The organism is Pseudomonas sp. NLJ1, assembly GCF_049486705.1.
Classification (GTDB): Bacteria; Pseudomonadota; Gammaproteobacteria; order Pseudomonadales; family Pseudomonadaceae; genus Aquipseudomonas; species Aquipseudomonas inefficax.
Window position 1 is genome coordinate 1,139,900 of sequence record NZ_CP137735.1, and the last position, 56,590, is coordinate 1,196,489.

Consider the following 56,590-nt stretch of genomic DNA (forward strand, 5'->3'; position numbering starts at 1 on the left):
ATACCCCGGACAGCGAAGTATGCAGGCAGATATGCAGCTTTTGCATGCGCGGATCACTGCGGATCTCGGCCGTAAGCGTATAGCCGTCCATTTCCGGCATTTCAATGTCCGAGATCATCATCAGGAACTCTTCTTCCGGCTTCTTGCCCTCGTCCACCAGCTTGCGCAGGTATTCCAGGGCCTGACGGCCGTCATTGAGCGCCACCACCTCGACCCCCACGGTCTGCAGGCAGCGGCTGACCTGCTTGCGCGCCACCGACGAGTCGTCGACGGTGAGCACCCGCAGCAGCACCGCCTTGTCCTGCACCTCGGCATCGACCACCCCGGCCGACACCGACTCGGACGACGGCGCCACTTCGGCCAGCACCTTCTCCACATCGATGATCTCGACCATGCGGTTATCCACCCGGGTGACCGCAGTCAGGTAGTGATCGCGGCCAGTGCCCTTGGGTGGCGGATGGATTTCTTCCCAGTTCATGTTGACGATGCGCTCCACCGAATGCACCAGGAAACCTTGGGTCTTGGTGTTGTACTCGGTGATGATCACAAAACTGCTGCGCGTGTCTTCCTGCAGCGGCCGCAACCCGGTGGCCATCGACAGGTCGAGGATCGGGATGGTTGCCCCGCGAATATTGGCAACACCGCGCACTACCGGGTGCGCCTTGGGCAGCAGGGTCAGTGCAGGGCATTGCAGCACTTCCCTGACCTTGAATACGTTGATGCCGTAAAGCTGTTCGCCATTGAGGCGGAACAGCAGCAATTCCAGGCGATTCTGCCCCACCAGCTGCGTGCGCTGGTTGACCGAATCCATAACACCTGCCATGCCAGACTCCTTATGTTTCAGCCTTTCGTTGCAACTCAGTTAGCGAGTCGGCACGGGCTTTGCTTTTTTGAGCGCCATGTACACGAAAACGACATTTTCCCGACGATTGACACGCCTGCTGACTGGCTCGCTGGCCATGCTGTGCCTGCTGGTGCCCGGCGTTCGCACGATGGCGAACGCGTTTACCATGCCTGAACAGCTTATCGGTGTCACTCAAGGGTTTCTTGAATTCAGCGTCGAAGATTATCTGGCCACCACCCAGACCGCCGGCCGTTACGAGATCCAGGTCAACCCGCTTGACCCACGCCTGCGCATGCCGCTGTGCAGCCAGCAGCTGGACGCCTCGCTGGAAAGCCCGGCCCAGCCGCTGGGCCGTGTCACGGTAAAGGTGCGCTGCGAGGGCACGACACCATGGACCGTGTTCGTGCCGGCCACCGTGCGGCTGTTCCGCAACGTGGTGGTGGTGACCCGGCCGCTCAAGCGCGACAACGTGGTGGGTGAAGGCGACGTGGCCCTGCGCGAACGCGATGTCGGCACCTTGGGCCAAGGCTTTCTGACCGAACTGGAGCAAGCGGTGGGCATGAAGATGCTGCGCCCGACGGTGATCGACCAGGTACTCACCCCGCAACACCTGGAACAGGCCGAGGTGGTGCGCAAGGGCGACCACGTGGTGATCATCGCCCGCAGTGGCAGCCTGAGTGTGCGCATGCCCGGCGAGGCCCTGAGCAAGGGCGGCCTGAGCGAACAGATCCGGGTGCGCAACCTCAATTCCAAACGGGTGATCAAGGCCAGGGTGACCGGCCCCGGCCAGGTCGAGGTAAGTATGTAGCCAGCCCATTGATTTGCGCTGGCGGTGAGGAACCGCTTTTCCTAAACTGTGTCAGAAAACGGGTTCGCGAGCTTGCTGACAGGCGGCTGTGCATTTGTGCCTAAAGTTTCTTTCGGGTTGGCCGAAAACAAGGCAAGCGTCCAAATACCCAGAGGTTTCTGATCATGGTCATCGACTTCAGTCGTTTGAATAACTCTCCGTCCGTCACGGGCGGCGTGCGCGGCAACACCGCGTCCGGCAGCGCCGAAAAACCGGCAGCCAGCCAGGAAGCGGCAACCACCACCAGCGCCAGCGGAGAAGCGGTACACCTCAGCCAAGAGGCCCAGCAGTTGCAGAAGATCAGCGACAAGCTGCGCGACGAGCCGGTGGTCAACAGTGCCCGTGTGGCCCAGTTGAAACAGGCGATCGCCGACGGCAGCTACCAGGTCGATGCCGGCCGGGTCGCCAGCAAACTGCTCGATTTCGAAGCCCAGCGCTGACCGTTCGGCGCGCTGACTTCACGGACGCTAGATAAAGCCAAGAGTTAGCCATGCACGACACCACCTTGCTGCAACTGATCGAAGATGACATTGCCCCGATGCAGGAACTGCTCGATCTCCTGCAGAAGGAGGCCGTTGCACTGCACGGCCGCGACATGGCGCCACTGGAAAACATCCTGGCCCGCAAGCAGTCTTTGATCGTATTGCTGGAGCAGCAAGGCCTGCGGCGCAACCAACTGCTCACCAGCCTTGGCCTGAGCGCCAACCGCGCCGGGGTGGAGGCCGTTGCGGCACAATCGCCAAACGGCGAACTGCTGCTGCAGCAACTCGACGTGATCAGCCAGTTGATGCAAGCCTGCCAGCAGCTCAACGAGACCAATGGCCGGATCATCCAGGTGCAGCAACACGTCACCGACAACCAGATCCGCATCCTCATGGGTGGCGATTCGCCCTCGCTCTACGACAGCCGCGGCAGCACCTCGCCGCTGACCAAGCCACGGGCCCTCAGCCAAGTGTGATTTTTCTATCAAGGCACGGAACATACTGGCAAAATGCCGTTAATTGCGTGTTTCGCTTTTGCCTGGAGAACGATAAGCCGTGTTCAATGAATCCGATGCCCCGCAGCCGCCAAAGGTGCTGAGCACTCCCTTGGAGATTGCGGCCAACTTGCGGCAGCTGCAGGAAAGCCACGACCCCCTGATCATCACCTTCCACGACCGCAGCCAGCGCTTCCAGAGCTACGTGGTGCACGTGGACCGTGAAAGCAACACCTTGGCGCTGGACGAGATGATCCCGCGCGACGGTGAGAAGTTCATCGAAAACGGCGAACACTTCCGCGTCGAGGGCTTCCACGATGGCGTGCGTATCGCCTGGGACTGCAATCACGAGCTGAAGATCAGCGAAGTCGATGGCAACCGCTGCTACCGCGGCGCCATGCCGGTAGAAATGACCTACCACCAGCGCCGCAACGCCTTCCGCGCCGCGCTGAAGCTGTCGCAGCTGGTCGATATCATCTTTGATGGGACCCATCTCAAAGGCAACGGCGCCCTGCGTGGCAAGCTGCTGGATATCTCCGCCACCGGCTGCAAACTGCGCTTTGAAGGCAATGTCGAGGATCGCCTGCAACTGGGCCAGGTGTACGAGCGCTTCAAGGCGGGCAACCCGCTGGGCCTGGTGGACACCATGGTCGAGCTGCGCCACCTGCACTATGAAGAGCGCATCAACACCACTTTTGCCGGTGTGCGCTTCCACAACCTCAGCGGCCAGGCGCAGCGCAAGATCGAAAGCTTCGTGTACCAGCTGCAGCGTGAGGCGCGGCGGTTCGACAAGGACGATTATTGATGACCCGCATGCGGAACATTTCCCGCTGAGCGTGCATGTTACGCCTGTCTAATGTGTCCACTCCTGGCAACGCCGTCTTCTGGAGCTGGACACACCATGATTCAAAGCAACTTCACCGCAGAACTGCACTGTCAACATGGGCAGGTCGGGGTCGTCGAAACGCCGATCTATGTGCACCCGCTGTTTTCTCTCGACCAGGATGGCTGGTTGTGCACCGAGGACCAGCGGGGAGACACCGTCAGTTTCAAGCCACTGACCTTCACCTTCCGCTTCATCAGGCATACCGGTGACCGCATTCACTACAACATCTACGGAGCGGAAACCTGGGAATACTTCGGCGCCAGCATGAAAAAAAACCGCAACGGTTGGCTGGGCCTTTACGCAACCCACATCCTCGGCAGGGTCATAGGAGCTGATGGCGCCTTCGACGATCTTGTTGATGACAAGGGCCAGTGGAAAATTGAAACCCTGGGCACCTGGGATGGCGACTTGCAAAGCATTGAAAGCGTGCCTTTCTATTTGCGCGATCGGGACGGCCACCGTGTTGCACTGTCAAAGTCGATCTACACCCGAGAAAAAGTCAAACTGCATTACTGGTTCCTGAACGCCGGAACTAAAGAAGGCGAGATCCTCACATTCCACTTGAAGAACGTCAAGGCTGGCTGAACCGGCCCCGAGCCCGCCGCCTGCCACAGTGCGCTGCAGGTCGGCGGGCAAGGATCATACCGATTGCTTGAGGCCGGCATCGGCTTCAGCCTGCTGCTCGGTTGATGACGGCTCTTCCTCGGTGTCCTCCGCTGCCACCGGCGCCTGCATCACCTCCTGCACCGTCTGCTCATCCACCCGTGGGTCCAGTGCCGCCGACAACGGCGAACCGGCCGCCGGCATGGCCACGTGGCCCAACGGCGCGTCCTGCACCTGGTGCAGGCCGGTAACCGCTTTCGGCCGGATGCGCCACACCAGCACCAGCGCAAAGAACACGAAGAAGGCATACAGCATCTGCGGCCCCAGCACCTTCATCAGCACGCCAGCCGCCAATGGCCCGATACAGGCGCCTACGCCGTAGGTCACCAACAGCATTGCAGTCAGCGACACCCGCCGCTCGCTTTCCACGTGGTCATTGGAAAACGCCACCGCCAGCGGATACAGGCAGAACTGCAGTAAGGAAATCAGGAAACCAATGCCGAACAGCAATTCCAGCGGCACGCTGGGCAGTATCGCCAACGGCGCAGCCGCCAGCGCCAAGCCTACTGCCACGCTGCGGATCAGCACCGCGCGGTCATAGCGGTCCGACAACCAGCCCAGCGGCCACTGCACAAGCAGGCCGGCAAAGATGCAGCTACCCATGAACAGACCGATCTGCTCGGTGGTCATCCCCTGGCTGGAAGCATACAACGGCGCCAGGCCGTAGAACGAGCCGACAATCAGCCCCGACCCAAGCACCGTGCTGAGCGACTGCGGCACGCGCTTGATGAAGAACTTCGGCTCCATCGGTGCCGGGCGCAACGGCGCCGGGTGAATGCGCCGGGTCATCGCGACCGGCACCAGGCACAGGGTGAAGCACATGGCAACCAGCATCAGCAGCTCGAGGCCAAGTTGCGGGTGCACCACCAGGATCAACTGGCCAAGCACCAGGCCCAGGTACGAAGCGATCATGTAGCCGCTGAACACCGCGCCGCGGTGCTTCACATCGGCCTGCTCGTTGAGCCAGCTCTCGATGACCATGTACTGGCACATCATCCCCAGGCCAACGATCATGCGCAGCCCGACCCAGGCCGGCAGCCAGCTGGTAAGGCCGTGGCCGAGCACCGCCGCGCCAACGATACCGGCGCAGGTAGCATAGGCGCGTATGTGCCCGACCCGGCCAATCAACCGGTGGCCGACCTTGCCGCCGACCGCCAGGCCAAAGTAGTTGGCCGCCATCAAGGCACCCACCCACAGGCTGTCGACATGATCGGCTGCCAGGCGCAGGGCCAGGTAGGTACTGAGCAGGCCCGAGCCGATCAACATCATCAGCGCGGCGAAATACAACGACTGAAACGGCTTCCAGATATTTCGCATAGGTCCCGTAAAGCTCCCTGGTCAGGTGGCGGGGTGCTAGAAGCATAAGGGCAAAAACCGCCTGGCGCAGGCCCCCTTGAGTGATTTGCCGCTACTGCGGCGTGTCCGGTGCAGGTCGTGTCGCGATCAGGCTTGTGCCGCCGCGCCCGAAGCTCCGATAGGCGTGCTGAAGAAGAAGTTCCAGATCTTCAACCGGCCATGACCGGTCTACCGTGAAGCCCCACGTGCCCGTCCGAGCATTTAACTCAAGGAAAACCCACATGATTCGAGCCAACTTTACCGCCGAACTGCACTGCAAGTACGGCCAGGTGGTCATCGCTGACACATCTTTCAGTGCCCATCCGTTCACCAGCGCCGACGAAGACGGCTGGCTGTGCACCGAGCAAAGCCGCGACTGCGCCGCGAAAAAAGGCGAGTTCAAGCGCGCAGCATTCGACTTCGCCTTCATCGAGCAGAAAGACAATCGCACCTATTACCAGATATCGTGCGGCCAGCACTGGGACTACGCCGGATCGCGGCTCGAACGCAACAACAATGGCTGGCTGGGCCTGTATGCCACCAGCGTCGTCGGGCGAATCATCGACAGCGTGAACCTGGCCAACCTGACCCGCGCTGCCGACCACTGGAAAATCGAAACCCTGCAACCGTGGGACGGTGACCTGGGGAGCGCCGAGAGCATTGGATTCTACCTACGCGACAGGTTTGGCTACCGCGTTGCCCATACCCGCCCAGACCCGAACAGCGTCGCGCTGACCAACCAACCCTTCCTCAACGCCAGCGAGCGGCCAGGAGAGGTCCTGCAATTCAATCTGCGCAATATCAAACTGGCATAGCGCCTTCGCCGAGCACTGCGCGCAAGCCCTACTCGCGTAGCGCCAGGCCATTGGCAGGCAACGGCAGCGCGGTCTTGTAGCGCACCTGTTTCAAGGCAAAGCTGGAGCGGATGTTGGCCACCCCCGGCAATCGGGTCAGGTAATCAAGAAACCGCTCCAGCGCCTGGATGCTCGGCAGTAGCACCCGCAACAGGTAATCCGGGTCACCGGTCATCAGGTAGCACTCCATCACCTCGGGCCGTTCGGCGATCTCTTCTTCGAAGCGGTGCAATGCCTGCTCCACCTGCTTCTCCAGGCTTACATGGATGAAAACGTTCACATCCAGGCCCAGCACCTCCGGCGACAGCAAGGTCACCTGCTGGCGAATCACGCCCAACTCTTCCATCGCCTTGACCCGGTTGAAACACGGCGTTGGCGACAGGTTCACCGAGCGGGCCAGCTCGGCGTTGGTGATGCGGGCGTTTTCCTGCAGGCTGTTGAGAATGCCGATATCGGTACGATCGAGTTTGCGCATGAGACAAAATCACCGGTTTTTTGTGTTTATGCGGAATGTTTATCTGCCCCGCTCGACAAAGGCAATCAACTTGAGAGAAAAATTCTCCTGCCGGACCTCTAAGATGTAGGGGACGCTGACTTACCAGTCACAAGCCGGTACTCAGCGGCGGCCGCTTCAAAGCTCACAAAAACAAATACCCGAGCGAGCGTAAAAAGCATGAACGAGTACGCCCCCCTGCGTTTGCATGTGCCCGAGCCTACCGGCCGGCCAGGCTGCCAGACCGATTTCTCCTACCTGCGCCTGAACGATGCAGGTCAAGCCCGTAAACCCCCTGTCGACGTCGATGCTGCCGACACCGCGGACCTGTCCTACAGCCTGATCCGCGTGCTCGACGAGCAAGGCGACGCACAAGGCCCATGGGCCGAAGACATCGACCCGCAAGTTCTCCGTCAGGGCATGCGTGCCATGCTCAAGACGCGGATTTTCGACAGCCGCATGGTGGTCGCCCAGCGCCAGAAGAAGATGTCCTTCTACATGCAGAGCCTGGGTGAAGAAGCCATCGGCAGCGGCCAGGCCCTGGCGCTGAACCGCACCGACATGTGCTTCCCCACCTACCGCCAGCAAAGCATCCTGATGGCCCGCGACGTGTCGCTGGTCGAGATGATCTGCCAGCTGCTGTCCAACGAACGCGACCCGCTCAAGGGCCGCCAGCTGCCGATCATGTACTCGGTACGCGAGGCCGGTTTCTTCACCATCAGCGGCAACCTGGCGACCCAGTTCGTGCAGGCGGTCGGCTGGGCCATGGCCTCGGCGATCAAGGGCGATACCAAGATCGCCTCGGCGTGGATCGGCGACGGCGCAACAGCCGAGTCGGACTTCCACACCGCCCTCACCTTCGCCCACGTTTATCGCGCCCCGGTGATCCTCAACGTGGTCAACAACCAGTGGGCCATCTCTACCTTCCAGGCCATCGCCGGCGGCGAATCGACCACCTTCGCCGGCCGTGGCGTGGGTTGCGGCATTGCCTCGCTGCGGGTTGACGGCAACGACTTCGTCGCCGTGTACGCCGCCTCGCGCTGGGCCGCCGAACGCGCCCGCCGTGGCCTTGGCCCAAGCCTGATCGAGTGGGTCACCTACCGTGCCGGCCCGCACTCGACCTCGGACGACCCGTCCAAGTACCGCCCCGCCGATGACTGGAGCCACTTCCCGCTGGGTGACCCGATCGCCCGCCTGAAGCAGCACCTGATCAAGATCGGCCACTGGTCCGAGGAAGAACACCAGGCCACCACTGCCGAGTTCGAAGCTGCGGTCATCGCCGCGCAGAAGGAAGCCGAGCAGTACGGCACCCTGGCCAACGGTCACATCCCGAGCGCCGCCTCGATGTTCGAGGACGTGTACAAGGAAATGCCCGATCACCTGCGCCGCCAACGCCAGGAACTGGGGGTTTGAGATGAACGACCACAACAACAGCATCAACCCGGAAACCGCCATGGCCACCACTACCATGACCATGATCCAGGCCCTGCGCTCGGCCATGGATGTCATGCTCGAGCGCGACGACAATGTGGTCGTGTACGGCCAGGACGTCGGTTACTTCGGCGGCGTGTTCCGCTGCACCGAAGGCCTGCAGAACAAGTACGGCAAATCGCGCGTGTTCGACGCGCCGATCTCCGAGAGCGGCATCGTCGGCACTGCCGTGGGCATGGGTGCCTACGGCCTGCGCCCGGTGGTGGAAATCCAGTTCGCCGACTACTTCTACCCGGCCTCCGACCAGATCGTTTCCGAGATGGCGCGCCTGCGTTACCGTTCGGCCGGCGAGTTCATCGCGCCGTTGACCCTGCGCATGCCTTGCGGCGGCGGCATCTACGGCGGCCAGACCCACAGCCAGAGCCCGGAAGCGATGTTCACCCAGGTGTGCGGCCTGCGCACCGTCATGCCGTCCAACCCGTATGACGCCAAAGGCCTGCTGATTGCCTCGATCGAATGCGATGACCCGGTGATCTTCCTCGAGCCCAAGCGCCTGTACAACGGCCCGTTCGATGGCCACCACGACCGCCCTGTCACCCCGTGGTCGAAGCACCCGCAAAGTACCGTGCCAGACGGTTACTACACCGTACCGCTGGACAAGGCGGCCATTACCCGCCCCGGCAATGACGTGACCGTGCTGACCTACGGCACCACCGTGTACGTGGCCCAGGTGGCCGCCGAAGAAACCGGCGTCGACGCCGAGGTGATCGACCTGCGCAGCCTGTGGCCGCTGGACCTCGACACCATCGTCGAATCGGTGAAAAAGACCGGCCGTTGCGTAGTGGTACACGAGGCCACCCGCACCTGCGGCTTCGGCGCCGAACTGGTGTCGCTGGTGCAGGAACACTGCTTCCACCACCTGGAGGCGCCGATCGAGCGCGTCACCGGCTGGGACACCCCCTACCCCCACGCACAGGAATGGGCTTACTTCCCAGGGCCTTCGCGGGTAGGTGCGGCATTGAAAAAGGTCATGGAGGTCTGAATGGGCACGCACGTCATCAAGATGCCGGACATTGGCGAAGGCATCGCGCAGGTCGAGTTGGTCGAGTGGTTCGTCAAGGTCGGCGACATGATCGCCGAAGACCAGGTAGTGGCCGACGTCATGACCGACAAGGCCACCGTCGAAATCCCTTCGCCGGTCAGCGGCAAGGTGCTGGCCCTGGGTGGGCAGCCCGGTGAAGTGATGGCGGTCGGCAGCGAGCTGATCCGCATCGAAGTGGAAGGCAGCGGCAACCATGTGGACGTGCCGCACGCCAAGCCGGCCGAGGCCCCGGCAGCTCCGGTAGCCGCCAAGCCGGAACCGCAGAAAGAAGTGAAGCCTGCTGCATGCCAGGCGCCTGCCAACCATGAGGCAGCGCCCATCGTGCCGCGCCAGCCGGGCGACAAGCCGCTGGCCTCGCCGGCGGTGCGCAAGCGTGCCCTGGATGCCGGTATCGAACTGCGTTACGTGCATGGCAGCGGCCCGGCCGGGCGTATCCTGCACGAAGACCTCGACGCCTTCATGAGCAAGCCGCACAGCGCTGGCGGGCAAGCGTCGAGCGGCTATGCCAAGCGCACTGACAGCGAGCAGGTGCCGGTGATCGGCCTGCGCCGCAAGATCGCCCAACGCATGCAGGACGCCAAGCGCCGGGTCGCGCACTTCAGCTATGTGGAAGAAATCGACGTCACCGCCCTGGAAGCCCTGCGCCAGCAACTCAACAGCAAGCACGGCGACAGCCGCGGCAAGCTGACCCTGCTGCCGTTCCTGGTGCGCGCCCTGGTCGTGGCACTGCGCGACTTCCCACAGATCAATGCCACCTATGACGACGAAGCCCAGGTCATCACCCGCCATGGCGCGGTGCATGTGGGCATCGCCACCCAAGGTGACAACGGCCTGATGGTGCCGGTGCTGCGCCATGCCGAAGCTGGCAGCCTGTGGAGCAATGCCGGCGAGATTTCGCGCCTGGCCAACGCTGCCCGCAACAACAAGGCCAGCCGCGATGAGCTGTCCGGTTCGACCATTACCCTGACCAGCCTGGGCGCCCTGGGCGGTATCGTCAGTACGCCGGTGGTCAACACGCCGGAAGTGGCGATCGTCGGCGTCAACCGCATGGTCGAGCGGCCGGTGGTGATCGACGGCCAGATCGTCGTGCGCAAGATGATGAACCTGTCCAGCTCGTTCGACCACCGCGCGGTCGATGGCATGGACGCCGCGCTGTTCATCCAGGCCGTGCGCGGCCTGCTCGAACAACCCGCCTGCCTGTTCGTGGAGTGAGCATGCAACAGACTATCCAGACTACCCTGTTGATCATCGGCGGCGGCCCTGGTGGCTACGTGGCTGCCATCCGCGCCGGGCAACTGGGCATCCCCACCGTGCTGGTGGAAGGCCAGGCACTGGGCGGTACCTGCCTGAACATCGGCTGCATCCCGTCCAAGGCGCTGATCCACGTGGCCGAGCAGTTCCACCAGACCTCGCGCTTTGCCGGGCCGTCGGAGCTGGGCATCAGCGTCGCTTCGCCACGCCTGGACATTGGCCAGAGCGTGGCCTGGAAGGACGGCATCGTCGACCGCCTGACTACCGGAGTCGCCGCGCTGCTGAAAAAGCATGGGGTAAAGGTGATCCATGGCTGGGCGAAGGTGCTCGACGGCAAGCAGGTCGAGGTCGACGGCCAGCGCATCCAGTGCGAGCACCTGTTGCTGGCCACTGGTTCCAGCAGTGTCCAACTGCCGATGCTGCCGCTGGGCGGGCCGATCATTTCCTCGACCGAAGCCCTGGCGCCGAAAACCTTGCCGCAGCACCTGGTAGTGGTGGGCGGCGGCTACATCGGCCTGGAGCTGGGCATCGCCTACCGCAAGCTGGGTGCACGGGTCAGCGTGGTTGAAGCGCGCGAGCGCATCCTGCCGACCTACGACAGCGAGCTGACCGCCCCGGTGGCCGAGTCGCTGAAGAAGCTGGGCATCACCCTGCACCTGGGCCACAGCGTCGAGGGTTACGAAGGCGGCTGTCTGCTGGCCCGTGATGGCCAGGGCGGCCAACTGCGCCTGGAAGCCGACCAGGTGCTGGTGGCCGTGGGCCGTCGGCCGCGCACGCAAGGTTTCAACCTGGAGTGCCTGGACCTGAAGATGAACGGCGCCGCCGTTGCCATCGACGAACGCTGCCAGACCAGCATGCGCAACGTCTGGGCCATCGGCGACGTGGCCGGCGAACCGATGCTGGCGCACCGGGCCATGGCCCAGGGCGAGATGGTCGCCGAGATCATCGCCGGCAAGGCACGCCGTTTCGAACCCAGCGCGATCGCCGCGGTGTGTTTCACCGACCCGGAAGTAGTGGTGGTCGGCAAGACCCCGGAGCAAGCCAGCCAGCAAGGGTTGGACTGCATCGTCGCGCAGTTCCCGTTCGCCGCCAATGGCCGGGCCATGAGCCTGGAATCGAAAAGCGGTTTCGTGCGCGTGGTGGCGCGCCGTGACAACCACCTGATCCTCGGTTGGCAGGCGGTTGGCGTGGCGGTTTCCGAGTTGTCGACGGCGTTCGCCCAGTCGCTGGAAATGGGCGCGTGCCTGGAGGACGTGGCCGGTACCATCCATGCCCACCCGACACTGGGTGAGGCGGTACAGGAAGCGGCACTGCGCGCCCTGGGCCACGCCCTGCATATCTGACACTGAAGCGGCCAAGGCCGATTTTGGCCCGCAGCGCCCCAGGCGCCGCGGGTCTTTTTTCATGCCTGAATCGGTGCCGGCCTCTTCGCGGGTAAACCCGCTCCCACAGGATTTGTACTGCCTTTGAGCCTTGTGCAATACCTGTGGGACCAGGCTGAATTCTTCGCTGTTGACGACCGGTGGCCAAAAGGCAGGCCAGGAAAGAAGCAAGGAGAAATGGCGTCCCAGGCAGGAATTGAACCTGCAACCTTCCCCTTAGGAGGGGGATGCTCTATCCAATTGAGCTACTGAGACGCAAATGCCGGCAGCGAGCGCTGCACAGCGGGACGGCCAGCATGTTAACCAGCATGCTGGCGTTTGTCATGCCTCAAGCGGGCTTTTTCGCGTAATCCTTTTCTGCCAATGCTACACCTGCGGCAGCACAGCTTCATCATGCAGCAGCGCGAACAATGCCGCGACCGCGGTTTCCAGAGTGGTGGAGTTGTCCAGCACGTGCAGCGATGGATCGGCCAGCGCCTGCAAGCGTGCATTACGTGCAAGGCGCTGCTCTACTTCCTCGGCGCTTTCCCGCCCGCGGGCCAGCAAGCGCTCGCGCAGCACCTCGGGCCTGACCTGGACCAGCACAGCCAACAGGTTCGGGTAGCGTCGGCGCGCCTCGGCCAGATAAGCCCGCGAACCATTCACCAGCACCGCCCTGCCCGCCGCCAGCCACTGGTCCACCTGTACTGGAATGCCGTAATCCAGGCCGTTGGCTTGCCAATACATGGCGAAAGCACCTTGTGCGCGCAGTGCTTCGAACTGCTCGGATGTGACGCCATGGGCGGCTTCGCCCTTGGCTTCGGCCGAGCGGGTAATGACGCGACGAGCGATTTGCACCCCGGCGGCTGCCAGCCGCTCACGAGAAGCGTCGATCAGGGAATCTTTCCCGGAACCCGACGGTCCTACCAGATAGATCAACCGGCCTGTCCCTGATTGGCGGTCGCTTGCGTCATGTTGCATAGCCACTATGCTCTATGGAAGGAAACCGGCGCATTCTATGATTTTTCCCGGTCTTTTGCTGCGTTTCACCAGTTTTTGGCGGCAAAAGTCTGACGATTGGGCAAGCCGGCGCATGTAAAACTTTTCAAACCAGTACTCATTTCTGATAATTGGTACTGGCACAAAGCCTTTATCCGGCTCACTATTTGTCACAGAATTGACGCCAAGGAAACGGCGACCATGAGGCAAGATGAGCATCCATTTTTCACAGACGGTTGAACATTTCGTCGTCGCCGCGGTCGTACTACCACCCCGTGCGGCCAATTTTAGAACCGCTTCCCCTGAACCAAAATCCGGTCAATTTATATGCGCCCAATGAAACAGGCTATTTATTCGAGCCGCACCGCTGACAAGTTCGTCGTCCGCCTGCCAGACGGGATGCGTGAGCGCATTGCCGAGGTAGCGCGCAACCATCACCGCAGCATGAACTCCGAAATCATCGCGCGCCTGGAACAGAGCCTTATCCAGGAAGGTGCGCTGGGTGACGAGTTGAGCATGCGCCTGGACAGCCCTGAACTGTCCCTGCATGAACGCGAATTGCTGCAACGCTTCCGCCAACTGTCTCACCGCCAGCAGAACGCGCTGGTCGCCCTTATCGCTCACGATGTGGAAATGGCTACCGACGCCTCCTGAAGTTTGCAGCCGAACATGAAAAAGCCAGCGTAAGCTGGCTTTTTTGTGGGCTCATCACCGCTGCGGGATCACTCTCTGTGGGAGCGGCCTTGTGTCGCGAAAGGACTGCGAAGCAGCCCCAGAATGTTGTGCAGCGCCGCTGAAATTGCGGGGCCGCTCTGCGGCCCTTTCGCGACACAAGGCCGCTCCCACAGGGACCTCCTCAGCGTTTGGAGGTAATCGGTTACAGCAAGAACAGCGTGGCCAGCCCGAGGAAGATAAAGAACCCGCCACTGTCGGTCACTGCGGTAATCATCACGCTGGAGCCCATCGCCGGGTCGCGCCCCAGGCGTGTCAGGGTCATCGGGATCAATACTCCCATCAAGGCCGCCAGCAGCAGGTTCAAGGTCATCGCCGCAGTCATCACCAGGCCCAACGACCAGCTGCCATACAGCCAGAACGCCACCGCACCGATCACCCCGCCCCAGATCAGGCCGTTGAGCAGCGATACCGCCAGCTCCTTGCGCATCAGGCGGCTGGTGTTGCCCGGCGACACCTGGTCCAGCGCCATGGCGCGCACGATCATGGTGATGGTCTGGTTACCGGAGTTGCCGCCAATGCCCGCCACGATCGGCATCAGCGCAGCCAGGGCTACCAGTTTCTCTATCGAACCTTCGAACAGGCCGATCACACGCGACGCAACGAACGCGGTAATCAGGTTGATGGCCAGCCAGGCCCAGCGGTTGCGCAGCGAACGCCAGACCGAGGCGAAGATGTCTTCTTCCTCGCGCAAACCGGCCATGTTCAGCACTTCGCTTTCGCTTTCCTCGCGAATCAGGTCAACCATTTCGTCGATGGTCAAGCGGCCAATCAGGCGCTCGTTCTTGTCCACAACCGGCGCAGATACCAGGTCATAACGCTCGAAGGCCTGCGCCGCATCATAGGCATCTTCCTCGGGGTGGAAGGAGACCGGGTCGGTCGCCATGACCTCCGCCACCTTTTTCTCCGGGTCGTTGACCAGCAGACGCTTGATCGGCAATACGCCCTTGAGAATACCGTCATAGTCGACCACGAACAGTTTGTCGGTATGGTTCGGCAGCTCTTTCAGGCGGCGCAGGTAGCGTAAAACCACCTCCAGGCTGACGTCTTCGCGGATGGTGACCATCTCGAAGTCCATCAAGGCACCAACCTGCTCCTCGTCATAGCTCAGCGCCGAACGCACGCGCTCGCGTTGCTGGGCATCGAGGGTTTCCATCAGCTCGTGAACAACGTCACGCGGCAGCTCTGGAGCAAGGTCGGCCAGCTCGTCGGCGTCCATTTCCTTGGCTGCGGCGAGCAGCTCGTGATCGTCCATGTCGGCGATCAACGATTGCCGCACGGCGTCGGACACTTCCAGCAGAATGTCGCCATCGCGATCGGAGCGCACCAGCTGCCAGACCGTCAGGCGGTCTTCCAGGGGCAAGGCTTCAAGGATATAGGCGATGTCGGCGGGGTGCAGGTCATCGAGCTTGCGCTGCAGCTCGACGAGGTTCTGGCGGTGGACCAGGTTTTCCACCAGGTCGTTGTGGGCGCCTTCCTGACGGTGGGTCAGGTCTTCGACCACGCGCTGGCGCTGCAGCAGTTCGACCACCTGGGCCAGGCGGTCCTGCAGGCTTTCCTGCGCTTTTTTTACTTCTACTTCAGTCATAGGCGAACTCCACTCCCAGCAGCGGAGCACGCCGGGAGAATCAATCGGTCAGATCTTTCTGTATGAATCTTGTTAGCGAGTAACTACTGGGTAAGTCCATGGTGGTTTTCCACAAGCCCCGGCGGGGCTGACGGGCGCAATCATACACTGCTAAAGCTGTCAGATCGCTTAAAATTTTGGCCAGAACAATCGTTTGCGTGATAAAGCTGGGACAACGCTCGAAGCTATCAGTGCGGCGGTGGGTCTGGCGGTCAAGTTACATTTGTTGTGTGCCTGGATGTGTATGCGGTGCCTGATCGATCTCGGGGCTGCTTTGCAGCCCATCGCGACACAAGGCCGCTCCTACAAGGGATCGCGTACTTCTGTAGGAGCGGCCTTGTGTCGCGAAAGGGTCGCGCAGCGGCCCCCAAAGGCACACGCTCAATCTACAGAAGAGCTTAGATCGACATCACCAACAATTCATTGGCGCAGAAAAACAAAAAGCCCGCTCAATTGAGCGGGCTTCTTGATTTGGTGTGGCGGACTCAGCAGGATTCGAACCTGCGACCGCTCGGTTCGTAGCCGAGTACTCTATCCAGCTGAGCTATGAGTCCGTGGTGGTAGTTTTAGACCAGATTACCACTGGTTGGTTGAAGCGTCTTTGCAAGCAGAGCCACTTCAAAAAGTGGCGGACTCAGCAGGATTCGAACCTGCGACCGCTCGGTTCGTAGCCGAGTACTCTATCCAGCTGAGCTATGAGTCCGCAATGGTAGTTTTAGACCAGATTACCACTGGTTCTTTGAAGCAGCTTTGTAAGCAAAGCCACTTCAAAAAGTGGCGGACTCAGGAGGATTCGAACCTCCGACCGCTCGGTTCGTAGCCGAGTACTCTATCCAGCTGAGCTATGAGTCCGTGTCTTGCCGCGCATTATAGGTCGCTGAAACATTTTTGCAAGAACTTTTTCGTTTAAAATCAACTACTTAGCGTTCTTACCGTTTACAGCGCCCTAAGCGAATAATGGCGGTGAAGGGGGGATTCGAACCCCCGATACCCTTATGAGGTATACTCCCTTAGCAGGGGAGCGCCTTCGGCCACTCGGCCACCTCACCGCAACACGAGGCGAATATTAAACAGGCTCTTCCTCGTTTGCAACCCTTTTTTTGAAAAAAACTTCAAAAAAATTAAAGGCTTGGCTCTTCGTCCTTCTCTTTCTTGATCCGCAGGTAGATTTCCTCGCGGTGCACAGCCACTTCTTTCGGGGCGCTGACGCCAATACGCACCTGGTTGCCCTTGACGCCGAGCACCGTCACGGTGATCTCGCCGTCTCCAATGATCAGGCTCTCGGCGCACCGACGAGTCAGAATCAACATAGCTTTCTCCTTACGCAAAACATTCAGGGGTAACAGTCTTTGGTGTCGCGGCCTGGTCGTGGACGACGACCAGGCCCCGGTTACCCGCCGCACAGGCCAGGACAGGGCCTGCACGGCGAGCAGAAACGCGAAGGGCGCGGCAAGCCGCGCCCTTCCAGGCAGCGTATTACTCGCTCTGTCGTGCCGGAGCGTCGAGCTCGAACGCGGTGTGCAGCGCGCGTACGGCCAGCTCCAGGTACTTCTCTTCGATCACGACCGAAACCTTGATCTCGGAGGTGGAGATCATCTGGATGTTGATGCTCTCCTTGGCCAGGGCTTCGAACATGCGGCTGGCAACACCGGCGTGCGAACGCATGCCGACGCCGACGATCGAGACCTTGGCGATCTTGGTATCGCCGATCACTTCACGGGCACCGATTTCGCGGGCGGTGTTTTCCAGCACGCTCTGCGCCTTCTCGTACTCGTTGCGGTGTACGGTGAAGGTGAAGTCGGTGGTGTTATCGTGGGCAACGTTCTGCACGATCATGTCGACCTCGATGTTCGAGGCGCTGATCGGGCCGAGGATCTTGAAGGCCACGCCCGGGGTGTCCGGCACGCCGCGAATGGTCAGCTTGGCTTCATCACGGTTGAAGGCGATACCGGAAATGATCGGCTGTTCCATGGATTCCTCTTCATCAATGGTAATGAGGGTACCCGGACCCTCCTTGAAGCTGTGCAGCACGCGCAGCGGAACGTTGTACTTGCCGGCGAACTCCACCGAACGGATCTGCAGCACCTTGGAACCGAGGCTGGCCATTTCCAGCATCTCTTCGAAGGTGATCTTCTCCAGACGCTGGGCCTGTGGCACAACGCGCGGGTCAGTGGTGTAGACGCCATCGACGTCGGTGTAGATCTGGCACTCGTCAGCCTTCAGCGCAGCCGCCAGGGCCACGCCGGTGGTGTCGGAGCCGCCACGGCCCAGGGTGGTGATGCTGCCGTGCTCGTCGACGCCCTGGAAGCCCGCCACCACGACCACGCGGCCTTCCTTGAGGTCGGCACGAATCTTCTGGTCGTCGATCTGCAGGATGCGCGCCTTGTTGTGCGCGCTGTCGGTGAGGATGCGCACCTGGTTGCCGGTGTAGGACACCGCTGGCACACCACGCTTGATCAAGGCCATGGCCAGCAAGGCAATGGTGACCTGCTCACCGGTCGACACGATCACGTCCAGTTCACGTGGAACCGGGTGATCGGTAATCTGCTTGGCCAGGTCGATCAGGCGATTGGTTTCACCGCTCATTGCCGACAACACAACCACCAGGTCGTCGCCCGCCTCACGGTGTTTCTTGACCTTTTCGGCTACCTGCTCGATCCGCTCGATGGAACCGACAGAGGTGCCGCCAAATTTCTGTACGATCAACGCCATTTCAATGGTGCCTCAGCCCATACAGGGCCCCAAAAAACAATCCAACATGAAGGGGGACGACTAGACCATCCCCCCTTCATCTCAAAGTCCCTGCTCTGCGAATGGCACGGCCAGCGCCAGGGCCTGGTCCAGTGCAGCGACGTCGACGCCACCTCCCTGGGCCATGTCCGGACGGCCACCGCCCTTGCCACCCACCGCCGCAGCGGCTTGTTTCATCAGATCGCCAGCCTTGAGTTGGCTGGAGAGGTCCTTGGTCACGCCGGCCACCAGCACGACCTTGCCCTCATGCTCGCTGCCCAGCAGGATCACTGCGTGGCCGAGCTTGTTCTTCAGCTGATCGACCAGGGCCAGCAGGGCCTTGCCGTCCTGCCCATCCAGGCGGGCGGCGAGCACCTTGGCACCCTTGACCTCAACGGCCGCGTTGGAGAGATCGTCCCCGGCGGCGCTGGCGGCCTTGGCCTGCAGCTGTTCCAGCTGCTTCTCCAGCTGGCGGTTGCGCTCGAGCACAGCCGACAGCTTGTCGATCAGGTTGTCGCGGTTACCCTTCACCAGTTGCGCGGCTTCCTTGACCTGCTCTTCGGCAGCGTTCAGGTACGCCAGCGCAGCAGCGCCGGTGACCGCTTCGATACGACGCACGCCAGCGGCCACGCCGCCTTCGCTGATGATCTTGAACAGGCTGATGTCACCGGTGCGCTTGGCGTGGATACCGCCGCACAGCTCTACCGAGAAATCGCCGCCCATGCTCAGCACACGCACGGTATCGCCGTACTTCTCGCCGAACAGCGCCATGGCACCCTTGGCCTTGGCGGTTTCGATGTCGGTCAGTTCGGTTTCCACTGCGGTGTTCTTGCGCACTTCGCGGTTGACGATGTCTTCCAGGGCCTTGATCTGCTCCGGTTTCACCGCCTCGAAGTGGCTGAAGTCGAAACGCAGGCGCTGGCTGTCCACCAGCGAGCCTTTCTGCTGTACGTGCTCGCCCAGTACCTGACGCAGCGCTTCGTGCAGCAGGTGGGTGGCGGAGTGGTTCAGCGAGGTGGCGTGCTGCACATCGGCATCGACCTTGGCCTCGACTGGCGAACCGATCACCAGCGCACCGCTGGCAACAACGCCGTGGTGCAGGAAGGCACCGCCAGTCTTGGTGGTGTCGCGCACATCGAAGCGCGCAGCGCCAGCCTGCAGGTAGCCGGTGTCACCCACCTGGCCACCGGATTCGGCGTAGAACGGCGTGCGGTCGAGCACGACCACGCCCTGCTCGCCTTCACCCAGCTGGTCGACGGCCTGGCCGTCCTTGTACAGGGCGATGATCTTGCCCTGGCCTTCGGTGGCCTCGTAGCCGAGGAACTCGGTGGCGCTGTCGACCTTGACCAGGCTGTTGTAGTCCATGCCGAAGGCGCTGGCGGAGCGGGCACGTTCACGCTGGGCGTCCATCTCGCGCTCGAAGCCGGCCTCGTCGATGGTCAGCTCGCGCTCGCGGGCGATGTCGGCGGTCAGGTCCATCGGGAAGCCGTAGGTGTCGTACAGCTTGAACACCACGTCGCCCGGCACCACGTCGCCTTCGAGCTGGGCCAGGTCCTGCTCGAGAATGCGCAGGCCCTGCTCCAGGGTCTTGGCGAACTGTTCTTCTTCAGCCTTGAGCACACGCTCGATGTGCGCCTGCTGGCTGTTCAGTTCCGGGAAGGCCTCGCCCATTTCGGCGACCAGCGCGGCAACGATCTGGTAGAAGAAGCTGCCCTTGGCACCCAGCTTGTTACCGTGGCGGCAGGCGCGGCGAATGATGCGGCGCAGCACGTAGCCACGGCCTTCGTTGGACGGCAGCACGCCGTCGGCGATCAGGAAGCCGCACGAACGGATGTGGTCGGCGACCACTTTCAGCGAAGCCTGGCCCTCGTTGCTGCAACCGATGGCCTTGGCCGCGGCCGCCAGCAGGTTCTGGAACAGGTCGATCTCGTAGTTCGAGTGCACATGCTGCAGCACGGCGCTGACGCGCTCCAGGCCCATGCCGGTGTCCACCGACGGCGCTGGCAGCGGGTGCAGCACGCCGTCGGCGGTGCGGTTGAACTGCATGAAGACGTTGTTCCAGATCTCGATGTAGCGGTCGCCGTCTTCTTCCGGCGAGCCGGGTGGGCCGCCCCAGATGTCCGGGCCGTGGTCGTAGAAAATCTCGGTGCATGGGCCGCACGGGCCGGTGTCGCCCATGGTCCAGAAGTTGTCGGAGGCGTAAGGGGCGCCCTTGTTGTCACCAATGCGCACCATGCGCTCGGCCGGCACGCCGACTTCCTTGGTCCAGATATCGTAGGCTTCGTCGTCAGTGGCGTAGACGGTGACCCAGAGTTTTTCCTTGGGCAGGTTCAGCCATTTGTCGGAAGTCAGGAAGGTCCAGGCGAAGGTAATGGCGTCGCGCTTGAAATAGTCACCGAAGCTGAAGTTGCCCAGCATTTCAAAGAAGGTGTGGTGACGCGCGGTGTAACCGACGTTTTCCAGGTCGTTGTGCTTGCCGCCGGCGCGCACGCACTTCTGGCTGCTGACGGCACGCGTGTAGGCACGCTTCTCCGCACCGAGGAAGCAGTCCTTGAACTGGTTCATGCCGGCATTGGTGAACAGCAGGGTCGGGTCGTTGTTCGGGATCAGCGAACTGGAGGCGACTCGGGTATGTCCCTGCTCTTCGAAGAAGCGAAGGAAGGCTTCACGGATTTCTGCGCTTTTCATAGGTTCTTCCACGGAAACGGCGGCCGTTTTGGGCTAATACGTCGAATCGACGAAACGACGGCAAAGGGCGCCATTATAGCCAGCCTGCACAGGAGATACAGCGTGTTTATCGGCCCGAAATAGCCAATCGGCATTAAATCGTTATTGCGAACATAAAAATGCAGGCTATCCGGTTCAGCGCCTCGTCACAACGCCCCGCCTCGCGCCCCTGCACCTAGATAAGTACCACTCCCCGCCTGCCCAGACCTTTAGCCTTGGCCGCTGCATTACCTGCCGCCACCATCACTGCAAGCGAGGCCCCTCATGCACCCCAATCCCGTTTATTTCATTTCTGGTAGGACCAGCGGTTTTCAACAGTGGGCAGACACGTCCGTGGATGGCAGAGCCGTTCATCGATTCTACGAATACCGGGATGACAAGGTAGACGTCCTGCTGGAGCAGCTATGGTTCGAGCAAGGCCAGATCCCCGGAAGGCACCACATGGTGATTGACAGCCATGCCCCGGCCGTCGATGTCGATATTTCCGCCTACGATTGCCATCTGATGGCCAAGGTCGGCAACAAGACGTTCATCCTCGCCCCTACGCCCAGGCAAACCCTCATCATCAGAACCGCAAAGGGTGTGGCCAACGTTCAGGTGGCGCAGGAAGTGAAGACGCCGGTCATCATTCAGGCCGCAGACGGTACCACGCGTATCACCACCGGCGGTGGCATCACCGAGGTGTTCACCGGCGCTGGCGATGTGCAGATCGACGTGGGCCAAGGGCTGACGTTTATAAAGAGCGGTTCGGCGAACAGCCGTATCAACGGCCATATCCTGGTCGACGACCCTCATGATTCGGTGGTCTATGCCCGCAACCAGGCGGGCGACGCCCGCTTCGCACTGCCCCTGCCAGCGCCCTTCGACACGCTCGCCAGCAGCACATTCGACATACAGGGCAGCGATACCTTCAAGCAGGCCGTGCACAACCATCTGTTTTTCTTGCGCCACACGCAGTGCGGCCAGCAACTCCTGGCTGAGCTGGCAAAACGGTCCTGGATAAGGGTTAGCGAAACACAAGGGGCCACCCATTTTGGTGTCTACATTGCTGACCCGACTGACAGCGACCATTACCTGCGGCGCAACAGCCAGCTGGAATGGGTAGCCGGCTGGCCTGCAGAGGGTGGTAACCTGGCATTCAACCTGGCGCGCTCGCTCAGCGACAATTTGCCGCTGCTCGACCTTTACCGTTGCATGTGCGAGGCGTACAACGCCTTCAGCGGCACGACGATACCTGGCGATACCCTGATCAGGACTATCGATCGCCGGCAGATCAGGGTCGCTAACGCACACCTGCAGGCAATCGGCCTGCCGAGCGGCCTGCTGTACGATTTCGACAATGATCCCGACACAGCGCCGACCAACAGCAACCCACCGCCATTCAACGAAAACGCACTGCGAATGGAGCTAGGCCTGCCAGTGCGCACGTACTACTGAGCGTGTCCATGTGGTGCGCCTGAGCGCGCGCCACATGCCCGGACCAGCACTCAGCCCAACTGCTGCCCCGAGTCCGGCACGATCAGGATACCGGCGCGCAAGCCGTTCCTGACCTTGGGGTTGGGGAAGATGATGCGCGCCCCCTCCTCCTCGACCACCCAGCGCGTCTCGGCGAGGTCTTCGGCCAGCAGGTAGCCCTTGCTCAGCTCGGAGAAGTTCTCGATATCCGCCGGCAAGTGCAGGTGGAAGCTGTCGCTGTGCTTGATGATCTCGCGGGAAACGCTGAACAGCTGCAAGCCGTCCAGCGAGCCCTCGCCTTCTGGCTCGTTGGCTTCAATGATCTGGATCAGCCGCTCTTCCAGCTTGTCGAGGTTGACCTCCTCGTTCTGGCCGAACGGGCGGGCCTTGCCCAGCTCCAGGGTAAAGGCCTCGGCCTCGAGCTGTTCGTAGGTGAAGGCGCTGAAGGTAATCGACGACTTGCTCTGCAGCAACACCGCCTCCATGCCAGCTGCCGCCAGACGCGCCAGTTCGCGACGGGAATGCTTGCGCCCTTCTTTATAAGGGTACAAGGCGAACTGCTCGATCTTGGAACCACGAATGGCCGTATGCAGGTCGTAGTGCAAGCGGCTGCGCCCCGGCTTGCTGAAGAACACCCGGGCAAACTGCTCCAGCTCGGCAGCGCGCAATGCCTCAAAGCCGCTGGACAGTTCATGGCGGCCATTGAACAGGCGATTGATGTCCTGCTCGATGAAACGCTCGCCCTTGCGGATCGCTGGCGGGTTGCCGAACAGGAACAACACTCGCGCCTTCGGCTTGATCTTGCCATTGGCCACGCCGTGCAGCAGCCGTTCGAGCAACTCGATGGGGGCTGTTTCATTGCCGTGGATGCCGGCAGACAACAGCAGATCGAGCCCGCAATCGTCGCTTTCAGCCGGGCGCACCTCAAGTGCGCCCTCCCCCAGCCAGCGCAACCGCGCGCCCTTGGGTGTCACTTGGGTCTTCTCGGCCGGCTCGTGATCGGTGAGGGTCAGCTCAAGCAATTTGCCAAGGGCGAGCATAGGTACTTCCTTAGTGATGGTGGCCGCAGTCGGGGCCATGGACGTGATCGTCGTCTTCGCCGACCTCGGCCGGTTCCATTTCCAGCTGCAGGCTGACCAGGTTGGTGGCCATCGGGCGCAGCAGCAGGTTGGCGTACTCGGTGTCGTCTTCCTCGACATCCACGCCAATCAGCAGCTGGCCACGACCATCCTGCTGAATCCACACTTCCTTGCCTTGCCAGACCACGGCAAAGCGGGTGCAGGAAGTTTCCAACTGGGTGCCGTCTTCATCTTCCAGGATAAGGCGCAGGGCGTCGGTCATTGCAAAGTCTCTCTTCAAGGTTGGCGTTGGAACGGATACACCGAGCCCAACTTCAGGATCTGGGTCAGTTCGTCCAGTGCCGTACGGCATTCCACCAGCAATTGCGGGTCGGCCAGGTCCGCCTCGCCAAGGCGATCGCGGTAATGCTTGTCGACCCACTGCAGCAGAGTGTCATACAGCGAGGCGGTCATGATAACGCCTTGGTTGACGGCTGCCAGTTCCGTTTCCTTCAACGCCACGCGCAAACGAAGGCACGCCGGGCCACCACCGTTCTGCATGCTCTGCTTGAGGTCGAACACCTTGACCTCCCGCACCGGGCCACCCTGGCTGGTCAACTGGCCCAGATAGGCCCAGACCCGCTCGTTGTTGCGGCATTCTTCCGGCACCACCAGCAGCATGGAGCCGTCATCACGGCTGAGCAGCTGGCTGTTGAACAGGTAGGAACGCACCGCATCCTCCACCGTCACCGCTGCCCGCGGCACGCAGATGGCCTGGAAGTTGCCACCCTTGCTGGCCAGTTTAGCTCGCAGCTGGCCAAGTACCGCGTCGGTGTCGAGGAAAGCGTCCTCGTGGTAGAACAGCACCTCGCCGTTGCCCACCGCAATTACATCGTTGTGGAACACGCCCTGGTCGATCACGGCCGGGTTCTGTTGAGCGTAGACCACGCCGTCGTCGCTCAGGCCATGCAGCCGGGCCACGGCCTGGGAGGCTTCCAGAGTTTGCCGGGCCGGGTACTTCTGCGGCGCCGGGTAGCGGCTGTCGAAGGCGCTGCGGCCGTAGACGAAGAACTCCACACCGGCCTCGCCATAGGCACGGCAGAAACGCGTGTGGTTGGCTGCACCCTCGTCACCGAACTGTGCCACCGCAGGCAGTGCCTCGTGGTGGGCAAAGTGCCTGGCGTCGCTGAACATGGCCCCCAGCACGCGGCTGGTGGTCGGGTGCTCGATGCTGCGGTGGTACTTGCAATTGAGGTTGGCAGCAGTGAAGTGCACGCGGCCATCGGCAGTATCGGCACTAGGGCTGACCGTGGCGGCGTTGGCCACCCACATGCTCGAAGCCGAGCAACTGGCCACCAGCAATGGCATGGCCTCCTTGGCGGCACGCTGGATCACTTCGGCATCGCGGCCGCTGAAGCCCAGGCGGCGCAGCGCGGCCACATCCGGGCGCTCCTGCGGCGCCAGCACGCCCTGCTTGAAGCCCATGTCGGCCAGCGCTTTCATCTTCGCCAGGCCCTGGCGCGCGGCTTCGCGCGGGTTGGAACCCTGCTGGCTGTTGCTCTGCGAAGCCACGTTGCCGTAGGACAGGCCGCCATAGTTGTGGGTAGGCCCCACCAGGCCATCAAAATTCACTTCGTAGGATTTCATCGGCTAGGCTCCGTGACCTGTTGTTATAGGGTAATGCCCGGCGTCAGGGTCGCCGGCAAGGCAAGGCTGGCGGTCTCCAGCGAAGCCACGGGGTAAGCGCAGTAATCGGCTGCGTAATAGGCACTGGCGCGGTGGTTGCCACTGGCGCCCACACCACCGAACGGCGCACTGCTGGCGGCACCGGTCAGTTGCTTGTTCCAGTTGACGATGCCGGCGCGGCTGCGCAGCCAGAAGTACTGGTAGCGGGCACGGGAGTCGGACAGCAAGCCGGCGGCCAGGCCGTACTGGGTGTTGTTGGCCTCGTCGATGGCAGCATCGAAGTCTGCATAGCGCACCACCTGCAGCAGCGGGCCGAAGAACTCTTCGTCCGGGCGCTCGGCCACGGCAGTGACATCGACAATGCCTGGGGTCAGCAGCGCGGCATCGGCCTGCGGCTGGGTCATTTCCAGCAGTTTCACCGCACCCTTGGCGACCAGTTCGGCCTGGGCCGCAATCAGCGCCCGTGCCGCCTGCAGCGAAATCACCGAGCCCATGAACGGCGCGGGCTGCTGGTCGAACGCGCCGACCGTGATGGTTCTGCTCACCTCGACCAGCCGCGCAAGCAGCGCATCGCCCCAGGCGCCTTGCGGCACCAGCAGGCGACGGGCGCAGGTGCAGCGCTGGCCAGCGGAAATGAACGCCGACTGGATGATGGTGTACACCGCGGCGTCGAGGTCCTTCACCTCATCCACCACCAGCGGGTTGTTGCCACCCATTTCCAGGGCCAGGATTTTGTCCGGGCGACCGGCGAACTGCTGGTGCAGCAGGTTGCCGGTGCGGCTGGAGCCGGTGAAGAACAGGCCATCGATACCCGGATTGGCGGCCAGCGCCACGCCGGTTTCACGCGCTCCCTGCACCAGGTTCAGCACACCCGCCGGCAGGCCGGCGGCAATCCAGCAATTAACGGTCAGTTCGGCGACCTTGGGCGTCAGCTCACTGGGCTTGAACACCACGCAGTTGCCCGCCAGCAACGCTGGCACGATATGGCCGTTGGGCAAGTGGCCGGGGAAGTTGTACGGGCCGAACACCGCCACCACGCCGTGGGGCTTGTGCCGCAGCACGGCCGTGGCATCGGCCAGCGGGCCGCTCTTTTCGCCGGTACGCTCGCGGTAGCTCTGTACCGAGATCGCCACCTTGTTGATCATGCTGGTGACTTCGGTCGCCGACTCCCACAGGGGCTTGCCGGTTTCCTCGCCGATGCACTGGGCCATGGCTTCGGCATGCGCTTTCAGTTGCGTGGCGAACTTCTCCAGCACATCGATACGTGCTTCCAGGCTCAATTGCGCCCAGGCCGGGAAGGCCTGACGCGCAGCCTGCACGGCAGCATCCACCTGGCTGGCGTCGGCGCCCTGCCCCTCCCAGACGACGGCTTGCGTCACCGGGTTGAGCGACTGCAGGGTTTCGCCCTGGCCGGCCTGCCAGTTGCCTGCGATGTAATGCGTGGTCATTTATTTGGCCTCCCGGCTTGCCGACAGCGGCACTGCGCGTACGTTGTCGCCGGCACCCATGCGCAGACGCTTGGCCGTCAGGGGGTCGACCACCAGGGTACCGGCGGCCAACCGCGCAGGTGCAGCCGTGATGCGGCAGTCGTCGCGCTTGCGGTTGTGAATGATGTAAGGCGTGGCGTCATCGCCCGGTGTGCCCACGGCCAGCACCAAGGTCTGGCTTTCGCGTACGGCGCGGATCTTGTCGGTGTCGCACTCGATGGCCGGGCCGGCATCGAAGATGTCGACGTAGCCCTGGTAGTTGAAGCCTTCCTGCTTGAGCATGGCCAGCGCCGGCTCGGTATCCTTGTGCACGCGGCCGATAACGTTGCGCGCCGCCTCGGAGAGGAAGCAGGTGTACAGCGGAAACTTCGGCATCAGTTCGGCAATGAACGACTTGTTGCCCACGCCGGTGAGGTAGTCGGCCTGGCTGAACTCCATCTTGAAGAAGTGCCGGCCCAGGCTTTCCCAGAACGGCGAGCGGCCCTGCTCGTCGGACATGCCGCGCATTTCGGCGATGATCTTCTTGCCGAACAGCTCGGGGAACTCGGCGATGAACAGCATGCGCGCCCGCGACAGCAGGCGGCCGTTGAGGCCGGAGCGGTAGTCGCTGCGCAGGAACAGCGAGCACAGTTCGGAGTTGCCGGTCAGGTCGTTGGCCAGGAACAGGGTGGGGATTTCACGGTAGATCTTCAGTTCCTGCGAGGCGCTGACGGTCAGGCCGACACGGAAGTTGTACCAGGGCTCGCGCAGGCCGACGGCACCGGCGATGGCACTGATGCCCACCACCATGCCTTCGTCGTTTTCCAGCACGAACAGGTAGTCGGTGTCGCCACGCTCGGCTTCGCCGCGGAAGCTTTTCTCCGCCCAGCCAACGCGATGCCCCAGGCGCTCTTCGTTGGCCGGCAGCGTGGTCAGCCCAGTGGTACCGGTGCTGCGTGCCAATTCGATCAACGCAGGCAAATCGCTGCTGCGTACAGGACGAACGATCATGCTATCTCCTTTTGCGGCGGCGGCGGCCGGCGCGAAACTCTTCTAACGCATCAATCCCGAAACGTCTGTTGCCAGACCTCAGACCGCGACCAGTCGCACGCTGGCACCCTCGCCCACCCCCAGCGCCTCGGCAGCTGCCAGGCTCAGGCTGACCGGTTTGCCCGGCACCCAGTCCAGCTCCAGCAGCACCGCGCGGTAGTCCTGCAACTGGCCGTTGCACACCAGGTATGGGCGCCCACCCTTGATCGGGGCGTCCTCGAGCTTGACCGGCACCACCCGGCTCTGGGCGATCGAGCGGATACCCGAGGTACGCGCATGCAGGGTCGGGCCACCATCGAAGATGTCGATGTAGTGCTCGGTCTCGAAGCCTTCGCGCATGAGGATGTCGAAGGTAATCTGCGCCCGAGGGTGCACCTGCCCCATGGCTTCCTGTGCCAGGTCAGGCAGCAGCGGCACGTAGATCGGGTAGTGCGGCATCAGTTCGGCGAGGAAGGTGCGGCTTTTCAGGCCGCACAGGCGCTCGGCGTCGGCGTAGTTGAGGTCGAAGAAGTTGCGGCCGATGGCATCCCAGAACGGCGATTCACCCTGCTCGTCGCTGTAGCCGACGATCTCGGTCACCACCGACTCGGCGAAACGCTCCGGGTGAGCGGCCATGAACAACAGGCGGCCACGCGAATTGAGCTCGGCCCAGCCACTGTTCACCAGTTCCGGCAGCACATAGAAGCTGGTCAGCAGGCTGTTGCCGGTCAGGTCATGGCACAGCGACAGGACGTGAATCTTGTTGTGGATCTTCAGCTCGCGCGATGCGTGCACGAAGGTCTCGTTACGAAAACTGTAGAACGGCTCAGAGTAGCCGGCCGAAGCGACGATGGCCGAGCAACCGGCCAGCTTGCCCGTTTCGCTGTCTTCGAGCACGAAGAAGTAGCTTTCTTCACCATTGAAGCTGACCTCGGCGGCGAAGGAAGTCTCGGATGCGGCGATCTTGTCGCCCAGGCGAGCGCTGTCGTCCGGCAGCGAGGTGACACCAATGGGGCTGTCTGCAGCCATGCGCTGCACTTCGTTCAGATCAGCCATTTGCGCGGGGCGCATCACCAGCATGGTGTCACTCCTTTGGAATACGGGCCGCTCACGGCGGCACGGGAAAACGGCAAGTGCACTGGCACCTGCACTGGGATCGGGTATCACCGGCTCGGTGCAGACTCGGGCTGAGCCTGCGCCGGGGCCGGCGAAGGGACCACGGGCGGATCAGCCCTTGGTCAGGGTGGCCACGGCGCGCTCGAAGCGGCCCAGGCCTTCATCGATGTCGGCGTCTTCAACCACCAGGCTTGGTGCGAAGCGGACCACGTCCGGGCCGGCCTGCAGCACCATCACGCCTTCTTTTTCGGCGGCGTTGAGCACATCCTTGGCCTTGCCTTTCCAGGCCTCGGTCAGCACACAGCCCAGCAGCAGGCCAACGCCACGCACCTGGCTGAACAGGTTGTACTGCTGGCCGATCTGCTCCAGGCGGACCTTGAAGCGTTCATGCTTGGCCTTGATACCGGCGAGGGTTTCCGGGGTATTGACCACGTCCAGCACCGCACAGGCGACGGCGCAGCCCAGCGGGTTGCCGCCGTAGGTGGTGCCGTGGGTGCCGACGGCCAGGTGCTTGGCCAGCTCGGTGGTGGTCAGCATGGCACCGATCGGGAAACCGCCGCCCAGGCTCTTGGCGCTGGTCAGGATGTCCGGGGTAACGCCATAGTGCTGGTAGGCATACAGCGAACCGGTACGGCCAACGCCGGTCTGCACTTCGTCGAAGATCAGCAGGGCATTGTGTTCGTCACACAGTTTGCGCGCGCCTTCCAGGTAGGCCTTGTCGGCCGGCACCACGCCACTCTCGCCCTGGATCGGCTCGATCACCACGGCGCAGGTCTTGTCGGAAATCTGTGCCTTCAGCGCTTCCAGATCGTTGTACGGCACATGGCTGATGCCGGTGATCTTCGGGCCGAAGCCATCGGAGTACTTCGGCTGGCCACCGACACTGACGGTGAACAGGGTACGGCCGTGGAAGCTGTTAACGGTGGCGATGATTTCGTGCTTTTCCGGCCCGAAGCGGTCGTGGGCAACGCGACGGGCCAGCTTGAAGGCGGCCTCGTTGGACTCGGCGCCGGAGTTGCAGAAGAACGCACGGTCGGCAAAGGTGGCGTCCACCAGCTTGTGGGCCAGGCGCAGGGCCGGCTCGTTGGTGAATACGTTGGATACGTGCCAGAGGGTGTTGGCCTGCTCGGTCAGGGCCTTGACCAGTGCCGGGTGGCAGTGGCCCAGGGCGTTGACCGCGATGCCACCGGCAAAGTCGATCAGCTCGCGACCCGACTGGTCCCAAACTCGGGAGCCCTCGCCTCGCACAGGAATGAAGGCCGCCGGAGAATAGTTGGGGACCATGACCTGGTCGAAATCGGCACGTTGCACCGGGGCTTGCTCAACGGACATCTGAGTCTCCTGAAGAGGAACGCTGGCCTGGAAGTGGCGAGCGATGGGGGGATTGTAAGGACTGATCAGCGCCTGTCCTTGCGGCCAAGCGACAACTTGTTACAGCGCAAAACCCAGTTTTGACAAGGCTTTCGGCAATGCGACAAACACTGTCGCAATCGCGCAGTGTACGGGAGAGAGGGGGCTGGGTGAACGGGTGTTCACATAAGAATGGATACTGCCTGTGCCGGCCTCTTCGCGGGTAAACCCGCTCCCACAGGCTCTCCACAGAACCGGAAGATTGTGCGAACCCTGTGGGAGCGGGTTTACCCGCGAAGAGGCCGGCACAGGCGAAGGAAAACTCAGCCTTTTTCGGCAGGCGCCGAGCTCAGCTCGAACGGACTACTGCTACGCCGCTGGTTGCGATCCTCCCGCGGCGTTGCACCAAAGAAGTTGCGATAGGCACTGGAAAAATGCGGCCCCGAGGAGAAGCCACAGGACAGCCCGATCTGGATGATCGACTTGCTGGTCTGCATCAGCATCTGTCGCGCCTTGTTCAGCCGCAGCTCCAGGTAATACTGGCTCGGCACGCGGTTCAGGTACTGCTTGAAGATGCGCTCCAGCTGCCGGCGTGACACGCACACGTGCTGGGCAATTTCGTCGGTGGTCAGCGGCTCTTCGATGTTGGCCTCCATCAGCAGCACCGCCTGGGTCAGCTTGGGATGGCTGGAGCCCAGGCGGTTCTGCAGCGGAATGCGCTGGCGCTCGCCACCCTCGCGGATGCGCTCGACCACCAGCTCCTCCGACACCGCCCCGGCCAGTTCCGCCCCGTGGTCACGGGCCAGCACTGCCAGCAGCAGGTCGGTCACGGCCATGCCGCCACAAGCAGTCAGACGATCGCGATCCCAGTCGAACAGGTGGCTGGTGGCGATCACCTTGGGAAAGCGCTCGGCAAAATCATCCTGCCAGCGCCAGTGCACCGCAGCCCGGTAACCGTCGAGCAGGCCCAGCATGGCCAGAGGGTAGACCCCGGCCGACAGGCCGCCGACCATGCAGCCACTGCGCGCAAGCTGCTTGAGCGCCGACGACAACGCCGCCCCCACCGCCGACGGCTGCTCGTCAGCCAACAGGAACAACTTTTGACACCCCTCAAGGCGGCCATTCCACGGCTCGCCCGGCAGGCGCCAGCTACCCTCTTGCGCCGGTTCCGCCTGCAGGAAGACCAGCTCGTAGGACACCTCCGGGTGCACCCGCTGCGCCACCTGCAACACTTCCTCGGCCAGCGCCAGGGTCAAGGGCCTGGTACTGGGCCAGATGAGAAAACCGATTCGCTGGGTGGTCATAGGGTGCGGTCCGAAACCTGAGGTCGTTCGAGTCTGTGCGCCGGGTCAGGCTGCGCTCGCCGCGCAGCATGCCCTATTCTGGTGCAAAAATGCAGTTTTTACTTCAGGCTGCCGGAGAGGAACTGCTTCAGGCGCTCCGACTGCGGGTTGGCCAGCACCTCGCGCGGGCAGCCGGTTTCTTCCACCAGGCCCTTGTGCAGGAACACCAACTGGTTGGACACCTCACGGGCAAAGCCCATTTCGTGAGTCACCACCACCATGGTGCGGCCTTCCTGGGCCAGCGCCTGCATCACCTTGAGCACATCGCCGACCAGCTCCGGGTCCAGCGCCGAGGTCGGCTCGTCGAACAGCATGACCTCCGGCTCCATGGCCAGCGCCCGGGCAATTGCCACACGTTGCTGCTCGCCGCCGGACATGTGCCCCGGGAAGGCGTCCTTGCGGTGGGCGACACCGACCTTGGCCAGATAGTGCTCGGCCTTTTCCAGGGCCTCCTTGCGGTTCACGCCCAGCACGTGCACCGGCGCTTCGATGATGTTTTCCAGCGCAGTCATGTGCGACCACAGGTTGAAGTGCTGGAAAACCATCGACAGGCGCGAGCGCATGCGCTGCAGCTGACGCGGGTCGGCAGCCTTGAGTGCGCCGTCCTTGCCCGGTACCAGCTTCAGCTCTTCGTTGTTGAGCAGGATCTTGCCGGCGTGCGGCTGCTCCAGCAGGTTGATGCAGCGCAGGAAGGTCGACTTGCCCGAACCGCTGGAGCCGATGATGCTGATGACATCGCCTGCCTTGGCCGACAGGGACACGCCCTTGAGCACTTCATGGCTGCCGTAGCGCTTGTGCAGGTCTTGGACTTCGAGTTTGTACATGCTGTCGATTCTCACAAAGCGGTCAGTGCTTGCGCGGCGCCAGGTAGCCGAGCCAGCGGCGTTCGGCCATCTTGAACAGGCGCACCAGGATGAAGGTCAGGCACAGGTAGAACACGCCCGCCGTGATATAGGCCTCGAAAGGCAGGTAGTACTGGGCATTGACCGTGCGCGCAGCGCCAGTGATGTCGATCAGGGTGACGATCGACGCCAGGCTGGTGGTCTGCAGCATCATGATCACTTCGTTGCTGTACTGCGGCAGCGCCCGGCGCAGGGCCGACGGCAGCAGAATGCGCCGGTACATTTTCATGCGCGACATGCCCATGGCCTTGGCCGCCTCGATCTCGCCATGCGGTGTGGCCTTGAGGCTGCCGGCGATGATTTCGGCGGTGTAGGCACTGGTGTTGATGCCAAACGCCAGGCAGGCGCAGAAGGTAGCGCTGGACAGCAGCGGCCACAGGAAGCTTTCGCGCACCGCCTCGAACTGCGCCAGGCCGTAGTAGATCAGGAACAGCTGCACCAGCATCGGCGTGCCGCGGATCACATACGTGTAGAGCCAGGCAACCAGGTTGACTGCCGGCTGCTTCGAAACCCGCATCAGCCCCAGCGGAATGGCCGCCAGCAGCCCGAAGAACAGCGAAATCGCCAGCAGCTTGAGAGTGGTCAGCAGGCCGCCGAAGTACATCGGCAGTGCCTCCCAGACGACGTTGTAGTCGAAGATCATAGTTCAGCCACCTTGACGCCAACCGAGTAGCGGCGCTCGAGATACTTCAGGGCCAGCAGCGAGATGCTGGTCAGCACCAGGTACAGGGCCGCCACCGCCAGGAAGAAGGTGAAAGGCTCGCGGGTGGCGTCTGCCGCCTGCTTGGCCTTGAACATCATGTCCTGCAGGCCCACTACCGAAATCAGCGCGGTGGCCTTGGTCAGCACCAGCCAGTTGTTGGTGAAGCCCGGGATCGCCAGGCGAATCATTTGCGGCACCTGGATGCGGAAGAACACCTGGCGGTTGCTCATGCCATACGCCACGCCCGCTTCGGCCTGGCCTTTCGGAATACCGAGGAACGCACCGCGGAAGGTTTCCGACAGGTAGGCACCAAAGATGAAGCCCAGGGTACCGATACCCGCGATCAGCGGATTCAGGTCGATGTAGTCTTCATAACCGAGCAGCGGCGCAACCCGATTGATGATGTCCTGCCCGCCGTAGAAGATCAGCAGGATCAGGACCAGGTCCGGAATGCCACGAATCACCGTGGAATACAGATCGCCCAGCCAGGCCAGCCAGCGCACCGGCGACAAGCGCAGCGCCACACCGATCAGGCCGAGCACGATGGCCAGGGCCATCGACGACAGGGCGAGCTGAAGCGTCAGCCACGCCCCGTCGAGGATGACTGCCCCGTAGCCTTTCAACATGATGAGGTCCTCGACCTAGAGAATGAAAAATGGTGCAAACCTCAGAGCCTCTGCTGTTTGCACCATTGCACAGGTGAAACCCGACGTCTTAGTTCGAGTCTGGACCGTAGATGTCGAAGTTGAAGTACTTCTTCTCGATTTCTTTGTACTTGCCGTTGGCGCGGATGGCGTCGATGGCAGCGTTGATGCGGTCGACGTTGGCCTTGTCACCCTTGCGCACGGCAATACCGATGCCGTCACCGAAGTACTTGGCGTCGGTGAAGGACGGGCCTACGAAGGCGAAGCCCTTGCCGGCGTCGGTCTTGAGGAAGCCGTCTTCCAGCAGGGTGGCGTCAGCCACGGTGCCATCGAGGCGGCCAGCTGCCACGTCCAGGTAGATTTCGTTCTGGGTGCCGTAAGGAACCACGGTGGCACCTTTGGCGCCCAGTACTTCCTTGGCGAAGCGGTCGTGGATCGAACCGCGCTGCACACCAATCTTCTTGCCCTTGAGCTCATCCAGACTTTCACTGACGGCGGTACCTTCCTTCATCACCAGGCGCGCCGGGGTCAGGTAATAGCGCTTGGTGAAGTCGACCGATTTCTTGCGGTCGTCGGTGATCGACATGGACGACAGGATGGCGTCGATCTTGCGCACTTTCAGCGCCGGGATCAGGCCGTCGAACTCTTGCTCGACCCAGGTGCACTTGGCTTTCATCTCTTCGCACAGGGCGTTGCCGATGTCGTAGTCGAAACCGGCGATGCTGCCGTCTGGCTGCTTGAAGGCGAAGGGTGGGTAGGCGGCTTCGATGCCGATTTTCAGCGGTTTTTCATCGGCCTGCGACACCAGGGAAAACACGGACAGCGCCAGGGCGCCAAGCAGTGCGAGCTTCTTCATCAGGTAACTCCATCGGTACGAAGCAATACAAGGCAGGTAACGGCTGCCCGATATGCGAATGGGTACAACGCGAGCCGCGCAGGGTTCGACCAAGGTCGCAGACCACGAGCGAGTGAGTGGCATTTTAACGACAGCCCGGTAGTCGATATTTCTTCAAAGCGACAACTACTTACAGAAGCGCTTGAAACGGCAGCGGGCGATGTTGACAGCCATTGCAAAATATGCAAAAGCGCAAGAAATAGAACCTATAGTACTAGCAATTCCCGGGCCTATTATTGGCAAAGCCTTGTATTACGGCAAGTGCAGCGTGCCGAGTCGCAAAAAACGCTGCGAAAACGCCCCGAAACAGGCCGGAATTGTTTCCTGCCGCCCCGATATTGTGCGGCGTCGGTGACAGAACAGTTACCGATGAATGTCGGGTAACAGTAAAGCAAAAACCCCGCCGGTTGCCCGGGCGGGGTTCTTGTTGGCTGATCTCACAGATACAGTACAGGCCTCAGGCGCATGCCTTACCCTGTGGGAGCGGCTTCAGCCGCGAACACCGGCAACGCCGGTGCCATCCACCGCGCTGGGTTCTTCGCGGCTAAAGCCGCTCCCACAGGAATTGAACAAAGCCGCGCTTCCCTGCTTCGCAATCAGGCAGAAGCCAGGCTCATCGCCTTGTGGGTATCGATCAGGTGCTGCACCACGCCCGGGTCGGCCAGGGTGGAGATGTCACCCAGTGCATCGTACTCACCCGTGGCAATCTTGCGCAGGATGCGGCGCATGATCTTGCCCGACCGGGTCTTCGGCAGCCCCGGCGCCCACTGGATCACATCCGGCGAGGCGATCGGGCCGATTTCCTTGCGCACCCAGTTCTTCAGCTCCAGGCGCAGCTGCTCGCTGGCCTCGATACCGGCATTGAGGGTGACATACACATAGATGCCCTGCCCCTTGATGTCGTGCGGCACACCCACCACCGCAGCCTCGGCCACTTTCGCATGCGCCACCATGGCACTCTCGATCTCGGCAGTCCCCATGCGGTGACCGGATACGTTCAGCACGTCATCCACGCGACCGGTGATCCAGTAGTAGCCATCCTCGTCGCGGCGCGCACCGTCGCCGGTGAAGTACATGCCACGGAAGGTCTTGAAGTAGGTATCGACGAAACGGTCGTGGTCGCCGTACAGCGAACGCGACTGGCCCGGCCAGGAGTCGAGGATCACCAGGTTGCCTTCGGCAGCGCCCTCGATCAGATTGCCCAGGTTGTCCACCAGCGCCGGCACCACACCGAAGAACGGGCGGGTTGCCGAGCCCGGCTTGAGGCCGGTAGCACCCGGCAGCGGGCTGATCAGGATGCCGCCGGTCTCGGTCTGCCACCAGGTGTCGACGATCGGGCAACGCTCCTTGCCCACGGTCTTGTAGTACCAGTTCCAGGCTTCGGGGTTGATCGGCTCACCCACCGAGCCCAGCAGGCGCAGGCTGGACCCATCGGCACCTTCAACAGCAGCCTGCCCTTCGGCCATCATCGCGCGGATGGCGGTCGGCGCGGTGTACAGGATGTTGACCTTGTGCTTGTCGACGATCTTCGACACGCGGGTGATGTCAGGGTAGTTCGGCACGCCCTCGAACAGCAGGGTGGTGGCGCCATTGGCCAGCGGGCCGTAGACAATGTAGCTGTGGCCGGTGACCCAACCCACATCGGCGGTGCACCAGTACACCTCGCCCGGGCGATAGTCGAACACACGCTCGTGGGTCAGCGCTGCGTATACCAGGTAGCCGCCGGTGGTGTGCAGCACGCCTTTCGGCTTGCCGGTAGAGCCGGAGGTATAGAGGATGAACAGCGCTTCCTCGGCACCCATCTCTTTCGGCGCGCAGTGGCTGGAGGCGACTTTCATCAGGTCTTCGTACCAGATGTCGCGGTGCTGGTGCCAGGCAATGTCGCCACCGGTGCGCTTGCACACGATGATCTTCTGCACACTGTTGGTTTCAGGGTTGGTCAGCGCCAGGTCGACGTTGGCCTTGAGCGGGGTACGCCGGCCACCACGCACGCCTTCGTCGGCGGTGATCACGATCTTGGACTTGCAGTCGATGATACGGCCGGCCAGCGCCTCGGGCGAAAAGCCGCCGAACACTACCGAATGGATCGCACCGATACGCGCACAGGCCAGCATGGCGACCACGGCCTCGGGGATCATCGGCATATAGATGGTGACCACGTCACCGCGGTGCACATCCTGGCCACGCAGGGCGTTGGCGAACTTGCAGACCTGCTCGTGCAGTTCGCGGTAGGTGATGTTGCGGTGTTCGGAAGGGTCGTCGCCTTCCCAGATGATGGCCAACTGGTCGCCGCGCTCTTCGAGGTGGCGGTCCAGGCAGTTGGAGGAAACGTTCAGAGTGCCGTCGGCGAACCATTTGATATCGACGTGATGGTCGTCGAAGGAGGTCTGCTTGACCTTGGTGAACGGCTTGATCCAGTCGATGCGCTGGGCCTGCTCGCGCCAGAAGCCGTCCGGGTTGATCACCGACTGCTGGTACATGGCCTTGTAGGTGGCCTCGTCGGTCAGGGTGGTGGCCGCAACCTCGGGACGAACGGGATACAGTGGAGCCGCACTCATCTGTGTTACCTCGGTGTAATAGTTGTTTTTGTATGGAACCGTTTGTAACTGTACCAGAGCGACAAAAGCCATTCGACGTTGGTAGTAATTTGGTACGCCCGTTCTGGCAAAGCGCTCTGGCACGCACCTTACAGCCCAGGCGAGAAAAAAAGGGGGCGCTTGCCAGAGGATTGTTACAGATTCTGTCAAAACACTTTATCAAAAGACCCACTGTTTCGGCCTTGGCCCCAGCCATAAAATTCACCTCGCCAGCAACGGCAAGGCGATTAACAACTGGTAACAGCCCCCACGAAGGCAAGCGTTAATCCCCATCCAAACCCGATAGTTAAAACTAGCAATACTCGCGGCGCCATAAGCGCCGCGTGCCCCCTCACGACCTTAGACAGGTAAATTGAAAATGAAAGCTTTACTGGTATTGGTACTTGGCAGTCTTTGCGGCGCGGCGATGGCCGGCGAAGCCAAAGATGCCGAGCAGATTCCGGTTGAACAGTACAGTTACTCGCAGCACCTGGACATTGCTCGCGTCATTTCCATGAGCGAAGTGCCCAATGTGTGCGAAGTCGTGCCCGCCCGCATGACCTACGAGGACTCCAAGGGCCAGAAGCACATTCTCGAATACCGCGTGATGGGGAACGGCTGCTCGAACGGCTGATGCCTTGTGAATTGGGGGCCCAGTGGGCCCCTATCGCGACACAAGGCCGCTCCTACAAGTATTGCGCAGCTTTCAAGTCAGGCGCAGTACCTGTAGGAGCGGCCTCGTGTCGCGATAGGACTGCGCAGCAGTCCCAGGTTCTTTGCCAAACAACTAATCTACAGACTTGTTAAGCGAATAATCTCTTAACTTGTTTGCAATGGTCGTATGCGAAACACCCAATCTTTTCCCTAAAGCCCGACTACTGGAAAACTCTCCCATCAAACTTTCCAGCACCGCTTTTTCAAAGCGCCCGACAATCTGCGAAAGATCCCCATCCAGCGAAAACTCACCCAGCGGTGGGCGCACGCCGTAATCCGGCAAACGTATATGTTCACTTTTGACCACGCCGCCTTCGCATAACGAAACCGCCTGGAACAACACGTTTTCCAACTGCCTCACATTACCCGGCCAATGATACTGGCCGAGTTTGTCCATTGCCGCCGGCGCCAGGCGCGGCATGGCGCAGCCGATCTGTCGGCTGGCCTGGTCGAGAAAATGCTGCACCAGCCCTTCCAGGCCATCCATGCATTCGCGCAATGGCGGAATGTGCAGCGACAACACATTGAGCCGGTGATACAGGTCCTGGCGAAACTCGCCACGAGCACACAATTCGGACAAATCCACCTGGGTCGCGCAGATCACCCGCACATCCAGGTACACCTCTTCATCACTACCTACGCGACGGAAGCAGCCATCCTGCAGAAAACGCAGCAGCTTCACCTGCAGGCGCGGGCTCATCTCCCCTACCCCGTCGAGGAACAGCGTGCCACCGGCAGTCAGTTCCAGCAGCCCCAGCTTGCCCTCGGCCCGCGCCCCTTCGAATGCCCCGGGGCCGTAACCGAACAGCTCGGTCTCGGCCATCGATTCGGGCAACCCGGCGCAGTTGAGCGCCATCAGCGGTGACTGGCCGCGCGGACTGGCCAGGTGGCAGGCACGCGCCAGCAGCTCCTTGCCGGTGCCGGTCTCGCCCTCGATCAGCAATGGCGCGTCCAGCGGGGCCATGCGCCGCGCCTCGCGTACCACCGCAGCCATCACCCGCGAGCTCTGGAAGATGCTGTCGAAACCGCGCAACTCCTGCTTGCGCACGTTGTAGATGCGCTCACCGATACGGTCAGCGCGGTGCAGGGTCAACACCGCACCAGCCAGCGCCTCGCTGTCGTCGTGCTCGGACTGCAGTGGCGCGATATCAGCCAGGAACACATCGCCCTTGACCTTGATGCGCAGGCCGTTGATACGCGACTTGTTGGCCCGCACCAGCTCTGGCAGGTCGAAGTCCTCCACATAGCGCGCCAGCGGCATGCCCGGCACCTCGTCCACCCGCACTCCCAGCAACTGCGCAGCGGCGCGGTTGGCGGCGACAATGCTGCCGCCCATGTCGATCGACAGCACCGGGAAGTCCAGCGCCCCCAGCAGCGCATTCAGCTCCATGTGCCGGCGTTCGCTGGGCATCAGCCCCACGCGCTTGACACCGAATACCCCGGCGATCGCCTCGAACTTCGGTCGCAGCGCCTGGAACTGCAAATTGATCAGGTTCGGGCAATGCAGGTAGATGGCGTTGCCATGGTCACCGCCCACCTCGCCGCGCAGCACGTTGATGCCGTACTCCACCAGCAGGTTGAGGATGTCGCGCAGGATGCCAATACGGTTCTGGCAGTGCACTTTGATACGCATGAAGGCTCTCGAAGCGCCAATGTTTTTCAACACCGCGCGGAAAAGTCGTAAAGATAAGCTGACAAAAACAGCCGAAGCTTCAGCCTGATGCCTCGGATTTTCCGACACTTGCACCTTTTTGTAAAATTATCGTTACGAAAACATCGCCAAAAGCCAACACCTTCCACGGGCCAACCCCGTGCAAAGTGGCCAGCGAAGGGATATTCCTTGGGTATGTCCTGCACATAACAAGAAAAGCCCTCACCAGGAGAGCCACATGAAACAGACGCAATACGTGGCACGCGAGCCCGATGCGCATGGTTTTATCGATTACCCGCAGCAAGAGCATGCGGTATGGAACACCTTGATCACCCGTCAGCTGAAAGTGATCGAAGGCCGCGCGTGCCAGGAATACCTGGACGGCATCGACCAGCTCAAGCTGCCCTATGACCGTATTCCGCAACTGGGCGAGATCAACAAGGTGCTGGGCGCCACCACCGGTTGGCAGGTTGCCCGGGTGCCGGCGCTGATCCCTTTCCAGACCTTCTTCGAACTGCTGGCCAGCAAGCGCTTCCCGGTGGCCACCTTCATCCGCACTCCGGAAGAGCTGGATTACCTGCAGGAACCCGATATCTTCCACGAGATCTTCGGCCACTGCCCGCTGCTGACCAACCCCTGGTTCGCCGAATTCACCCATACCTACGGCAAGCTCGGCCTGGCCGCGACCAAGGAACAGCGCGTGTACCTGGCACGCCTGTACTGGATGACCATCGAGTTCGGCCTGATGGAAACCGCGCAGGGCCGCAAGATCTATGGCGGCGGCATTCTCTCGTCGCCAAAGGAGACCGTCTACAGTCTGTCTGACGAGCCCGAGCACCAGGCCTTCGACCCGATCGAGGCCATGCGCACACCGTACCGCATCGACATTCTGCAACCGTTGTATTTCGTGCTGCCGAACATGAAGCGCCTGTTCGACCTGGCCCACGAAGACATCATGGGCATGGTTCACAAAGCCATGCAGCTGGGCCTGCACGCACCGAAGTTTCCACCCAAGGTCGCTGCCTGAGCGACCTTGCCGATAACAACTCGAACCGGAAAACACCACATGAATGCCTTGAACCAAGCCCATTGCGAAGCCTGCCGCGCCGACGCACCCAAGGTCACCGACGAAGAGCTGGCCGAACTGATTCGCGAAATCCCGGACTGGAACATCGAAGTACGTGACGGCCACATGGAGCTGGAGCGCGTGTTCCTGTTCAAGAACTTCAAGCACGCCCTGGCGTTCACTAATGCCGTGGGCGAGATCGCCGAAGCCGAAGGCCACCACCCGGGCCTGCTGACCGAGTGGGGCAAGGTCACTGTGACCTGGTGGAGCCACTCGATCAAAGGCCTGCACCGCAATGACTTCATCATGTGCGCACGCACCGACAAGGTTGCCGAGGCTGCCGAAGGCCGCAAGTGACACCCTGCCCGTAAACCTGACTGCGGCGTACATGCCGCGGCCAGGTTCATACACGCCGGCTCCACGCTTCTGTCATACCCAATCGCCCAATGCCTGTCTCTCTCGGAATCAGCCGCTGAAACGGCTGTCGCGCATATCTGAAACTAGGCGCTCTTCAAATCCGCGAGACAGAAAATGTCTCCTATCCTCGTACAATCCCGAACTGAAAACTGCGCTTGGCGCTTCGCAAAAAGCCTGCGCCAGCCCAGATGTCTTCAGGCTTGATACACCACGCTTGCCCAGCATGGACAACTTTCGTGATGTAGCGGGAACCGTCACGGCATACTCTACCTGCCACGGAACCCTACGCAGCAATGCGTTCTACCGCAGCAACGCCGTGATCCCCTCCGCTGCCGACATGCTCCTGCTGGAGGAACTTGGCATTCGCGCCATTTTCGGCCTGCGCGCTGACCAAGAGATCAAGGCAGAACCAGACATGATCCCCAGCGGCGCTACCTATCGGCAGTTCAATGTACTGCGTGAGCGTTTCGAAAGGACCGACCTCAGTACATTCAGCTTTGAGAGCGGTGAACAGACAGCCGCATTCATGGCGGATGTAAATCGCGACTTTGTGCAGAGCGCTGCAATTCGAGAGGTGTTAGGCGAAGTCCTGACGACAATGGCTGAAACCCAAGGCCCGGTATTGTTCCACTGCTCCGCAGGCAAAGATCGAACCGGCTGGGTTTCGGCACTGTTGTTGAGCATTGCAGGTGCCGATGAGGCCACGCTCATGAACGATTACCTGGCAACCAACACCTACACCGCCCAGCGCATCAACGCTGCGCTGGTAGCCATGCCAGAGGAAACCAGGGCCATCTACGCTCCGGTCATGGGCGTCGATGCGCACTACCTGAACGCCGCACTCGAACAAGTAGCGATCGTTTACGGTGACATGGACAACTATCTGCTCAATGGCCTGAACCTCACCCGGCAGTTACTCGGCGATTTACGCAGCAAACTGCTGATGTGACCCCAAGGGCCGCTGCAGTCAGCGGCCTGCCCCGGTCCGGTATCCGCCCGCAAAACCGACAAATGAACGGCAAAAAAACCAAACTGTCATCCAGACTTGTGTATCCTGCCCTTGCTTCGCGAAGCCTCAAACGCGCCTGGCGCAGACTTTTCACTCACACTTGCGAGGAACGACGAGATGCATGAAATCCCGAATCTTCCCTTCCCAAGCCTGAACCCAGAAGAGCCAACCGTGACCGTTCACGCCGAACCGGCAGCTGCCGTCGAGCAGGATGGTGACGATCAATCCAGCGCTGACCAGGAATAACCGCGCATCCCCCGACTGTGTGAAAACGGCTGACCTGCGGGCTACCCCCGTCATCACGTTTTCACACCGTCCAGAACCCACGTAGGCCCTCATGCCCCACTCACCGCGCCCCCTTGCGGTTACCCTGCAAGTCGTCTCCATCGTCCTCTTCACCTTCATCGGCTACCTGAACATCGGCATCCCGCTGGCCGTATTGCCTGGCTATGTGCACAACGACCTGGGCTTCAGTGCCGTGGTCGCGGGCCTGGTGATCAGCGTGCAGTACCTGGCCACCCTGCTCAGCCGCCCCACCGCCAGCCGCATCATCGACAACCACGGCAGCAAGAAGGCGGTCGTGTATGGCCTGGCCGGCTGCGGGCTCAGCGGGGTGTTCATGCTGGCCTGCGCCTTCCTCACTCACCTGCCCTGGCTGAGCCTTGCCTGCCTGCTGGTCGGCCGCCTGGTGCTCGGCAGCGCCGAAAGCCTGGTGGGCTCCGGTGCGATTGGCTGGGGCATTGGCCGCGTAGGTGCCGAAAACACGGCCAAGGTCATTTCCTGGAACGGCATCGCCAGCTATGGCGCGCTGGCCATCGGCGCTCCGTTGGGCGTGCTGATGGTCAAGGGCCTGGGGCTGTGGAGCATGGGCGTGAGCATCATCCTGCTGTGTGCACTCGGCTTGCTGCTGGCCTGGCCCAAACAGGCCGCACCGATCGTCAGCGGCGTGCGCCTGCCATTCCTGAGGGTGCTGGGCAAGGTGTTCCCGCACGGCTCGGGGCTTGCCCTGGGCTCGATCGGCTTTGGCACCATCGCCACCTTCATCACCTTGTATTACGCCAGCCGTGGCTGGGCCAATGCGGCACTGACCCTGAGCCTGTTCGGCGCCAGCTTCATCAGTGCACGACTGCTGTTTGGCAACCTGATCAACCGGCTTGGCGGGTTCCGGGTGGCGATCGCCTGCCTGTCGGTGGAAACGCTTGGGCTGCTGATGCTGTGGCTGGCGCCCAGTGCCGAACTGGCGTTGGCGGGGGCCGCGCTGAGCGGGTTCGGCTTCTCGCTGGTGTTCCCGGCGTTGGGCGTGGAGGCGGTGAACCAGGTGTCGGCGGCCAACCGTGGGGCGGCGGTGGGGGCTTATTCGCTGTTCATCGATTTGTCGCTGGGAGTAACCGGGCCGCTGGTGGGCGCGGTGGCGGCAGGGTTCGGGTTTGCTTCGATGTTTCTGTTTGCTGCTGCGGCGGCGGCCTGCGGGCTGGTGTTGAGCCTGTATCTGTACAGGCAGGTGCGGCGGCAGCGGGGCCTCTAAAAACAGGGGGCGCTTTGCGCCCCTTTCGCGACACAAGGCCGCTCCTACAAGAAAAACGCGGTCTCTTGTAGGAGCGGCCTTGTGTCGCGATGGGCTGCAAGGCAGCCCCCGGGGCCGTGAAGGTCAGCGCTGGGCGTACTGCAGCACCACTTCCAGCGGGTGGCGCATCTGCCGCTCGGTCATGCGCTTGACCTGGCTGCGGCACGAGTAGCCCGTCGCCAGCGGCTCACCTTCCTTGTCCAGCTTGGTCGCCCACGACTGCTCGAAGATGGTCCGCGAAGTGTCCTGGTTACGCGCCTCGTGCCCATAGGTACCCGACATACCGCAGCAGCCAGTCGCCTCGGTCACCAGCTTCAGCCCCAAACGGGCGAACACCTGCTCCCACTGCCTGGTGCTCGCCGGCACATTGGTCTTCTCGGTGCAGTGCGCCATCAGGCGGAAGTTACCCGGCGCAGTCGGCGCCTGCTCCGGCAGCACATCCATCAACCACTCCTGCGGCAACAGCACCTGCGGGCAACCATCCAGGCCCGGTACTTTCTGGTACTCCTGGCGATACACCAAGGTCATCGCCGGGTCCAGGCCCACCAGCGGCACGCCGCACTCGGCCAGGGCCTTGAGCTGGGTGGCATTGCGGATCGCTGCTTTGGCGAACGCCCCAAGGAAGCCCTGAACATGCAGCGGCTTGCCGTTGGCACTGTACGGCGCCAGGAACACCCGGTGGCCCAGGCGGTGGGCCAGATCGATGAAGGCCGACAGCAGCGGCGTTTCGAAGTAACGGGTGAAGGCGTCCTGCACCAGCACGATGCTGCGCTCGCGCTGCGCTGGAGTCAGCTCTCGCAGGGCCGGTACCGTGGCCACGCCAACGCGGCAGCGGGTCAGGGTGGCCTGGAAGTTGAAGCGGCTGATCAGCGGGCTGTCGACCATGCCGACCTTGTCGGCCAGCAGCTTGCTCACCCACTTCGAGCCCATCACCGCGTTGTACAGGCCTGGCGCGTGGGCCAGGTACGGGATGGTGAATTCCAGCGAACCGATCAGGTAGTCACGCAGCGGGCGCTGGTAGCGGCCGTGGTACAGCTCGAGGAAGCGCGAGCGGAAGTCCGGCACGTTGACCTTGATCGGGCACTGCCCGGCGCACGACTTGCACGCCAGGCAACCGGCCATGGCGTCGTAAACCTCATGGGAGAAGTCTTCCTGGCCCTGGCTGCGCGCACGGTTGTTGCGCAGGCGTGCCGGCAGGCCCTTGAGCCACGACACCTTGTTGCGCGCAGCCGCCAGTACATCGATGTTGGCCTCGCCCTGCAGGCGCAGCCATTCGCGCATCAGCGAAGCGCGGCCCTTGGGCGAATGCTGGCGTTCACGGGTGGCCTTCCACGACGGGCACATGGCGTCGTTGGGGTCGTAGTTGTAGCAGGCGCCGTTGCCGTTGCAGTGCACGGCGCTCGGGAAGTCCTGCCACACGCGTTCGTCGATGGTGCGGTCGAGGTCGCCGCGCAGGGTCACGCCATCGACCTTGGTCAGGCCCTCGGCGCTGTCTGGCGGGGTGCAGATCTTGCCCGGGTTGAGCTGGTTGTGCGGGTCGAAAGCCCCCTTCAGACGCTGCAGCGCCGGGTAAAGCTCGCCGAAGTATTCCGGTACGTATTCCGAACGCAGGCCCTTGCCGTGCTCGCCCCACAGCAAGCCGCCATAGCTTTTGGTCAGTGCCGCCACGGCGTCGGAAATCGGCTTGACCAGTGCGGCCTGGGCCGGGTCCTTCATGTCCAGCGCCGGGCGCACGTGCAGCACGCCGGCATCGACATGGCCGAACATGCCATAGGCCAGGCCATAGCCATCGAGCAGCGCACGGAAGTCGGCGATGTAGTCGGCCAGTTGCTCAGGCGGTACCGCAGTGTCTTCCACGAACGGCTGTGGGCGCACTTCGCCCTCGACGTTCCCCAGCAGGCCCACCGAACGCTTGCGCATGGTGTAGACGCGGGTCACCGCCTCGGCGCCCTCGGCCAGGGTGTGGCCCAGGCGCTCGACGCTGGTGTCGCTCTGCAGGTGCTGGATGAACGCTTGCACCTTGGCATTGACCTCGGCCGGCTGGTCGCCGCAGAACTCCACCAGATTGATGCCCAGGGTCGGTCGCTCGGGGTCGGCCGGGAAGTATTCGGCGACGCTGTGCCAGACGATATCCTTCATCGCCAGCATCAGCACCTTGGAGTCGACGGTCTCGATCGACAGCGGCTTGTGCGCCATCAGCGCGTTGGCATCACGCAGGGCATCCATGAAGCTGGTATAGCGCACGTTGACCAGCACGGCGTACTTGGGGATCGGCAGCACATTGAGCTTGGCTTCGACCACATAGCCCAGCGAGCCCTCGGCGCCGCACAGCACGCTATTGAGGTTGAAGCGGCCCTGCTCGTCGCGCAGGTGCGCCAGGTCGTAGCCAGTCAGGCAACGGTTGAGCTTGGGGAAGGTGGTTTCAATGAGGTCGGCCTGGGTTTCCTGGATGTCCCGCGCCATGCGGTACACCTCACCGATCCGGCCAGGCGCGGCACAGGCCTGTTCCAGCGCGGCATCGTCGATCGGCAGGCTGTGCAGGCGCTCGCCACCGAGCAGCACGCTGTGCAGCTCCAGTACATGGTCGCGGGTCTTGCCATAGGTGCAGCTACCCTGGCCACTGGCGTCGGTGTTGATCATGCCGCCGACAGTGGCACGGTTGGAAGTGGACAACTCGGGGGCGAAGAACAGCCCGTGCGGCTTGAGGGCCGCGTTGAGCTGGTCCTTGACGGTACCGGCCTGCACCCGCACCCAGCGTTCCTCGACGTTGATTTCGAGGATCTTGTTCATGTGCCGCGACAGGTCGACGACGATCCCGTCGGTCAGCGACTGGCCGTTGGTGCCCGTACCACCGCCGCGCGGGGTCAGCTTGACCTGCTGGAAGCGCGGCTCGGCCATCAGCGTGGCGACCCGCGCCACATCGTCGGCATCCAGCGGAAACACCGCCGCCTGTGGCAAGCGCTGGTAGATCGAGTTGTCGGTGGCCAGCACCGTACGGGTAGCGTAGTCGGCACTGATCTGGCCACGGAAGCCACTGTTGCGCAGGGCTTCGAGGAATTCGGGGTAGTTGGCGCTCGGGGCAACGGTCGGCAGCTGGGCGATCATCGAAGGATGGCCTCTTGATATGGGCTAATTCACGGGATTCCTGTCGTTCCGGCATGGATGCAGCCATGCAAGGATGACGTACAGGCCAATGTTCCTGTAGTTTCGCTTCAGGGGCAAACGGATAATCCTGCCGCTATTGATGACTTTCATGAATGAATTACCGCCATCTGACCCCGTCCATGTCGTTGTTGCTGGCTTTCGAAGCCGCCGCCCGGCATGAAAGTTACACCCGCGCCGCCGCCGAACTGTCACTGACCCAAAGCGCAGTCAGCCGCCAGGTGCAGGCATTGGAGCAGCAATTGGGCCTGACCCTGTTCCGCCGCGAGGGGCGCCAGGTGCAGCTGACCGATGTCGGCCGCCTGTACCAGCGCGAGCTCAGCGAAGCACTGGGGCGCATCCGCAGCGCCACCCTGCAGGCATTGGCCTACCAGTCGGGGGTGGGCACCTTGCGCCTGGCCACCCTGCCAACCTTCGGCTCGAAATGGCTGCTGCCACGCCTGCACGCCTTCTACAGTGCCCACCCGGGCATGCTGGTGCACATACACTCACGCATCGAAGCCATCAACTTCGACACCAGCGAGATCGATGCCGCCATCGGCGTGGCCAGCCACGATCTGCCCGGGTTGATCTGCCATCGGCTGCATGCCGAGGAACTGGTGGTGATATTGCCGCCGGAGGCTGGCGCGGAAAGCCAGGGCTGGAGCCCGGCACGCATCAGTGAAGAGGTGCTGCTGAATGTGGCCAACAACCCGCATGCCTGGGGTGAATGGTTCTCGCATCATGGCCTGGCGCACCGGGCAATGCGCCTGGGCCCAAGCTTCGAACTGACCTCGCACCTGATCCAGGCGGTACGGGCCGGGATCGGCATCGGCCTGGTGCCGCGCATCCTGGTGGAGGAAGAACTCGCCAAGGGCGAGCTGTACAGCCCGGGGGTGGCGTTTGCCAGCCAGCGCAGTTATTACCTGATCTATCCGCCGCGCAATGAGGCATTGCCGTCGCTGCGAGCGTTTCGCAGCTGGTTGCTCGAACAGATCTGATTGTTGGCTGTGCCGGCCTCTTCGCGGGTAAACCCGCTCCCACAGGGACATCACCTGAGCTTAAAGCAGCGCTAAACCTGTGGGAGCGGGTTTACCCGCGAAGAGGCCGGTACAGGCAATAAAAAACCCGAAGCCAGTTCCTGACTTCGGGTTCTTGTACGCTATCTGCGGCACCTTACTTGGCCATGCCACCCGCAGCGACACCGCCATTCATCCGGCGACGCGGCTTGACCATGTACACCACGAACATCGCGAACACCCACAGCGGCATCACATACACCGACACCTGGATATCCGGGATCATCAGCATGATGCCCAGGATCAGCACCACGAACGCCAGGCAGATGTAGTTGCCATAGGGGTACCACAGCGCCTTGAACAGCGGCTTCTGGCCAGTGCGGTCCAGGTGCTGGCGGAACTTCAGGTGCGAGTAGCTGATCATCGCCCAGTTGATCACCAGGGTGGCCACCACCAGCGACATCAGCAGCTCCAGTGCGTTCTGTGGCATCAGGTAGTTGAGCAGCACCGCGAAGAAGGTCACGGCGGCCGAAGCCAGGATCGAACGCACCGGCACGCCACGCTTGTCGACCTTGGCCAGCGATGCCGGGGCATCGCCCTGCTCGGCCATGCCCAGCAGCATGCGGGCGTTGCAGTATGTGCCGCTGTTGTACACCGACAGCGCTGCGGTCAGCACCACGAAGTTCAACAGGTGCGCAGCCACATCACTACCCAGCAGCGAGAACACCTGCACGAACGGGCTGCTGCCATAGCTGCCACCGGACGCATCGATGCTGGCGACCAGGTTGTCCCATGGGGTCAGCGACAGCAGCACCACCAGGGCACCGACATAGAAGATCAGGATGCGGTAGATGACCTGGTTGATCGCCTTGGGGATCACGGTCTTCGGCTTGTCGGCCTCGGCGGCGGTGAAACCGAGCATTTCCAGGCCACCGAAGGAGAACATGATGAAGGCCAGGGCCATCACCAGCCCGCTGACACCGTTCGGGAAGAAGCCACCATGCGACCACAGGTTGGCCACTGTGGCTTCTGGGCCGCCGCTGCCGCTGGTCAGCAGGTAGGCACCCAGGCCGATCATGCTGACAATGGCCACCACCTTGATGATGGCGAACCAGAACTCGGCTTCACCGAAGAACTTCACGTTCATCAGGTTGATGGCGTTGATCAGCACGAAGAAGCCTGCCGCCGTGACCCAGGTAGGGATTTCCGGCCACCAGTAGTGAACATACTTGCCGACCGCCGAAAGCTCCGACATGCCCACCAGGATGTACAGCACCCAGCAGTTCCAGCCGGACAGGAAGCCGGCGAAACCACCCCAGTAGGTGTGAGCGAAATGGCTGAACGAGCCGGCCACCGGCTCTTCGACGATCATTTCGCCAAGCTGGCGCATGATCATGAAGGCGATGAAGCCGCAGATGGCGTAGCCAAGGATCATCGACGGGCCAGCGGATTTCATCACGCCTGCCGAGCCGAGGAACAGGCCGGTACCAATCGCACCGCCGAGGGCGATCAACTGGATATGGCGGTTCTTCAGGCCCCGCTTGAGCTCGCCTGAATGCATGTTTTGTCCACTCATGAACGAAGTCACCTGCATTGTTTTTATCTGTGACGGAATCGGACCCACCGCGCTCGTGGCGCAGCGGAATGGGCAAGGTGGTTACCTTGGGTTTCTTGACCTCAGGTGCCGCCGGGGCGGGTCAACCAGGCGTGATCAAGAGTGCGCGGTACGCAAAGGAGTCACAGGTAAAACGCGGCGCACTGTATACCCCTGCAAACGCGCAGGCGTCAACGCACTGCATCGTTTCCTCGGGAAAAAACGCAGCGATCCTGTGGTGTGGGCCTTGAGAGGCGGAGTGATCGGCGTACATGGCGCCTCCATTTGTTGTTTTGTCAGCCTGTCTCTGTGGACAGGCTTTTGCACACGGCAATGGCGGCTATAACACCGTGGGGCGGGGGTTTGGGCAAGGGTGGGAGAGGCTTGGCCGGCTGTCTTGTTGAGGAAGCGGCGGCAAGGTTTGTTTACATGATTCGACCAAATCTGAAATCCTGGCTGAAATCGACCACATTCGTACAATTTTCTTTACAAGGCGGTTCGAGAACTTGCCAGTCGTCCGAAAAATACTTTTTGTTCAATATCTTGGGGCCGCTTTGCGGCCCATCGCGACACAAGGCCGCTCCTACAGAGGCCGCGTCAATTTCGAGTATTGCGCGGTTCCTGTAGGAGCGGCCTTGTGTCGCGAAAGGGCTGCAAAGCAGCCCCAAAATCTCACAGGCATAAAAAAACCAGCCCGAAGGCTGGTTCTCTTTCAACGCAAAAGCCAATCAGCCACGCGGTTTGCCGCGGCCACGCCCTGCAGGCTTGTCACCCTCAGGCTTGGCCGGACGCTTGCGCATCTCGCTCGGGCGCTCGGCCACGGTGCTGCCACGGCTGGACTTGCGCGGGGCCTCTTCACGCGCTTGGCGCGCCGGGCGTTCGCCGGCAGCTGCACCTTCCTGAGCCGGGCGCAGGTTGCGCACGCGCTCGCCACGGCCCAGCGGGCGGGTCGATTTGCGCTGCAGGCGCTCCATCTTGTCCTTGGCCTTGAGCTTCATGGCTGGCAGCGCCACCGGTTGCAGGCCCACTTCAGCAGCGAGGATGTCGATTTCGCCTTGGGTCATTTCCCGCCAGCGGCCCATCGGCAGGTCGGAGTTGAGGAACACCGGGCCGAAACGCACGCGCTTCAGGCGGCTGACCACCATGCCCTGGGACTCCCACAGGCGACGCACTTCACGGTTACGACCTTCCATCACCACGCAGTGGTACCAGTGGTTGAAGCCTTCGCCACCGGGTGCCTTCTGGATATCGGTGAACTTGGCCGGGCCATCTTCCAGCATCACGCCGGCCTTCAGGCGCTCGATCATCTCGTCGTCGACCTCACCACGCACACGTACCGCGTACTCACGGTCCATCTCGTAGGACGGGTGCATCAGGCGGTTGGCCAGTTCACCGTCGGTGGTGAACAGCAGCAGGCCGGTGGTGTTGATGTCGAGGCGGCCGATGTTGATCCAGCGGCCTTCTTTCGGCCGTGGCAGGCGGTCGAACACGGTCGGGCGACCTTCCGGGTCGTCACGGGTGCAGATTTCGCCATCGGGCTTGTTGTACATGATCACCCGGCGGGTGGCCTCGGCGGCCTCTTCGCGCTTGATCAACTTGCCATCCACGGCAATGGCGTCGTGCAGGTCGACGCGCTGGCCGAGGGTGGCCTCGACGCCGTTGACCTTGATGCGGCCTTGGCTGATCCAGGCCTCGACGTCACGGCGCGAGCCAACGCCAATGCGCGCCAGCACTTTCTGCAGCTTTTCGCCGGATGGAGGGGTGATCTCGGTATCTTGCAGGTCTTGCTCACTCATCTGGGCACCTCCCGGTGTAGGAATGAAATACGGGTTCTGGCGACGAACGCGCCAAAAGGCCGCGCATCATACGCGGTTCGGCGGCGGAACGCACTGGAGGGTAGAGGGTTTTGTGGGCTTTGCCAGAGGTTTCTGCCTAATGGTGAAGTATTGGCAGTGCTGGCCTCTTCGCGGGTAAACCCGCTCCCACAGGGATATCACAGGCTTTGAGAGTGATGCAGTACCTGTGGGAGCGGGTTTACCCGCGAAAGGGCCAGCACAGACAACAGAAGCTTCAGGGCAGTGACTTGCCCTCTTCTTCCACCGAGGCCTCAGCCTCTTCCTCGCGCAAATCATCAAAATCGGTCTTCAGCCCCTCTTCCATGGCATCCAGCTCCACCAGCAGGCTACGGAAGCTGGTCTCCTCCTTCGGCTCGGCAACCTCTTGCTCTTCCCCAAGGCTGGCATCCGCCAATGCCTGCAGGTGCGCCGGCACTGGCGCATCATCCGGGTCGAGCAGCGGCTCCGGCTCCATCTCCCGCAGTTCGGCCAAGGCCGGCAGTTCGTCCAGGCTCTTGAGGTTGAAATGGTCGAGAAACCCCTTGGTGGTGGCGAACATCGCCGGCCGCCCGGGCACTTCGCGGTAGCCGACCACGCGGATCCACTCGCGCTCCATCAGGGTCTTGATGATGTTGCTGTTCACCGCCACGCCCCGCACATCCTCGATTTCGCCACGGGTGATGGGCTGGCGGTAGGCGATCAGGGCCAGGGTTTCCAGCAGCGCGCGCGAGTAGCGCTGCGGGCGCTCTTCCCACAGGCGCCCGACCCACGGCGCAAAGTCCTCGCGAATCTGCAGGCGGTAACCGCTGGCCACCTCCTTGAGTTCGAAGGCGCGGCCACTGCACGACTTGCCCAGCAGCTCCAGCGCCTGCCTGAAGACTTTGGGCTCCGGTCGCTCGGCTTCCTCGAACAGCTCGTACAGGCGCTCCAGGGATTGCGGCTTGCCCGAAGCCAGCAGGAAGGCTTCGATCAGCGACGCCAGGTCGCGGGGTTCATTCAGGTTCATCAGGTTCTTCAACAAGCGCCGGGCGAAGCCGCACGTGGATGGCGGCGAAGGGTTCATTCTGCACCAGTTCGATCAGCGATTCCTTCACCAGCTCGAGAATCGCCATGAAGGTCACCACCACGCCCAGCTTGCCCTCCTCGGCGGCGAACAGCTCGACGAACGGCACGAAACCGCCGCCCTTGAGGCGTTCCAGCACCTGGCTCATGCGCTCGCGAGTGGACAAGGTCTCGCGGGTGATCTGATGGCTTTCGAACAGGTCGTTGCGGCGCATCACCTCGGCCATCGACACCAGCAGCTCTTCCAGGCTGACCTGGGGCAACAGCTTGCGCACCTTGGCCTGCGGCGCCTCCAGGCGCGGCACCACCACCTCACGACCGACCCGTGGCAACTCATCGATACCCTCGGCGGCAGCCTTGAAGCGCTCGTACTCCTGCAGCCGGCGGATCAGTTCGGCGCGCGGGTCACCCTCCTCCTCCTCGACGTCGGCCGAGCGCGGCAGCAACATGCGCGACTTGATCTCGGCGAGCATGGCAGCCATCACCAGGTATTCGGCGGCCAGCTCCAGGCGCACGCTCTTCATCAGTTCCACGTAGCCCATGTACTGCCGGGTGATTTCGGCTACCGGGATGTCGAGAATGTCGATGTTCTGCTTGCGGATCAGGTACAGCAACAGGTCCAGCGGGCCTTCGAAGGCTTCGAGGATGACTTCCAGGGCGTCCGGCGGGATGTACAGGTCCAGCGGCAGCTCGGTCAAGGCTTCGCCATAGACCAGGGCCAGTTGCAACTGCCGAGGCTCCTCGGCCTGTTCGGCCGGTGCCTCGGGTGTTTCCACCTGACTCACGCGCTGACCAGGAACGGCGTGGGATCGCCGCAGCCTTCACGGACCAGTTCCGGTTCATCGCCGGACAGGTCGATGATGGTCGATGCCTTGAGGTCACCGAAACCGCCATCGATTACCAGATCGACATGATGCTCCAGGCGCTCGCGGATCTCGTAAGGGTCGGTCATCGGCTCGTCATCACCCGGCAGGATCAGGCTCACGCTCATCAGCGGCTCGCCCAGTTCGGCCAGCAGCGCCAGGGTGATGGCATGGTCCGGCACGCGCAGGCCGATGGTTCGGCGCTTTTCATGCAGCAGCAGACGCGGCACCTCGCGGGTGCCGTTGAGGATGAAGGTGTAAGGCCCGGGTACGTGGGCCTTGAGCAGGCGGAAGGTGCCGGTATCGACCTTGGCATACAACCCCAGCTGCGACATGTCGCAGCACATCAGGGTAAAGTTGTGGGTCTTGTCCAGGCCGCGCAGGCGCCGCACCCGCTCGATCGCCGCCTTGTTACCGATCTGGCAACCCAGGGCATAGGCCGAGTCGGTCGGATACACCACCACGCCACCCTTGCGGATGATCTCGACGGCCTGTTTGATCAGGCGCGCCTGCGGATTCTCCGCATGAATCTGGAAAAATTGGCTCACGTAGTCGTCCTGTTCATACCGCCAAAGGCTGTTCATGGCTGAATCGGCGCCACAGAGGTGGCAGGTCCTCGGGCAAAGGCCGGTAGGCACCGATCTCGCCCCAGGTGCCGGGGCCGTGGAAGTCACTGCCAGCGCTTGCCAGCAAGCCGAACTCACGGGTGAGGATGGACATGGTGCCCACCTGCTCGGCAGGCATCATCCCGTTGACCACTTCAAGTGCCTGCCCGCCTGCCTGAATATAGTCGGCAATCAGCCTTCTGCGCTTGCTGCGGGTCAGATCGTAGTGCATGGGATGCGCAAGGCTCACCCAAGCGTTGGACTGGCGCAAGGTGGCGACGGTTTCATCGAGGGTCGGCCAGTGCTGCTTGACGTCCCCCAGCTTGCCGGCCCCCAGCCATTTGCGAAACGCCTCGCCGCGATCCTTGACGTGCCCGGCACGCACCAGGTACTCGGCAAAATGCGGGCGCGCCGGGGCATTGCCGCTATCGCCCAGTTCGTGCTGCACGGCGCGAGCGCCGTCGAGGGTACCGGGCATGCCCTTGGCCGCCAGCCGTTTGTCGATTTCTTCGGCGCGCAGCCAGCGGCCACGGTGCAGCGCTTCGATCGCCGCCAGCAGGGGCGGTGCGTCGAGCGGGAAGTCATAGCCCAGCACATGGATGGTCGCGCCACCCCAGGTGCACGACAGCTCCACCCCGCTGACCCAGTGCATGCCCTTGTCGCGGCACGCCTGGCGCGCCTCGGGCAGGCCTTCGATGGTGTCATGGTCGGTCAGTGCCAGCGTTTGCACCCCATGCTCATGGGCCCGGGCGACCAGTATCGAGGGCGACAGGGCGCCATCGGAGGCCGTGCTGTGACAGTGCAGATCAACATTCATGGAGGAGCGCTTTCGCTGGAATCGATGTTTGTTATTATGCCGTCACATCCCGATTCTGGCTGCCATTGTGAAACAATTCATCGATTTCATCCCGCTGCTGCTGTTCTTCATCGTCTACAAGCTTGACCCGCGCCCCATGGAAGTCGCCGGCCACAGCTTCGAATTCGGCGGCATCTACAGCGCCACGGCCATGCTGATCATCAGCTCGCTGGTGGTCTACGGCGCGCTGTTCCTGCGCCAGCGCAAGCTGGAAAAGGGTCAGTGGCTGACCTTGGTGGCCTGCCTGGTGTTCGGTGGTCTGACCCTGACCTTCCACAGCGAAACCTTCCTGAAGTGGAAGGCGCCGGTGGTGAACTGGCTGTTCGCCCTGGGCTTCGCCGGCAGCCACTTCATCGGCGACCGGGTGCTGATCAAACGCATCATGGGCCACGCCCTGAGCCTGCCCGATGCCATCTGGGCCCGCCTGAACCTGGCCTGGATCGGCTTCTTCCTGTTCTGCGGCGCGGCCAACCTGTTCGTCGCCTTCACCTTCCAGGACTTCTGGGTCGACTTCAAGGTGTTCGGCAGCCTGGGCATGACCGTGCTGTTCCTGGTGGCGCAGGGTGTGTACCTGTCGCGCCACCTGCACGACGACCCTTCTACCTCCAAACCCAAGGATTGACATGCTCTACGCCATCATCGCCAGCGACGTCGCAAACTCCCTGGAAAAGCGCCTGGCCGCCCGCCCGGCGCACATCGAACGCCTGCAGCAGTTGAAGGCCGAGGGCCGCGTGGTACTGGCCGGCCCGCACCCGGCCATCGACAGCAACGACCCTGGCGAAGCGGGTTTCAGCGGTAGCCTGATCGTTGCCGAGTTCGAATCCCTGGCCGCCGCGCAGGCCTGGGCCGATGCCGACCCTTACATTGCCGCGGGCGTGTACGACAAGGTGGTGGTCAAGCCGTTCAAGCAAGTGCTGCCTTGATCTGAGACTGCGTGGCCTTCTTCGCGGGTAAACCCGCTCCCACAGGGACGGCGCAGGCTTCAAGCTTTGCACTTTCCCTGTGGGAGCGGGCAAGCCCGCGAAGAAGGCCACGCGGTGCCGGCAGTTATACTGTTGCCATCAGTCTGCGGTATCTTTGCCACTGGCGGGCCGAATAGCCGCCGTCAATGGTTGAATTGAGTGAGTCATGAGCGAGCTGTTACTGATAGATGATGACCAGGAGCTGTGCGAGCTGCTCGGCAGCTGGCTGACCCAGGAAGGTTTTACCGTGCGCGCCTGCCACGACGGCCAGAGCGCACGCCAGGCCCTGGCCACGCACGCCCCTTCGGCCGTGGTGCTCGACGTGATGCTGCCCGACGGCAGCGGCCTGGAACTGCTCAAGCAGTTGCGCAGCGAGCATGCCGAACTGCCGGTGCTGATGCTCTCGGCCCGCGGCGAACCGCTGGACCGCATTCTCGGCCTGGAACTGGGCGCCGACGACTACCTGGCCAAACCCTGCGACCCGCGTGAACTCACCGCTCGCCTGCGCGCCGTGTTGCGCCGCAGCCACCCCACCGCCACCACCAGCCAGGTGGAACTGGGCGACCTGGTCTACAGCCCTGCCCGTGGCGTGGCCAGCATCGATGGCCGCGAAATGACCCTGACGCTGTCCGAAAGCCGCATTCTCGAAGCGCTGCTGCGCCAACCCGGCGAGCCGCTGGACAAGCAGGAACTGGCGCAGATCGGCCTGGGCCGCAAGCTGACCCTGTACGACCGCAGCCTGGACATGCATGTCAGCAACCTGCGCAAGAAGATCGGCCCCCACGCCGATGGCCGGCCACGCATCGTCGCCCTGCGCAGCCGTGGCTACTACTACTGCCTGTGAAATCGCCGGGGCGCGCAGCGGCCCTCATTCATCTTTACCGAGCCTTTACCCTCCGCTGACCGCGCTTGACGATGATCTCCCTAGACTGTGCTCATCCGGTAACCACCGGCCCATGAAAGGAGAGACACCATGCGCAAGACCCTTATCGCCCTGATGTTCGCCGCCGCCCTGCCGACCGTGGCCATGGCCATGCCTGAAGGCGGCCCGCGCCACGACGGCCCACATCATCGCGGTGATGCGCCTTTCCACCAGCTGGACCTGAGCCGTGACCAGCGCCAGCAGATCGGCAAGCTGATGGGTGAACAGA

Annotated in this window: 52 protein-coding genes and 5 tRNA genes (2 of these 57 cut by a window edge); 23 read left to right on the forward strand and 34 right to left on the reverse strand. The window is 62.3% G+C overall.

The window, feature by feature from the left end; all coding sequences use genetic code 11:
* On the reverse strand, positions 1-823 hold the 5' portion of the coding sequence (locus R9B85_RS05080; RefSeq protein WP_112253115.1) for a chemotaxis protein CheV. 107 nt of this gene lie to the left of the window's left edge; the window shows 823 of its 930 coding nt (coding positions 1-823); its start codon is at positions 821-823; the stop codon falls past the left edge of the window.
* A 76-nt stretch (positions 824-899) separates the two neighbouring features.
* Here R9B85_RS05080 and flgA point away from each other — a divergent pair, with 76 nt between their 5' ends.
* The 5 genes from flgA (at position 900) to R9B85_RS05105 (ending at position 4,138) form a co-directional block, all read left to right on the forward strand.
* Entirely contained in the window at positions 900-1,652 is a 753-nt protein-coding gene (flgA, locus tag R9B85_RS05085) for a flagellar basal body P-ring formation chaperone FlgA (protein WP_112253116.1), read from the forward strand.
* Positions 1,653-1,816: 164 nt separating this feature from the next.
* Positions 1,817-2,131, forward strand: a complete 315-nt coding sequence (gene flgM, locus R9B85_RS05090) for a flagellar biosynthesis anti-sigma factor FlgM (RefSeq protein WP_112253117.1) — start codon at positions 1,817-1,819, stop codon at positions 2,129-2,131.
* A gap of 50 nt (positions 2,132-2,181) precedes the next feature.
* A complete protein-coding gene (locus tag R9B85_RS05095; protein ID WP_112253118.1) occupies positions 2,182-2,649 on the forward strand; it encodes a flagella synthesis protein FlgN in 468 nt (155 codons plus the stop codon).
* 79 nt (positions 2,650-2,728) lie between these two features.
* On the forward strand, positions 2,729-3,472 hold the full coding sequence (locus R9B85_RS05100) for a flagellar brake protein (protein ID WP_215521080.1): 744 nt from the start codon (positions 2,729-2,731) through the stop codon (positions 3,470-3,472).
* 96 nt (positions 3,473-3,568) lie between these two features.
* Positions 3,569-4,138 carry a hypothetical protein gene (locus R9B85_RS05105; RefSeq protein ID WP_112253120.1) on the forward strand — a complete coding sequence of 190 codons (570 nt, stop codon included), beginning with the start codon at positions 3,569-3,571 and terminating at the stop codon, positions 4,136-4,138.
* A gap of 54 nt (positions 4,139-4,192) precedes the next feature.
* On the opposite strand, the gene R9B85_RS05110 is transcribed toward R9B85_RS05105, so the two are convergent.
* The gene (locus R9B85_RS05110) at positions 4,193-5,533 is read right to left on the reverse strand and encodes an MFS transporter (protein ID WP_112253121.1); all 1,341 of its coding nucleotides are present in this window, start codon (positions 5,531-5,533) and stop codon (positions 4,193-4,195) included.
* 260 nt (positions 5,534-5,793) lie between these two features.
* Between R9B85_RS05110 and R9B85_RS05115 the strand changes: the two genes are divergently transcribed.
* Complete coding sequence (locus R9B85_RS05115) at positions 5,794-6,366, forward strand: hypothetical protein (protein WP_112253122.1); 573 nt, start codon at positions 5,794-5,796, stop codon at positions 6,364-6,366.
* Between the two features lie 28 nt (positions 6,367-6,394).
* Here the strand turns inward: R9B85_RS05115 and bkdR are convergent, their stop codons facing one another.
* Entirely contained in the window at positions 6,395-6,880 is a 486-nt protein-coding gene (gene bkdR, locus R9B85_RS05120; protein ID WP_112253123.1) for a Bkd operon transcriptional regulator BkdR, read from the reverse strand.
* A 198-nt stretch (positions 6,881-7,078) separates the two neighbouring features.
* Between bkdR and R9B85_RS05125 the strand changes: the two genes are divergently transcribed.
* Genes R9B85_RS05125 through lpdA form a run of 4 tightly spaced genes read left to right on the forward strand, consistent with a single transcriptional unit; the run spans position 7,079 to position 12,025 of the window.
* Complete coding sequence (locus R9B85_RS05125; RefSeq protein WP_112253124.1) at positions 7,079-8,311, forward strand: 3-methyl-2-oxobutanoate dehydrogenase (2-methylpropanoyl-transferring) subunit alpha; 1,233 nt, start codon at positions 7,079-7,081, stop codon at positions 8,309-8,311.
* Between the two features lies 1 nt (position 8,312).
* Entirely contained in the window at positions 8,313-9,371 is a 1,059-nt protein-coding gene (locus R9B85_RS05130) for an alpha-ketoacid dehydrogenase subunit beta (protein ID WP_112253125.1), read from the forward strand.
* Complete coding sequence (locus R9B85_RS05135) at positions 9,372-10,643, forward strand: dihydrolipoamide acetyltransferase family protein (protein ID WP_423770884.1); 1,272 nt, start codon at positions 9,372-9,374, stop codon at positions 10,641-10,643.
* Between the two features lie 2 nt (positions 10,644-10,645).
* A complete protein-coding gene (lpdA, locus tag R9B85_RS05140; RefSeq protein WP_112253127.1) occupies positions 10,646-12,025 on the forward strand; it encodes a dihydrolipoyl dehydrogenase in 1,380 nt (459 codons plus the stop codon).
* A 217-nt stretch (positions 12,026-12,242) separates the two neighbouring features.
* Here the strand turns inward: lpdA and R9B85_RS05145 are convergent.
* Both R9B85_RS05145 and phnN read right to left on the reverse strand, forming a co-directional pair.
* Positions 12,243-12,319 (reverse strand) — tRNA-Arg (locus R9B85_RS05145).
* 111 nt (positions 12,320-12,430) lie between these two features.
* Positions 12,431-13,024: a phosphonate metabolism protein/1,5-bisphosphokinase (PRPP-forming) PhnN gene (gene phnN / locus R9B85_RS05150; protein WP_112253147.1), complete on the reverse strand. Its 594-nt coding sequence runs from the start codon at positions 13,022-13,024 to the stop codon at positions 12,431-12,433.
* 345 nt (positions 13,025-13,369) lie between these two features.
* Between phnN and R9B85_RS05155 the strand changes: the two genes are divergently transcribed.
* The gene (locus R9B85_RS05155) at positions 13,370-13,696 is read left to right on the forward strand and encodes an Arc family DNA-binding protein (protein ID WP_012273554.1); all 327 of its coding nucleotides are present in this window, start codon (positions 13,370-13,372) and stop codon (positions 13,694-13,696) included.
* A gap of 223 nt (positions 13,697-13,919) precedes the next feature.
* On the opposite strand, the gene mgtE is transcribed toward R9B85_RS05155, so the two are convergent.
* The 8 genes from mgtE to alaS all read right to left on the reverse strand — a co-directional run bounded on the left by mgtE (position 13,920) and on the right by alaS (position 20,819).
* Positions 13,920-15,362: a magnesium transporter gene (mgtE, locus tag R9B85_RS05160; RefSeq protein WP_025340118.1), complete on the reverse strand. Its 1,443-nt coding sequence runs from the start codon at positions 15,360-15,362 to the stop codon at positions 13,920-13,922.
* A gap of 516 nt (positions 15,363-15,878) precedes the next feature.
* Positions 15,879-15,955 (reverse strand) — tRNA-Arg (locus R9B85_RS05165).
* 72 nt (positions 15,956-16,027) lie between these two features.
* Positions 16,028-16,104 (reverse strand) — tRNA-Arg (locus tag R9B85_RS05170).
* Positions 16,105-16,176: 72 nt separating this feature from the next.
* Positions 16,177-16,253, reverse strand: a tRNA-Arg gene (locus R9B85_RS05175).
* 106 nt (positions 16,254-16,359) lie between these two features.
* Positions 16,360-16,450, reverse strand: a tRNA-Ser gene (locus R9B85_RS05180).
* A 72-nt stretch (positions 16,451-16,522) separates the two neighbouring features.
* Positions 16,523-16,711 carry a carbon storage regulator CsrA gene (gene csrA, locus R9B85_RS05185; protein WP_003254503.1) on the reverse strand — a complete coding sequence of 63 codons (189 nt, stop codon included), beginning with the start codon at positions 16,709-16,711 and terminating at the stop codon, positions 16,523-16,525.
* A 166-nt stretch (positions 16,712-16,877) separates the two neighbouring features.
* Positions 16,878-18,113 carry an aspartate kinase gene (locus tag R9B85_RS05190; RefSeq protein ID WP_112253149.1) on the reverse strand — a complete coding sequence of 412 codons (1,236 nt, stop codon included), beginning with the start codon at positions 18,111-18,113 and terminating at the stop codon, positions 16,878-16,880.
* Between the two features lie 81 nt (positions 18,114-18,194).
* Entirely contained in the window at positions 18,195-20,819 is a 2,625-nt protein-coding gene (alaS, locus tag R9B85_RS05195; protein ID WP_423770885.1) for an alanine--tRNA ligase, read from the reverse strand.
* Between the two features lie 303 nt (positions 20,820-21,122).
* On the opposite strand from alaS, the gene R9B85_RS05200 reads away from it, so the two are divergent.
* Positions 21,123-22,295, forward strand: a complete 1,173-nt coding sequence (locus R9B85_RS05200; protein WP_112253151.1) for a M91 family zinc metallopeptidase — start codon at positions 21,123-21,125, stop codon at positions 22,293-22,295.
* Positions 22,296-22,345: 50 nt separating this feature from the next.
* Here the strand turns inward: R9B85_RS05200 and astE are convergent, their stop codons facing one another.
* The 13 genes from astE to acs all read right to left on the reverse strand — a co-directional run bounded on the left by astE (position 22,346) and on the right by acs (position 37,063).
* Positions 22,346-23,353 (reverse strand): succinylglutamate desuccinylase, encoded by a 1,008-nt coding sequence (gene astE / locus R9B85_RS05205; protein ID WP_112253152.1) that lies wholly within the window; start codon positions 23,351-23,353, stop codon positions 22,346-22,348.
* Positions 23,354-23,363: 10 nt separating this feature from the next.
* Complete coding sequence (locus tag R9B85_RS05210) at positions 23,364-23,654, reverse strand: topoisomerase II (protein ID WP_003256592.1); 291 nt, start codon at positions 23,652-23,654, stop codon at positions 23,364-23,366.
* 14 nt (positions 23,655-23,668) lie between these two features.
* A complete protein-coding gene (astB, locus tag R9B85_RS05215) occupies positions 23,669-25,018 on the reverse strand; it encodes an N-succinylarginine dihydrolase (RefSeq protein WP_423770886.1) in 1,350 nt (449 codons plus the stop codon).
* A gap of 23 nt (positions 25,019-25,041) precedes the next feature.
* On the reverse strand, positions 25,042-26,505 hold the full coding sequence (gene astD, locus R9B85_RS05220) for a succinylglutamate-semialdehyde dehydrogenase (protein WP_112253154.1): 1,464 nt from the start codon (positions 26,503-26,505) through the stop codon (positions 25,042-25,044).
* Positions 26,506-27,534 (reverse strand): arginine N-succinyltransferase, encoded by a 1,029-nt coding sequence (gene astA / locus R9B85_RS05225; protein WP_112253155.1) that lies wholly within the window; start codon positions 27,532-27,534, stop codon positions 26,506-26,508.
* A 78-nt stretch (positions 27,535-27,612) separates the two neighbouring features.
* Positions 27,613-28,632, reverse strand: coding sequence for an arginine/ornithine succinyltransferase subunit alpha (gene aruF / locus R9B85_RS05230; protein ID WP_112253156.1), 1,020 nt, complete (start codon positions 28,630-28,632; stop codon positions 27,613-27,615).
* Between the two features lie 147 nt (positions 28,633-28,779).
* Positions 28,780-30,000, reverse strand: a complete 1,221-nt coding sequence (locus R9B85_RS05235; protein WP_112253157.1) for an aspartate aminotransferase family protein — start codon at positions 29,998-30,000, stop codon at positions 28,780-28,782.
* 341 nt (positions 30,001-30,341) lie between these two features.
* Positions 30,342-31,322, reverse strand: a complete 981-nt coding sequence (argR, locus tag R9B85_RS05240; protein WP_112253158.1) for a transcriptional regulator ArgR — start codon at positions 31,320-31,322, stop codon at positions 30,342-30,344.
* Between the two features lie 98 nt (positions 31,323-31,420).
* Positions 31,421-32,185 (reverse strand): ABC transporter ATP-binding protein, encoded by a 765-nt coding sequence (locus R9B85_RS05245; RefSeq protein ID WP_025340127.1) that lies wholly within the window; start codon positions 32,183-32,185, stop codon positions 31,421-31,423.
* Positions 32,186-32,207: 22 nt separating this feature from the next.
* Entirely contained in the window at positions 32,208-32,906 is a 699-nt protein-coding gene (locus R9B85_RS05250; protein WP_003260115.1) for an ABC transporter permease, read from the reverse strand.
* The gene (locus tag R9B85_RS05255) at positions 32,903-33,592 is read right to left on the reverse strand and encodes an ABC transporter permease (protein ID WP_003260113.1); all 690 of its coding nucleotides are present in this window, start codon (positions 33,590-33,592) and stop codon (positions 32,903-32,905) included. Before R9B85_RS05255 ends, R9B85_RS05250 begins: the two co-directional genes overlap by 4 nt.
* Before the next feature lie 88 nt (positions 33,593-33,680).
* Positions 33,681-34,466 carry an ABC transporter substrate-binding protein gene (locus R9B85_RS05260; protein ID WP_112253160.1) on the reverse strand — a complete coding sequence of 262 codons (786 nt, stop codon included), beginning with the start codon at positions 34,464-34,466 and terminating at the stop codon, positions 33,681-33,683.
* A 635-nt stretch (positions 34,467-35,101) separates the two neighbouring features.
* Positions 35,102-37,063: an acetate--CoA ligase gene (acs, locus tag R9B85_RS05265; protein WP_112253161.1), complete on the reverse strand. Its 1,962-nt coding sequence runs from the start codon at positions 37,061-37,063 to the stop codon at positions 35,102-35,104.
* A 397-nt stretch (positions 37,064-37,460) separates the two neighbouring features.
* On the opposite strand from acs, the gene R9B85_RS05270 reads away from it, so the two are divergent.
* A complete protein-coding gene (locus R9B85_RS05270; protein WP_003260110.1) occupies positions 37,461-37,715 on the forward strand; it encodes a DUF2790 domain-containing protein in 255 nt (84 codons plus the stop codon).
* 153 nt (positions 37,716-37,868) lie between these two features.
* Here R9B85_RS05270 and R9B85_RS05275 read toward each other — a convergent pair whose 3' ends face one another.
* Positions 37,869-39,428 (reverse strand): sigma-54-dependent transcriptional regulator, encoded by a 1,560-nt coding sequence (locus R9B85_RS05275; protein ID WP_112253162.1) that lies wholly within the window; start codon positions 39,426-39,428, stop codon positions 37,869-37,871.
* 256 nt (positions 39,429-39,684) lie between these two features.
* Between R9B85_RS05275 and phhA the strand changes: the two genes are divergently transcribed.
* The 5 genes from phhA to R9B85_RS05300 all read left to right on the forward strand — a co-directional run bounded on the left by phhA (position 39,685) and on the right by R9B85_RS05300 (position 43,463).
* Positions 39,685-40,473, forward strand: a complete 789-nt coding sequence (gene phhA / locus R9B85_RS05280) for a phenylalanine 4-monooxygenase (protein ID WP_112253163.1) — start codon at positions 39,685-39,687, stop codon at positions 40,471-40,473.
* A gap of 39 nt (positions 40,474-40,512) precedes the next feature.
* Positions 40,513-40,869 carry a 4a-hydroxytetrahydrobiopterin dehydratase gene (locus tag R9B85_RS05285; RefSeq protein WP_112253164.1) on the forward strand — a complete coding sequence of 119 codons (357 nt, stop codon included), beginning with the start codon at positions 40,513-40,515 and terminating at the stop codon, positions 40,867-40,869.
* Between the two features lie 283 nt (positions 40,870-41,152).
* On the forward strand, positions 41,153-41,878 hold the full coding sequence (locus R9B85_RS05290; RefSeq protein WP_423770887.1) for a tyrosine-protein phosphatase: 726 nt from the start codon (positions 41,153-41,155) through the stop codon (positions 41,876-41,878).
* A gap of 177 nt (positions 41,879-42,055) precedes the next feature.
* Positions 42,056-42,184 carry a hypothetical protein gene (locus tag R9B85_RS05295; protein ID WP_015271274.1) on the forward strand — a complete coding sequence of 43 codons (129 nt, stop codon included), beginning with the start codon at positions 42,056-42,058 and terminating at the stop codon, positions 42,182-42,184.
* Between the two features lie 91 nt (positions 42,185-42,275).
* Positions 42,276-43,463, forward strand: a complete 1,188-nt coding sequence (locus R9B85_RS05300) for an MFS transporter (protein WP_112253166.1) — start codon at positions 42,276-42,278, stop codon at positions 43,461-43,463.
* A 123-nt stretch (positions 43,464-43,586) separates the two neighbouring features.
* Here R9B85_RS05300 and ydiJ read toward each other — a convergent pair whose 3' ends face one another.
* Positions 43,587-46,607, reverse strand: coding sequence for a D-2-hydroxyglutarate dehydrogenase YdiJ (gene ydiJ / locus R9B85_RS05305; RefSeq protein ID WP_112253167.1), 3,021 nt, complete (start codon positions 46,605-46,607; stop codon positions 43,587-43,589).
* Positions 46,608-46,759: 152 nt separating this feature from the next.
* Here ydiJ and R9B85_RS05310 point away from each other — a divergent pair, with 152 nt between their 5' ends.
* Complete coding sequence (locus tag R9B85_RS05310) at positions 46,760-47,644, forward strand: LysR substrate-binding domain-containing protein (protein WP_039612606.1); 885 nt, start codon at positions 46,760-46,762, stop codon at positions 47,642-47,644.
* Between the two features lie 175 nt (positions 47,645-47,819).
* Here R9B85_RS05310 and R9B85_RS05315 read toward each other — a convergent pair whose 3' ends face one another.
* The 6 genes from R9B85_RS05315 to R9B85_RS05340 form a co-directional block, all read right to left on the reverse strand.
* Positions 47,820-49,238: an amino acid permease gene (locus tag R9B85_RS05315; RefSeq protein WP_181457367.1), complete on the reverse strand. Its 1,419-nt coding sequence runs from the start codon at positions 49,236-49,238 to the stop codon at positions 47,820-47,822.
* Positions 49,239-49,984: 746 nt separating this feature from the next.
* Entirely contained in the window at positions 49,985-51,052 is a 1,068-nt protein-coding gene (gene rluB, locus R9B85_RS05320; RefSeq protein WP_112253169.1) for a 23S rRNA pseudouridine(2605) synthase RluB, read from the reverse strand.
* A gap of 274 nt (positions 51,053-51,326) precedes the next feature.
* Positions 51,327-52,097 (reverse strand): SMC-Scp complex subunit ScpB, encoded by a 771-nt coding sequence (gene scpB / locus R9B85_RS05325; RefSeq protein ID WP_313855914.1) that lies wholly within the window; start codon positions 52,095-52,097, stop codon positions 51,327-51,329.
* A complete protein-coding gene (locus R9B85_RS05330; protein WP_162276787.1) occupies positions 52,084-52,809 on the reverse strand; it encodes a segregation and condensation protein A in 726 nt (241 codons plus the stop codon). Before R9B85_RS05330 ends, scpB begins: the two co-directional genes overlap by 14 nt.
* 125 nt (positions 52,810-52,934) lie before the next feature.
* Positions 52,935-53,564, reverse strand: coding sequence for an L-threonylcarbamoyladenylate synthase (locus R9B85_RS05335; RefSeq protein ID WP_112253257.1), 630 nt, complete (start codon positions 53,562-53,564; stop codon positions 52,935-52,937).
* Positions 53,565-53,577: 13 nt separating this feature from the next.
* Complete coding sequence (locus R9B85_RS05340; RefSeq protein ID WP_023661025.1) at positions 53,578-54,438, reverse strand: PHP domain-containing protein; 861 nt, start codon at positions 54,436-54,438, stop codon at positions 53,578-53,580.
* Between the two features lie 67 nt (positions 54,439-54,505).
* Here R9B85_RS05340 and R9B85_RS05345 point away from each other — a divergent pair, with 67 nt between their 5' ends.
* From R9B85_RS05345 to R9B85_RS05360, 4 genes are all read left to right on the forward strand, one after another.
* Positions 54,506-55,099, forward strand: a complete 594-nt coding sequence (locus tag R9B85_RS05345) for a septation protein A (RefSeq protein WP_112253172.1) — start codon at positions 54,506-54,508, stop codon at positions 55,097-55,099.
* A gap of 1 nt (position 55,100) precedes the next feature.
* Entirely contained in the window at positions 55,101-55,400 is a 300-nt protein-coding gene (locus tag R9B85_RS05350) for a YciI family protein (protein ID WP_012273585.1), read from the forward strand.
* A gap of 205 nt (positions 55,401-55,605) precedes the next feature.
* A complete protein-coding gene (locus tag R9B85_RS05355) occupies positions 55,606-56,283 on the forward strand; it encodes a response regulator transcription factor (protein ID WP_112253173.1) in 678 nt (225 codons plus the stop codon).
* A 129-nt stretch (positions 56,284-56,412) separates the two neighbouring features.
* On the forward strand, positions 56,413-56,590 hold the start of the coding sequence (locus R9B85_RS05360; RefSeq protein ID WP_112253174.1) for a Spy/CpxP family protein refolding chaperone. 239 nt of this gene lie beyond the right edge of the window; only the first 178 of its 417 coding nucleotides appear in the window; it begins with the start codon at positions 56,413-56,415; its stop codon lies beyond the right edge, outside the window.

Bases quoted from the DNA above. Each gene is read 5' to 3' on its own strand.
- scpB (WP_313855914.1), bottom strand. From the start codon at position 52,097: ATGAACCTGAATGAACCCCGCGACCTGGCGTCGCTGATCGAAGCCTTC.
- R9B85_RS05255 (WP_003260113.1), bottom strand. From the start codon at position 33,592: ATGTTGAAAGGCTACGGGGCAGTCATCCTCGACGGGGCGTGGCTGACG.
- astD (WP_112253154.1), bottom strand. From the start codon at position 26,505: ATGACCACGCATTACATCGCAGGCAACTGGCAGGCCGGCCAGGGCGAA.
- R9B85_RS05200 (WP_112253151.1), top strand. From the start codon at position 21,123: ATGCACCCCAATCCCGTTTATTTCATTTCTGGTAGGACCAGCGGTTTT.
- argR (WP_112253158.1), bottom strand. From the start codon at position 31,322: ATGACCACCCAGCGAATCGGTTTTCTCATCTGGCCCAGTACCAGGCCC.
- R9B85_RS05300 (WP_112253166.1), top strand. From the start codon at position 42,276: ATGCCCCACTCACCGCGCCCCCTTGCGGTTACCCTGCAAGTCGTCTCC.
- ydiJ (WP_112253167.1), bottom strand. From the start codon at position 46,607: ATGATCGCCCAGCTGCCGACCGTTGCCCCGAGCGCCAACTACCCCGAA.
- astB (WP_423770886.1), bottom strand. From the start codon at position 25,018: ATGAAATCCTACGAAGTGAATTTTGATGGCCTGGTGGGGCCTACCCAC.
- lpdA (WP_112253127.1), top strand. From the start codon at position 10,646: ATGCAACAGACTATCCAGACTACCCTGTTGATCATCGGCGGCGGCCCT.
- R9B85_RS05310 (WP_039612606.1), top strand. From the start codon at position 46,760: ATGAATTACCGCCATCTGACCCCGTCCATGTCGTTGTTGCTGGCTTTC.
- rluB (WP_112253169.1), bottom strand. From the start codon at position 51,052: ATGAGTGAGCAAGACCTGCAAGATACCGAGATCACCCCTCCATCCGGC.
- R9B85_RS05295 (WP_015271274.1), top strand. From the start codon at position 42,056: ATGCATGAAATCCCGAATCTTCCCTTCCCAAGCCTGAACCCAGAAGAG.
- flgM (WP_112253117.1), top strand. From the start codon at position 1,817: ATGGTCATCGACTTCAGTCGTTTGAATAACTCTCCGTCCGTCACGGGC.
- R9B85_RS05135 (WP_423770884.1), top strand. From the start codon at position 9,372: ATGGGCACGCACGTCATCAAGATGCCGGACATTGGCGAAGGCATCGCG.
- R9B85_RS05350 (WP_012273585.1), top strand. From the start codon at position 55,101: ATGCTCTACGCCATCATCGCCAGCGACGTCGCAAACTCCCTGGAAAAG.
- R9B85_RS05210 (WP_003256592.1), bottom strand. From the start codon at position 23,654: ATGACCGACGCCCTGCGCCTTATCCTGGAAGATGAAGACGGCACCCAG.
- R9B85_RS05245 (WP_025340127.1), bottom strand. From the start codon at position 32,185: ATGTACAAACTCGAAGTCCAAGACCTGCACAAGCGCTACGGCAGCCAT.
- astA (WP_112253155.1), bottom strand. From the start codon at position 27,534: ATGATCGTTCGTCCTGTACGCAGCAGCGATTTGCCTGCGTTGATCGAA.
- R9B85_RS05105 (WP_112253120.1), top strand. From the start codon at position 3,569: ATGATTCAAAGCAACTTCACCGCAGAACTGCACTGTCAACATGGGCAG.
- astE (WP_112253152.1), bottom strand. From the start codon at position 23,353: ATGCTCGCCCTTGGCAAATTGCTTGAGCTGACCCTCACCGATCACGAG.
- R9B85_RS05340 (WP_023661025.1), bottom strand. From the start codon at position 54,438: ATGAATGTTGATCTGCACTGTCACAGCACGGCCTCCGATGGCGCCCTG.
- R9B85_RS05095 (WP_112253118.1), top strand. From the start codon at position 2,182: ATGCACGACACCACCTTGCTGCAACTGATCGAAGATGACATTGCCCCG.
- R9B85_RS05290 (WP_423770887.1), top strand. From the start codon at position 41,153: ATGGACAACTTTCGTGATGTAGCGGGAACCGTCACGGCATACTCTACC.
- R9B85_RS05285 (WP_112253164.1), top strand. From the start codon at position 40,513: ATGAATGCCTTGAACCAAGCCCATTGCGAAGCCTGCCGCGCCGACGCA.
- R9B85_RS05250 (WP_003260115.1), bottom strand. From the start codon at position 32,906: ATGATCTTCGACTACAACGTCGTCTGGGAGGCACTGCCGATGTACTTC.
- R9B85_RS05260 (WP_112253160.1), bottom strand. From the start codon at position 34,466: ATGAAGAAGCTCGCACTGCTTGGCGCCCTGGCGCTGTCCGTGTTTTCC.
- R9B85_RS05315 (WP_181457367.1), bottom strand. From the start codon at position 49,238: ATGAGTGGACAAAACATGCATTCAGGCGAGCTCAAGCGGGGCCTGAAG.
- acs (WP_112253161.1), bottom strand. From the start codon at position 37,063: ATGAGTGCGGCTCCACTGTATCCCGTTCGTCCCGAGGTTGCGGCCACC.
- R9B85_RS05110 (WP_112253121.1), bottom strand. From the start codon at position 5,533: ATGCGAAATATCTGGAAGCCGTTTCAGTCGTTGTATTTCGCCGCGCTG.
- R9B85_RS05190 (WP_112253149.1), bottom strand. From the start codon at position 18,113: ATGGCGTTGATCGTACAGAAATTTGGCGGCACCTCTGTCGGTTCCATC.
- mgtE (WP_025340118.1), bottom strand. From the start codon at position 15,362: ATGACTGAAGTAGAAGTAAAAAAAGCGCAGGAAAGCCTGCAGGACCGC.
- R9B85_RS05130 (WP_112253125.1), top strand. From the start codon at position 8,313: ATGAACGACCACAACAACAGCATCAACCCGGAAACCGCCATGGCCACC.
- alaS (WP_423770885.1), bottom strand. From the start codon at position 20,819: ATGAAAAGCGCAGAAATCCGTGAAGCCTTCCTTCGCTTCTTCGAAGAG.
- R9B85_RS05235 (WP_112253157.1), bottom strand. From the start codon at position 30,000: ATGTCCGTTGAGCAAGCCCCGGTGCAACGTGCCGATTTCGACCAGGTC.
- R9B85_RS05125 (WP_112253124.1), top strand. From the start codon at position 7,079: ATGAACGAGTACGCCCCCCTGCGTTTGCATGTGCCCGAGCCTACCGGC.
- phnN (WP_112253147.1), bottom strand. From the start codon at position 13,024: ATGCAACATGACGCAAGCGACCGCCAATCAGGGACAGGCCGGTTGATC.
- flgA (WP_112253116.1), top strand. From the start codon at position 900: ATGTACACGAAAACGACATTTTCCCGACGATTGACACGCCTGCTGACT.
- R9B85_RS05155 (WP_012273554.1), top strand. From the start codon at position 13,370: ATGCGCCCAATGAAACAGGCTATTTATTCGAGCCGCACCGCTGACAAG.
- csrA (WP_003254503.1), bottom strand. From the start codon at position 16,711: ATGTTGATTCTGACTCGTCGGTGCGCCGAGAGCCTGATCATTGGAGAC.
- R9B85_RS05275 (WP_112253162.1), bottom strand. From the start codon at position 39,428: ATGCGTATCAAAGTGCACTGCCAGAACCGTATTGGCATCCTGCGCGAC.
- aruF (WP_112253156.1), bottom strand. From the start codon at position 28,632: ATGCTGGTGATGCGCCCCGCGCAAATGGCTGATCTGAACGAAGTGCAG.
- R9B85_RS05355 (WP_112253173.1), top strand. From the start codon at position 55,606: ATGAGCGAGCTGTTACTGATAGATGATGACCAGGAGCTGTGCGAGCTG.
- R9B85_RS05115 (WP_112253122.1), top strand. From the start codon at position 5,794: ATGATTCGAGCCAACTTTACCGCCGAACTGCACTGCAAGTACGGCCAG.
- phhA (WP_112253163.1), top strand. From the start codon at position 39,685: ATGAAACAGACGCAATACGTGGCACGCGAGCCCGATGCGCATGGTTTT.
- R9B85_RS05270 (WP_003260110.1), top strand. From the start codon at position 37,461: ATGAAAGCTTTACTGGTATTGGTACTTGGCAGTCTTTGCGGCGCGGCG.
- bkdR (WP_112253123.1), bottom strand. From the start codon at position 6,880: ATGCGCAAACTCGATCGTACCGATATCGGCATTCTCAACAGCCTGCAG.